47 protein-coding genes and 1 pseudogene are annotated in these 51,459 nt (G+C 66.2%); 33 read left to right on the top strand and 15 right to left on the bottom strand.

The features are described from left to right. The 12 genes and pseudogenes from LQ144_RS15985 to LQ144_RS15930 form a co-directional block, all read left to right on the top strand. Positions 1-480, top strand: a pseudogene (locus tag LQ144_RS15985) (aspartate carbamoyltransferase); the annotation flags it as partial. Next, a complete protein-coding gene (locus tag LQ144_RS15980; protein WP_230119687.1) occupies positions 480-1,883 on the top strand; it encodes a dihydroorotase in 1,404 nt (467 codons plus the stop codon). The pseudogene LQ144_RS15985 and the gene LQ144_RS15980, both read left to right, overlap by 1 nt. Next, on the top strand, positions 1,883-2,404 hold the full coding sequence (locus tag LQ144_RS15975; RefSeq protein WP_230119686.1) for a hypothetical protein: 522 nt from the start codon (positions 1,883-1,885) through the stop codon (positions 2,402-2,404). Before LQ144_RS15980 ends, LQ144_RS15975 begins: the two co-directional genes overlap by 1 nt. Continuing rightward, entirely contained in the window at positions 2,385-3,704 is a 1,320-nt protein-coding gene (carA, locus tag LQ144_RS15970) for a glutamine-hydrolyzing carbamoyl-phosphate synthase small subunit (protein WP_230119685.1), read from the top strand. Before LQ144_RS15975 ends, carA begins: the two co-directional genes overlap by 20 nt. After that, a complete protein-coding gene (gene carB / locus LQ144_RS15965) occupies positions 3,704-7,018 on the top strand; it encodes a carbamoyl-phosphate synthase large subunit (protein WP_230119684.1) in 3,315 nt (1,104 codons plus the stop codon). Before carA ends, carB begins: the two co-directional genes overlap by 1 nt. Then, the gene (gene pyrF / locus LQ144_RS15960) at positions 7,011-7,877 is read left to right on the top strand and encodes an orotidine-5'-phosphate decarboxylase (protein WP_230119683.1); all 867 of its coding nucleotides are present in this window, start codon (positions 7,011-7,013) and stop codon (positions 7,875-7,877) included. Before carB ends, pyrF begins: the two co-directional genes overlap by 8 nt. 92 nt (positions 7,878-7,969) lie before the next feature. Then, positions 7,970-8,287 carry an integration host factor, actinobacterial type gene (mihF, locus tag LQ144_RS15955; protein WP_230119682.1) on the top strand — a complete coding sequence of 106 codons (318 nt, stop codon included), beginning with the start codon at positions 7,970-7,972 and terminating at the stop codon, positions 8,285-8,287. Between the two features lie 44 nt (positions 8,288-8,331). Next, positions 8,332-8,904: a guanylate kinase gene (gene gmk, locus LQ144_RS15950; RefSeq protein ID WP_230119681.1), complete on the top strand. Its 573-nt coding sequence runs from the start codon at positions 8,332-8,334 to the stop codon at positions 8,902-8,904. A 39-nt stretch (positions 8,905-8,943) separates the two neighbouring features. Continuing rightward, positions 8,944-9,204: a DNA-directed RNA polymerase subunit omega gene (gene rpoZ, locus LQ144_RS15945; protein ID WP_090581074.1), complete on the top strand. Its 261-nt coding sequence runs from the start codon at positions 8,944-8,946 to the stop codon at positions 9,202-9,204. Between the two features lie 41 nt (positions 9,205-9,245). After that, complete coding sequence (gene coaBC / locus LQ144_RS15940) at positions 9,246-10,508, top strand: bifunctional phosphopantothenoylcysteine decarboxylase/phosphopantothenate--cysteine ligase CoaBC (RefSeq protein ID WP_230119680.1); 1,263 nt, start codon at positions 9,246-9,248, stop codon at positions 10,506-10,508. Between the two features lie 76 nt (positions 10,509-10,584). Then, positions 10,585-11,820, top strand: coding sequence for a methionine adenosyltransferase (gene metK, locus LQ144_RS15935; protein ID WP_230119679.1), 1,236 nt, complete (start codon positions 10,585-10,587; stop codon positions 11,818-11,820). 114 nt (positions 11,821-11,934) lie between these two features. Then, positions 11,935-14,082, top strand: a complete 2,148-nt coding sequence (locus LQ144_RS15930; RefSeq protein WP_230119690.1) for a primosomal protein N' — start codon at positions 11,935-11,937, stop codon at positions 14,080-14,082. Here the strand turns inward: LQ144_RS15930 and LQ144_RS15925 are convergent. From LQ144_RS15925 to LQ144_RS15915, 3 genes are read right to left on the bottom strand one after another with little or no spacing between them, the layout of a single operon-like run. Then, on the bottom strand, positions 14,079-15,164 hold the full coding sequence (locus tag LQ144_RS15925; protein ID WP_230119678.1) for a glycosyltransferase family 1 protein: 1,086 nt from the start codon (positions 15,162-15,164) through the stop codon (positions 14,079-14,081). The genes LQ144_RS15930 and LQ144_RS15925 overlap by 4 nt on opposite strands. Then, entirely contained in the window at positions 15,161-16,090 is a 930-nt protein-coding gene (locus tag LQ144_RS15920) for an alpha/beta hydrolase (RefSeq protein ID WP_230119677.1), read from the bottom strand. Before LQ144_RS15920 ends, LQ144_RS15925 begins: the two co-directional genes overlap by 4 nt. A 14-nt stretch (positions 16,091-16,104) precedes the next feature. Further along, a complete protein-coding gene (locus LQ144_RS15915; protein WP_230119676.1) occupies positions 16,105-16,974 on the bottom strand; it encodes an aldo/keto reductase in 870 nt (289 codons plus the stop codon). A gap of 132 nt (positions 16,975-17,106) precedes the next feature. On the opposite strand from LQ144_RS15915, the gene LQ144_RS15910 reads away from it, so the two are divergent. After that, positions 17,107-17,631, top strand: coding sequence for a DUF6176 family protein (locus tag LQ144_RS15910; protein ID WP_230119675.1), 525 nt, complete (start codon positions 17,107-17,109; stop codon positions 17,629-17,631). Here the strand turns inward: LQ144_RS15910 and LQ144_RS15905 are convergent. Continuing rightward, on the bottom strand, positions 17,593-18,555 hold the full coding sequence (locus LQ144_RS15905; RefSeq protein ID WP_230119674.1) for a sugar-binding domain-containing protein: 963 nt from the start codon (positions 18,553-18,555) through the stop codon (positions 17,593-17,595). The two genes, LQ144_RS15910 and LQ144_RS15905, sit on opposite strands and share 39 nt — an antisense overlap. Before the next feature lie 206 nt (positions 18,556-18,761). On the opposite strand from LQ144_RS15905, the gene LQ144_RS15900 reads away from it, so the two are divergent. The 5 genes from LQ144_RS15900 (at position 18,762) to LQ144_RS15880 (ending at position 26,983) form a co-directional block, all read left to right on the top strand. Further along, positions 18,762-20,483, top strand: coding sequence for a glycerol-3-phosphate dehydrogenase/oxidase (locus LQ144_RS15900; RefSeq protein WP_230119689.1), 1,722 nt, complete (start codon positions 18,762-18,764; stop codon positions 20,481-20,483). 154 nt (positions 20,484-20,637) lie between these two features. Beyond that, complete coding sequence (locus LQ144_RS15895; protein WP_230119673.1) at positions 20,638-21,384, top strand: MIP/aquaporin family protein; 747 nt, start codon at positions 20,638-20,640, stop codon at positions 21,382-21,384. Between the two features lie 62 nt (positions 21,385-21,446). Beyond that, positions 21,447-22,961 carry a glycerol kinase GlpK gene (gene glpK, locus LQ144_RS15890; RefSeq protein WP_230119672.1) on the top strand — a complete coding sequence of 505 codons (1,515 nt, stop codon included), beginning with the start codon at positions 21,447-21,449 and terminating at the stop codon, positions 22,959-22,961. Positions 22,962-23,294: 333 nt separating this feature from the next. Then, positions 23,295-25,820, top strand: coding sequence for a leucine--tRNA ligase (gene leuS / locus LQ144_RS15885; RefSeq protein ID WP_230119688.1), 2,526 nt, complete (start codon positions 23,295-23,297; stop codon positions 25,818-25,820). Between the two features lie 56 nt (positions 25,821-25,876). Then, a complete protein-coding gene (locus LQ144_RS15880; RefSeq protein WP_230119671.1) occupies positions 25,877-26,983 on the top strand; it encodes a DegV family protein in 1,107 nt (368 codons plus the stop codon). Between the two features lie 24 nt (positions 26,984-27,007). Here LQ144_RS15880 and LQ144_RS15875 read toward each other — a convergent pair whose 3' ends face one another. Then, a complete protein-coding gene (locus LQ144_RS15875) occupies positions 27,008-27,493 on the bottom strand; it encodes a hypothetical protein (protein ID WP_230119670.1) in 486 nt (161 codons plus the stop codon). A gap of 205 nt (positions 27,494-27,698) precedes the next feature. Between LQ144_RS15875 and LQ144_RS15870 the strand changes: the two genes are divergently transcribed. The 3 genes from LQ144_RS15870 (at position 27,699) to holA (ending at position 31,715) form a co-directional block, all read left to right on the top strand. Further along, complete coding sequence (locus LQ144_RS15870; protein ID WP_230119669.1) at positions 27,699-28,730, top strand: helix-hairpin-helix domain-containing protein; 1,032 nt, start codon at positions 27,699-27,701, stop codon at positions 28,728-28,730. Between the two features lie 157 nt (positions 28,731-28,887). Continuing rightward, on the top strand, positions 28,888-30,765 hold the full coding sequence (locus LQ144_RS15865; protein WP_230119668.1) for a ComEC/Rec2 family competence protein: 1,878 nt from the start codon (positions 28,888-28,890) through the stop codon (positions 30,763-30,765). Further along, entirely contained in the window at positions 30,699-31,715 is a 1,017-nt protein-coding gene (gene holA / locus LQ144_RS15860) for a DNA polymerase III subunit delta (RefSeq protein ID WP_230119667.1), read from the top strand. The genes LQ144_RS15865 and holA overlap by 67 nt, the downstream gene beginning before the upstream one ends. Before the next feature lie 112 nt (positions 31,716-31,827). Here holA and rpsT read toward each other — a convergent pair whose 3' ends face one another. Beyond that, positions 31,828-32,088: a 30S ribosomal protein S20 gene (rpsT, locus tag LQ144_RS15855; protein WP_230119666.1), complete on the bottom strand. Its 261-nt coding sequence runs from the start codon at positions 32,086-32,088 to the stop codon at positions 31,828-31,830. Between the two features lie 201 nt (positions 32,089-32,289). Further along, positions 32,290-32,853, bottom strand: a complete 564-nt coding sequence (locus tag LQ144_RS15850) for a type II toxin-antitoxin system PemK/MazF family toxin (RefSeq protein WP_230119665.1) — start codon at positions 32,851-32,853, stop codon at positions 32,290-32,292. 180 nt (positions 32,854-33,033) lie between these two features. Here LQ144_RS15850 and lepA point away from each other — a divergent pair, with 180 nt between their 5' ends. Together lepA and hemW are read left to right on the top strand one after the other, a co-directional pair. After that, positions 33,034-34,887, top strand: a complete 1,854-nt coding sequence (gene lepA / locus LQ144_RS15845) for a translation elongation factor 4 (RefSeq protein WP_230119664.1) — start codon at positions 33,034-33,036, stop codon at positions 34,885-34,887. Between the two features lie 36 nt (positions 34,888-34,923). Further along, positions 34,924-36,153, top strand: a complete 1,230-nt coding sequence (hemW, locus tag LQ144_RS15840; protein ID WP_230119663.1) for a radical SAM family heme chaperone HemW — start codon at positions 34,924-34,926, stop codon at positions 36,151-36,153. 96 nt (positions 36,154-36,249) lie between these two features. Here hemW and LQ144_RS15835 read toward each other — a convergent pair whose 3' ends face one another. Both LQ144_RS15835 and LQ144_RS15830 read right to left on the bottom strand, forming a co-directional pair. Further along, positions 36,250-36,669: a DUF4870 domain-containing protein gene (locus tag LQ144_RS15835; protein ID WP_230119662.1), complete on the bottom strand. Its 420-nt coding sequence runs from the start codon at positions 36,667-36,669 to the stop codon at positions 36,250-36,252. A gap of 177 nt (positions 36,670-36,846) precedes the next feature. Next, the gene (locus LQ144_RS15830) at positions 36,847-37,356 is read right to left on the bottom strand and encodes a DUF664 domain-containing protein (protein ID WP_230119661.1); all 510 of its coding nucleotides are present in this window, start codon (positions 37,354-37,356) and stop codon (positions 36,847-36,849) included. Between the two features lie 211 nt (positions 37,357-37,567). Here LQ144_RS15830 and LQ144_RS15825 point away from each other — a divergent pair, with 211 nt between their 5' ends. Next, a complete protein-coding gene (locus LQ144_RS15825) occupies positions 37,568-38,065 on the top strand; it encodes a DUF2975 domain-containing protein (protein ID WP_230119660.1) in 498 nt (165 codons plus the stop codon). Further along, the gene (locus tag LQ144_RS15820; RefSeq protein ID WP_230119659.1) at positions 38,065-38,340 is read left to right on the top strand and encodes a helix-turn-helix transcriptional regulator; all 276 of its coding nucleotides are present in this window, start codon (positions 38,065-38,067) and stop codon (positions 38,338-38,340) included. Before LQ144_RS15825 ends, LQ144_RS15820 begins: the two co-directional genes overlap by 1 nt. 202 nt (positions 38,341-38,542) lie before the next feature. Here the strand turns inward: LQ144_RS15820 and LQ144_RS15815 are convergent, their stop codons facing one another. From LQ144_RS15815 to LQ144_RS15800, 4 genes are all read right to left on the bottom strand, one after another. Further along, entirely contained in the window at positions 38,543-38,944 is a 402-nt protein-coding gene (locus tag LQ144_RS15815) for a VOC family protein (protein WP_230119658.1), read from the bottom strand. Positions 38,945-38,954: 10 nt separating this feature from the next. Then, positions 38,955-39,392, bottom strand: a complete 438-nt coding sequence (locus LQ144_RS15810) for a helix-turn-helix transcriptional regulator (RefSeq protein ID WP_230119657.1) — start codon at positions 39,390-39,392, stop codon at positions 38,955-38,957. Between the two features lie 335 nt (positions 39,393-39,727). Next, a complete protein-coding gene (locus LQ144_RS15805; protein WP_230119656.1) occupies positions 39,728-40,237 on the bottom strand; it encodes a hypothetical protein in 510 nt (169 codons plus the stop codon). 94 nt (positions 40,238-40,331) lie between these two features. After that, positions 40,332-41,156 carry an SDR family NAD(P)-dependent oxidoreductase gene (locus LQ144_RS15800; RefSeq protein WP_230119655.1) on the bottom strand — a complete coding sequence of 275 codons (825 nt, stop codon included), beginning with the start codon at positions 41,154-41,156 and terminating at the stop codon, positions 40,332-40,334. Positions 41,157-41,293: 137 nt separating this feature from the next. Between LQ144_RS15800 and LQ144_RS15795 the strand changes: the two genes are divergently transcribed. After that, positions 41,294-42,238, top strand: a complete 945-nt coding sequence (locus LQ144_RS15795) for an alpha/beta fold hydrolase (RefSeq protein ID WP_230119654.1) — start codon at positions 41,294-41,296, stop codon at positions 42,236-42,238. A gap of 53 nt (positions 42,239-42,291) precedes the next feature. Here LQ144_RS15795 and LQ144_RS15790 read toward each other — a convergent pair whose 3' ends face one another. Further along, a complete protein-coding gene (locus LQ144_RS15790; protein ID WP_230119653.1) occupies positions 42,292-43,146 on the bottom strand; it encodes a DUF3097 domain-containing protein in 855 nt (284 codons plus the stop codon). Between the two features lie 212 nt (positions 43,147-43,358). Between LQ144_RS15790 and hrcA the strand changes: the two genes are divergently transcribed. From hrcA to LQ144_RS15775, 3 genes are read left to right on the top strand one after another with little or no spacing between them, the layout of a single operon-like run. After that, entirely contained in the window at positions 43,359-44,372 is a 1,014-nt protein-coding gene (gene hrcA / locus LQ144_RS15785; RefSeq protein ID WP_230119652.1) for a heat-inducible transcriptional repressor HrcA, read from the top strand. A 58-nt stretch (positions 44,373-44,430) separates the two neighbouring features. After that, on the top strand, positions 44,431-45,558 hold the full coding sequence (dnaJ, locus tag LQ144_RS15780; protein WP_230119651.1) for a molecular chaperone DnaJ: 1,128 nt from the start codon (positions 44,431-44,433) through the stop codon (positions 45,556-45,558). Positions 45,559-45,560: 2 nt separating this feature from the next. Beyond that, positions 45,561-46,331, top strand: coding sequence for a 16S rRNA (uracil(1498)-N(3))-methyltransferase (locus LQ144_RS15775; protein WP_230119650.1), 771 nt, complete (start codon positions 45,561-45,563; stop codon positions 46,329-46,331). 54 nt (positions 46,332-46,385) lie between these two features. Here LQ144_RS15775 and LQ144_RS15770 read toward each other — a convergent pair whose 3' ends face one another. Next, positions 46,386-47,300, bottom strand: a complete 915-nt coding sequence (locus LQ144_RS15770) for a GerMN domain-containing protein (RefSeq protein ID WP_230119649.1) — start codon at positions 47,298-47,300, stop codon at positions 46,386-46,388. Between the two features lie 387 nt (positions 47,301-47,687). Between LQ144_RS15770 and LQ144_RS15765 the strand changes: the two genes are divergently transcribed. The 4 genes from LQ144_RS15765 to era form a co-directional block, all read left to right on the top strand. Next, complete coding sequence (locus LQ144_RS15765; protein ID WP_230119648.1) at positions 47,688-48,776, top strand: PhoH family protein; 1,089 nt, start codon at positions 47,688-47,690, stop codon at positions 48,774-48,776. After that, positions 48,773-49,246 (top strand): rRNA maturation RNase YbeY, encoded by a 474-nt coding sequence (ybeY, locus tag LQ144_RS15760; RefSeq protein ID WP_230119647.1) that lies wholly within the window; start codon positions 48,773-48,775, stop codon positions 49,244-49,246. The genes LQ144_RS15765 and ybeY overlap by 4 nt, the downstream gene beginning before the upstream one ends. After that, the gene (locus LQ144_RS15755; RefSeq protein ID WP_230119646.1) at positions 49,243-50,586 is read left to right on the top strand and encodes a hemolysin family protein; all 1,344 of its coding nucleotides are present in this window, start codon (positions 49,243-49,245) and stop codon (positions 50,584-50,586) included. Before ybeY ends, LQ144_RS15755 begins: the two co-directional genes overlap by 4 nt. After that, a partial coding sequence (gene era / locus LQ144_RS15750) for a GTPase Era (RefSeq protein WP_230119645.1) occupies positions 50,570-51,459 on the top strand: 890 nt, incomplete at its 3' end. The genes LQ144_RS15755 and era, both read left to right, overlap by 17 nt.

Raw genomic sequence — 51,459 nt, 5'->3', positions numbered from 1 at the left:
GTCCTGCACTCCCGTGTCGCGCGCTCCAACGTCTGGCTGCTGCGCACGCTCGGCGCCGAGGTGACGCTCGTTGCCCCGCCCACCCTGCTGCCCATCGGCGTCGACAAGTGGCCGTGCAAGGTCAGCTACAACCTGGACGAAACGCTCGAAAAGGGCGTTGACGCCGTGATGATGCTCCGGGTCCAGGGCGAACGGATGAATGCGTCGTTCTTCCCCTCCACCCGCGAGTACTCGCGCCGCTGGGGCTTTGACGACAACCGGCTCCGCGCGCTGGACAGCCTGGGCCTCAAGGACACCATCATCATGCACCCCGGTCCCATGAACCGCGGGCTGGAAATTTCCGCCGCCGCCGCCGACTCGCCACGTTCCACCGTCCTCGCCCAGGTCCGGAACGGCGTGTCCATCCGCATGGCCGCCCTGTATCTGCTGCTCTCCGGGGACACCCGCGAACCAGCCGCCACCCTGAAAGAGAGCAAGTAATGGCTGAACAATCTGCCGACAACGGCGCCAACAGCAACGCCACCGCCGGAAGCAGCGAAACCTACCTCATCCGCGGAGCGGCCATCCTCGGAGCCGGAGCCGAGGACCTGCTCATCCGCGACGGCGTCATCACCGCGCGCGGCACGGACCTGTCGGAGACAGACACTGCCGACGGCGCCACCGTCATCGATGCCGACGGCCTCATCGCGCTGCCGGGCATGGTCGACGTCCACACTCACCTCCGCGAACCCGGCCGCGAAGACGCCGAAACCGTCGAGACCGGAACCCGGGCGGCGGCACTGGGCGGTTTCACCGCCGTACATGCCATGGCCAACAGCACCCCCGTTGCCGACACGGCCGGAGTGGTGGAGCAGGTCCACAGCCTGGGCCGCGCCGCCGGCTGGGTGGACGTCCGTCCGGTCGGCGCCGTCACAGTTGGCCTTGCCGGGGAGCAGCTGGCCGAACTCGGCGCCATGGCGGACTCCCGCGCCCAGGTCCGCATGTTCTCCGACGACGGCATCTGCGTCCATGATCCCGTCCTGATGCGCCGCGCCCTGGAATACGTCAAGGCGTTCGACGGCGTGGTGGCCCAGCACGCGCAGGAACCCCGCCTCACCGCCGGCGCCCAGATGAACGAAGGCGAAGTCTCCGCCGTCCTCGGGCTGACGGGCTGGCCGGCGGTCGCCGAGGAAAGCATCATCGCCCGAGACGTCCTGCTCGCCCAGCACGTGGGCTCCCGCCTCCACGTCTGCCACGTGTCCACCGCTGGGTCCGTGGAGATCATCCGCTGGGCCAAGGGCCGGGGCATCAACGTCACCGCCGAAGTGACCCCGCACCACCTCCTGCTCACCGACGAGCTGGTCCGCAGCTACGACCCCGTGTACAAGGTCAACCCGCCGCTGCGGACCGACGCCGACGTCCAGGCCCTGCGCGCCGCCCTCGCCGACGGGACCATCGACGTGGTGGGCACCGACCATGCTCCGCACCCGAGCGAACACAAGGAATGCGAGTGGGCGCAGGCGGCAATGGGCATGACCGGGCTGGAGACCGCCCTGTCCGTCGTCCAGCACGCCATGATCGAGACCGGCCTCATGACCTGGGCTGATTTCGCCAGGGCGACCTCCATTGCGCCGGCCGGGATCGGCCGCCTGGCGGACCAGGGCCGCCCCCTGGAGGAAGGCGAGCCCGCCAACATCATCCTGGTGGACCCGGCCGCGCGCTGGACCGTGGACCCGTCCGCCATGGCCACCATGGGACGCAACTCGCCGTTCCGCGGCATGGAGCTCCCGGGCAAGGTCGTGGCCACGTTCTTCAAGGGCCACCCCACCGTCCTGGACGGCAAGCTCAACACCCCCTACCGCTACCCGGCCGACGCCGCCACAGCGCCGGTGGGCGCGTACTGATGGACAATAAGACCCTGACGCTGGTCACCACGCTGCCGCTCATCGCCCTTGTGCTGGTCCTGATCGGCATCGGGTGGCGGAACCGTTTGCGGCGCCAGTCCGACGTCGAACAGCTGCCCCCCGTTCCGGCCGACCTGAGCATGCCGCTTGCAGCCGCGGACGGCCAGTACGTCGCGTCCACCACGGCCGGCGACTGGCTGGACCGGATCGCCGTGCACGGACTCGGCATCCGCACGAACGCGGAACTCACCGTCCACCCGGAGGGTGTGCTCTTTGAGCGGTCCGGAGCCGGGCCGCTGTTCATCCCCGCGGCCAGTCTGTCAGGCGTCCGCCAGGACAGCGGCATGGCCGGCAAGTTCGTCGAGAAAGACGGGCTGCTGGTGCTGAGCTGGACGCTCGGACAGCACGAACTGGACACCGGCTTCCGCACCCGGAGGGCCGCGGACAAACCGGCCCTCCTCCAAACACTTCAGGAATTGATCTCCGCAGGCCCTCAGGCAGATGCCCATAGTGGAAAGTAATACAGTGACGGACACCAACAAAGTGACAGCAAACGCAGGTACTGCGCCTCAAGCAGCAAGTTCCACCCCGGCCGCCCTGGTCCTCGAAGACGGCCGCATCTTCCGCGGCACGAGCTACGGCGCCCAGGGCACCGCCCTCGGCGAGGCGGTGTTTGCCACCGGCATGACCGGCTACCAGGAGACCATCACGGACCCGTCCTACGCCCGGCAGCTGGTGGTGCAGACGGCGCCGCACATCGGCAACACCGGTGTGAACAGCGAAGACGCCGAGTCGCGCCGGATCTGGGTGGCCGGCTACATCGTCCGCGACGCCGCGCGACGCCCGTCCAACTGGCGCTCTGAGCGCAGCCTGGACGATGAACTCGTGGAGCAGGGCATCGTCGGCATCCAGGGTGTGGACACCCGCGCCATCACCCGCCACCTGCGCGAACACAAGACCATGCGCGCCGGCATCTTCTCTGGCGGCGCAGCGCAGGCCACCGACAAGGAACTGGTCGACGCCGTGCTCGCCAGCGCGCCGATGGAAGGCGCCCGGCTGGCCGAAGAGGTCAGCATCGACGAGGCCTACGTCGTCGAGCCCAAGGACCACGGCTGGGACGGCGACCCCCGGTTCAGCATCGCGGCGATCGACCTCGGCATCAAAGCCATGACGCCGATCCGCTTCGCCGAGCGCGGCGTCCGCGTCCATGTCCTGCCCGCCACCGCCACCATGGAGGACGTCAAAGCCGTCAACCCGGACGGCTTCTTCATGTCCAACGGCCCGGGCGACCCCGCGACGGCAGACAACCAGGTGAAGCTGCTCCGCTCGGTGCTGGACGAGAAGCTGCCCTACTTCGGCATCTGCTTCGGCAACCAGATCCTGGGGCGGGCCCTTGGCTTCGGCACGTACAAACTCCGCTACGGCCACCGCGGCATCAACCAGCCGGTCATGGACCGCCGCACCGGAAAAGTGGAAATCACCTCGCAGAACCACGGCTTCGCCGTCGACGCGCCGCTCGACGGTCCCACCGCGGCGCCCGAAGAGCGCTACGGCCGGGTCGAGGTCAGCCACATCAGCCTGAACGACGACGTCGTGGAAGGGCTCGCGTGCCTCGACATCCCGGCGTTCTCGGTCCAGTACCACCCGGAGGCAGCAGCCGGCCCGCACGACGCCGCCTACCTGTTCGACCGCTTCATTGACCTGATGGAAGGCACACGGGACGGCAAGACCGCCGGACTCTCCGGTGAACCCGTGGACGCCGCGCACCCCGCCCAGGGACAGCACAACCCGATCGACAACAACACTGAGGACAAGAAGTAATGCCTAAGAGAACTGACCTTAAGAGCGTCCTGGTCATCGGTTCCGGCCCGATCGTCATCGGCCAGGCCGCCGAATTCGACTACTCCGGCACCCAGGCCCTTCGCGTCCTCAAGGAGGAGGGCCTGCGCGTCATCCTCGTCAACTCCAACCCGGCCACCATCATGACGGACCCCGAGTTCGCCGACGCCACGTACATTGAGCCGATCACCCCCGAGGTGGTCGAGAAGATCATCGCCAAGGAGCGGCCCGACGCCGTGCTGCCCACCCTGGGCGGCCAGACGGCCCTCAACACGGCCATTGCGCTCGACAAGAACGGCGTTCTCGAGAAGTACAACGTGGAACTGATCGGTGCGAACATCGCGGCGATCGAACTCGGCGAGGACCGCGAGAAGTTCAAGGGCGTGGTGGAGCGCTGCGGCGCCGAGTCCGCCCGCAGCCACATCATCCACTCCATGGACGAGGCACTGAAGGCAGCCGAAGACCTGGGCTACCCGATGGTGGTCCGCCCGTCCTTTACCATGGGCGGCTTGGGATCCGGCCTCGCCTACAACGAAGACGACCTGCGCCGGATCGTCGGCCAGGGCCTGCAGTACAGCCCTACCAGCGAGGTGCTGCTCGAGGAGAGCATCCTCGGCTGGAAGGAATACGAACTCGAAATGATGCGGGACAAGAACGACAACGTGGTTGTCGTCTGCTCCATCGAGAACTTCGATCCCGTAGGCGTCCACACCGGCGACTCCATCACCGTGGCCCCCGCACTGACCCTCACGGACCGTGAATACCAGCGGCTGCGCGACATCTCCATCGCCGTCATCCGCGAAGTGGGCGTAGACACCGGCGGCTGCAACATCCAGTTCGCCATCGAACCGGACACCGGCCGCGTGGTGGTCATCGAGATGAACCCGCGCGTGTCCCGCTCCTCGGCCCTGGCCTCCAAGGCCACCGGCTTCGCCATCGCCAAGATCGCCACCAAGCTGTCCCTCGGCTACACGCTGGATGAGATCCCCAACGACATCACGCAGAAGACGCCCGCGTCCTTCGAACCCACCCTGGACTACGTGGTGGTCAAGGTTCCGCGGTTCGCCTTCGAGAAGTTCCCGGCCGCCGACAACACGCTGACCACCACCATGAAATCCGTGGGCGAGGCCATGGCCATGGGCCGCAACTTCACCGAGGCCCTCCAGAAGGCGCTGCGGTCGCTGGAGCAGAAGGGCTCGCAGCTTGACTTCAGCTCCGTCCCGGAATGGGAAATCCCGGAGCTCATCGAAAAGGCCAAGCGCCCCACCACGGACCGCCTGCACCAGGTCCAGCGCGCCATGCTCGGCGGGGCCAGCGTCGAGGAACTCTACGAGGCCACCAAGATCGATCCCTGGTTCCTGGACCAGCTCCAGCTGCTGAACGAGATCTCCCGCGAGATCCGCCAGTCCGGTGCCCTGACCGTGGAGATGCTCCAGCGGGCCAAGCGCCACGGCTTCTCGGACGAGCAGATCGGCGCCCTCACGCACAACTCCGAAGCCGTGGTCCGCGGAGTCCGCCAGGCCCTGGGCATCCGCCCGGTCTACAAGACCGTGGACACCTGCGCCGCCGAGTTCGCCGCCTACACCCCGTACCACTATTCGTCCTACGACGAGGAGGACGAGGTTGCGCTGCACGCCAAGCCGTCCATCCTGATCCTCGGCTCCGGCCCCAACCGCATCGGCCAGGGCATCGAGTTCGACTACTCCTGCGTCCACGCCTCGATGGCGCTGCGCAAAGCCGGCTACGAGACCGTCATGGTCAACTGCAACCCGGAAACCGTCTCCACCGACTACGACGTCTCCACCCGCCTGTACTTCGAGCCGCTGACCCTGGAAGACGTCCTTGAGGTCATCGCCGCAGAGGAGCGCACCGGCGGCGTGATGGGCGTGTTCGTGCAGCTCGGCGGACAGACCCCGCTGAAGCTGGCCCAGCAGCTGGCGGACGCGGGCGTGCCCATCCTTGGCACTTCGCCGGAAGCGATCGACCTTGCCGAGCACCGCGGCGCCTTCGCCCGGGTACTGGACGAAGCCGGGCTCATTTCCCCGAAGAACGGCACGGCCGTGTCCTTCGAGGACGCCAAGAAGATCGCAGACGAAATCGGCTACCCCGTGCTGGTCCGTCCGTCGTACGTCCTGGGCGGCCGCGGCATGGAGATCGTCTATGACGAGCCCAACCTGTCCCGGTACATCGCCAACGCCACGGAGATCACCCCGGACCACCCGGTGCTGATCGACAGGTTCCTGGAAGACGCCGTTGAAATCGACGTCGACGCCTTGTTCGACGGCAAGGACATGTACCTTGGCGGCATCATGGAGCATATCGAGGAGGCCGGCATCCACTCCGGCGACTCAGCCTGCGTCCTGCCGCCGATTACCCTCGGCAACAACGTGCTGGAACGCGTCCGCACGGCCACCCGCGCCATCGCTGAAGGCGTCGGCGTCCGCGGCCTCATCAACATCCAGTTCGCGCTGGCGTCGGACGTCCTGTACGTGCTGGAAGCCAACCCGCGCGCCTCGCGGACCGTGCCGTTCGTGTCCAAGGCCACCGGCGTGCAGATGGCCAAGGCCGCAGCCCTCATCGGCACCGGCGTCACCATTAACCAGCTCCGCAGTGCCTACAAGATGCTGCCGGAAACCGGTGACGGCTCCACCCTGCCGCTGGACGCGCCCGTCTCGGTCAAGGAGGCAGTCCTGCCGTTCAGCCGCTTCCGCACCCCCGAAGGCAAGGTCGTGGACTCCCTGCTCGGCCCGGAAATGCGCTCCACTGGCGAAGTCATGGGCATCGACAAGCACTTCGACACCGCCTTCGCCAAAAGCCAGGCAGCCGCGAACAACGCGTTGCCCACGGAAGGCAAGATCTTCGTCTCCGTGGCCAACCGGGACAAGCGTTCGGTGATAATGGGCGTCAAGCGCCTGTCCGACCTCGGCTTCGAGATCGTCTCCACCGGCGGAACGGCCGACGTGCTGCGCCGCAACGGCATCCAGGCCACCCCGGTGCGCAAGGTTGCCGAGGGCAGCAGCGCCGAGGGCGAAGGCACCATCGCCGACCTCGTCATCGCCGGCGAAATCGACATGGTGTTCAACACCCCGTCCGGCGGCGAAGCCCGCAGCGACGGCTACGAACTCCGTGCCGCGGCCACGTCCATCGGCATCCCGTGCATCACCACGGTGGCCGAATTCAACGCGGCCGTCCAGGCCATCGAGGCGCTGCGCACCTACGAATGGTCCGTAACCAGCCTGCAGGAGCACGCCGCCGCCCTGGTGGCTTCACAGAACGCGGCAGCGCAGAATGCCTGAGCCAGAGGCAGCAGCCACGCCCGGCCGGGAGTCCTTCGGCTCCCGGCTGGGCCAGGCCATGGCCGACCGCGGGCCCCTGTGCGTCGGCATCGATCCGCACCCGGCGCTGTTGCAGGCCTGGGGACTGAACGACGACGCCGCGGGCCTGGAGCGCTTTTCACTGACAGTCCTGGAGGCCGTGGGTTCCCTCGCTGCCGCGGTGAAGCCGCAGGTGGCGCTCTACGAGCGACACGGCTCCGCCGGGATGGCCGCCCTGGAGCGGACGCTGGAGGCAGCGGCGGGGGCCGACGTGCTGAGCATCGCTGATGCCAAGCGCGGCGATATCGGCTCCACCATGGCCGCATACGCCGACGCCTGGCTTCGGGACGGCTCGTCCCTCGCCGCGGACTCCGTGACGTTGAGTCCGTACCTCGGGTTCGAGTCACTCCGCCCCGCCCTGGACCTCGCGGCGGAGTACGGCCGCGGCGTGTTTGTCCTGGCCCTGACCTCCAACCCGGAGGGGGCCTCGGTCCAGCACGTGGGCGGCAGCGACTCCGTCGCCCGCAGGATCGTGCAGGCAGCCGCCGCCGAAAATACGCGGTATGGGGCAACGCTTGGTTCCGTCGGCCTCGTAGTGGGCGCCACGGTGGGATCGGCCCTCACGGACCTCGGTCTTGACCTCGGAGCAGTCCGTGGACCCATTCTGGCCCCGGGCCTGGGTGCCCAGGGTGCCACGCCTGCAGATCTCCGGAAGACCTTCGGCACCGCCTATCCGCAGGTGTTGGGGACGTCCAGCCGGGACATCCTCAAGGCGGGTCCCGGTGTCCGGGATCTGGCTGATGCTGCCGCCCGCACGCTGGACGGTCTCCGCGCCGCATAGTCCATTGATTTCTGCAGCCGCCGAGGAGTAGGTTCAAGGACAAGTCCAACGGCCTCGGCCGTGGATCCATTGGCTACCCCCGGGGGATCACCGTGACCTTGCGACCCTTGTCAGCCCAGGAACGCGCTGATGCGCTGAAAAAAGCCGCCGCAGCGAGGGCCGCCCGGGCCGCTGCCAAGGAGAGGCTGAAAACCGGTGACCTGTCCATCGCAGAGGTGCTGGACTCGGGAGGCAGCGAGGAGGCCATTGCCCGGATGCGTGTCTCCGAGCTGCTCGAGGCCCTGCCCGGGATCGGAAAGGTCCGGGCAGCGGCGATCATGGAGGCCGTAGGCATCGCGGCTTCGAGGCGGGTGCGGGGACTGGGCGTGCACCAGCGCCGGGCGCTGGTAGATTTTATGAACGAGAAATAGATCCATCCGAACAGAGTCATCTGAAGACCGCCCAAAAGGAATACGTGAGCAAGAAACCCGGACTGACAGTCCTCGCAGGTCCTACGGCTGTTGGCAAAGGCACCGTGTCCACCTATATCCGCGACAACTACCCCGGGGTCTGGCTGTCCGTTTCAGCCACCACCCGCGCTCCGCGGCCCGGAGAGGTCGATGGGGTGCACTACTTCTTCAAGTCGAAGGAGGAGTTCGAGTCCCTGGTGGCCGCCGGCGAATTCCTGGAATGGGCAGTCGTGCATGGACAGAATACCTATGGCACGCTGAAGAGCACGGTAGACCAGGCAATCGCCGAAGGACGTTCAGTCCTGCTCGAAATCGACCTGCAGGGCGCACGCCAGGTCAAGGAAGCCGTTCCGGACGCACAGTTCGTCTTCCTGGCACCCCCCACGTGGGACGAAATGGTGCGCCGCCTGGTGGGCCGCGGCACCGAAAGCGCCGAGGAACAGCAGCGCAGGCTGGAAACCGCTAAACTAGAACTTGCCGCTGAGCCGGAGTTCGATCACACGGTCATCAATGATGACGTTCGACGGGCAGCGGACGAGCTTGTTTCACTCATGGGGCTGACCCCGAACCAGCGCTAGGCGCCGGATCGTGCCAGCCCGTTAGAATTTGGAGAATTCGTGTCCACGAACCTTGAAGGCATCATCAACCCGCCGATCGACGAGCTGCTGAAGGCTGCCGATTCCAAGTACGGTCTGGTGATCTTCGGTGCCAAGCGTGCACGTCAGATCAACGCTTACTACGCCCAGCTGCACGAGGGCCTGTTTGAGTACGTCGGCCCCCTCGTTGACACCAAGCTGAACGAGAAGTCGCTGTCCATCGCGCTGCGCGAGATCAACGAAGGCAAGCTGGTCTCCACACCGATCGAAGCTGCCGAGTAACTTCCGCAGAGTAAAACAGACTGCCTGTTGACGGAGGTCACGTGCGCATAGTCCTCGGAGTCGGGGGAGGGATTGCCGCCTACAAGGTGGCATCGCTCCTCCGGCTTTTTACTGAAGCCGGCCATGACGTCACCGTCATCCCCACCGAGTCGGCCACCCGTTTTGTCGGTGTGGCCACCTGGGAGGCGCTCTCCGGAAATCCGGTCAGCAACAGCGTCTTTGACGACGTCCATCTGGTGAACCATGTCAGGCTCGGCCATGAGGCGGACATGATCGTCGTAGCCCCGGCCACCGCCGACCTTCTGGCCCGCGCCGCAACCGGACAGGCCAACGACCTCCTCACCAACACGCTGCTGATGGCTGGCGGGCCCGTGCTCTTCGCCCCGGCCATGCACACGGAAATGTGGCAGCACGCCGCCACGCAGGCCAACGTGGAAACCCTGCGCAGCAGAGGCGTCACCGTCCTGGAGCCGGCCAGCGGCAGGCTGACAGGTTCCGACTCAGGCCCCGGCCGCCTGCCGGAACCGGAGGCAATCTTCGAAGCGGCCATGGCCTTGGCGCACGGACTGCACGAAGCCCCCCACGGCACTGGCGTGGCTGACGCTCCGCTCTTCCCCCTCGCCGGGCGGACAGTGACCATCAGCGCCGGCGGCACCCGTGAACCCCTGGACCCCGTGCGGTTCCTGGGCAACCGTTCCTCCGGAAAGCAGGGCGTCGCGCTGGCCGCTGCAGCCCGGGACGCCGGAGCCGCCGTGCGGCTGATAGCCGCCCACATGGAAGTGCCTGCTCCGGCGGGCGTGGAACTGGTGGAGGTCGAAACGGCCCTTCAACTCCGGGAAGCCGTGCTGTCGGCGGCGGTCGATTCCGACGTCGTCATCATGGCCGCGGCGGTAGCGGACTTCCGCCCCGCGGACATTTCCGGAACCAAAATCAAGAAACGGGACGATCAGGCAGACCCCGTCATCACACTGGTCCGGAACCCCGACATCCTCCACGAACTCGTCGCGGTCCGCGACGCCGGCGGAAGCAGCCAGCTCGTCGTGGGGTTCGCCGCCGAAACCGGGGATGCCCACGGCGACGTCCTCGAATACGCGGAGGCGAAGCTCAAGCGCAAGGGGTGCGACCTCCTGGTGGTCAACCATGTGGGTTCGGACAAGGTTTTCGGCCAGGACCACAACTCAGTAGTCATCCTGTCCCGGACCGGCTCCGAACCCCAGTCGGCGTCCGGCTCCAAGCAGGACGTCGCCGCCGTCGTCATTGACCGCGTCAGCGCCGAGCTGAGCAAGGTCTTCCCGCGAACCTGACAGGCGTAAGCAACGTCTCCTTAGCATGGGGACACACGCTGCCGCAGGCCCGTTTGCCAACAAGTAAGGTAGTTGAGTGACTTTACCGCTGCACATTCCTGAATCCCACGGGTCCGTACCCGCCCCGCTCCGGCTCTTCACGTCCGAGTCGGTGACTGAAGGCCACCCGGACAAGATCTGTGACCAGATCAGCGATGCGATCCTTGACGCCCTGCTGGCCAAGGATCCGGAGTCCCGTGTCGCCGTGGAAACCATGGCCACCACAGGCCTGGTCCACGTTGCCGGTGAGGTGACCACGGACGCCTATGTTGAAATTCCACAGATCGTCCGGGAAACCATCCTGGGGATCGGCTACGACTCATCCGCCAACGGATTCGACGGCGCCCGCTGCGGCGTGTCCGTGTCCATCGGCCAGCAGTCAAACGACATCGCCGGCGGAGTTTTCAATTCGCTGGAAGCCCGGGAAGGCCGTCAGGAAGACGACTACGACCTCCAGGGCGCCGGGGACCAGGGCCTCATGTTCGGCTACGCCAGCGACGAGACGCCGTCCTACATGCCCACGCCGATCTGGATCGCCCACCGGCTGTCCGAACGGCTTACCGAAGTCCGCAAGAGCGGCGAGCTCTCGTACCTCCGGCCCGACGGCAAGACCCAGGCAACGATCGGCTACGACGGCGACCGCCCGGTTTCTGTTGAGACCATCGTGATCTCCAGCCAGCACGCCGATGGATTCAGCCTCGACCAGCTCCGGGCCGACCTCGCGTCGCACGTGATTGATCCGGTGCTGGCCCTTGCGGACCTGGACATCTCCCGCACGGTCAACATTCTCAACCCTGCCGGCGCCTTCGTTATCGGCGGCCCCGTCGGCGATGCAGGCCTCACGGGCCGGAAGATCATCGTCGACACCTACGGCGGCATGGCTCGCCACGGCGGTGGCGCCTTCTCGGGCAAGGATCCGTCCAAGGTTGACCGCTCGGCCGCTTACGCCATGCGCTGGGTGGCGAAGAACGTCGTGGCCGCAGGGCTGGCCAAGCGCGCAGAGATCCAGATCGCCTACGCGATCGGCCAGGCCCGGCCGGTGGGCACTTACGTGGAGACGTTTGGAACCGAAACCGTTGATCCGGCCAAGATCAGCGCAGCGATCGCGGAGATTTTCGATCTCCGTCCCCGCGCCATCATCGACGCCCTCGACCTCAAGCGCCCCATCTATGCCAAGACGGCCGCGCACGGTCACTTCGGCCGCGACGATCCGGACTTCACGTGGGAGCGCCTGGACCGCGTGGACGACCTCAAGGCGTACTTCAACGCCTGAGCCGTTGGCCCGAAGCCGCCGGTGGCCTGAAATGTCGCACCCACGTGCTTGGCTGGTGGTTGATACAGGACGGAGGTAGGCGCCATGGCTTCGAAAGCAGCGGCTTCCAACAGCATGTCGTTCAACGCCGTCCAACCCGCGCCGGACGAGCCGCAGCAGCTGTCCCTGCTGCAGGGATTTCCGGCCAGTTCCAGAACTGCCACCGGACCGCCACTGGCGGCCAGCCTTCCGGTGGCCCGCGTCCTCATTGAATCGTCGCTGCCCCATCTGGACCGGCCCTTCGACTACAGCGTCCCCGCGGAACTGGATGATGCAGCCACGCCAGGCGTGCGGGTCAAGGTGAAGTTCAGCGGCCAGGAACTCAGCGGCTATATTCTCGAGCGGACCGCGGACTCCGACGCCGGCCATGATCTGGTACCGCTGCACAAGGTGGTGTCATCCGTTGCCGTGCTGACGCCCGGCCTGCAGGAACTCGCCGGCCGGGTCGCGGCACGGTATGCGGGGACGGTCAGCGACGTCCTGCGGGTAGCCATACCGCCCCGCGTGGTCAAAGTGGAGAAGGAGATTGCCGCCGGAGAGCCCCCTGCGCCGCAATCCGCTCCCGGGCCAGAAACCGGGTCACTGCCGCCATCACCCGCCCCCGGTCGGGGGTGGGTGGACTACCGGAACGGCAGTGCGTTCCTCCGCCACCTGAACGCCGGCGGCTCGCCGCGAGCGGCGCTCAGCGCCCTGCAGGGCTTCGGACCCCACGGCTGGCCGCGGCTCATCGCCGAGGCCGTGGCGGCTGTCCGGCAATCCGGACGCGGCGCGGTGGTTGTGCTTCCCGATTACCGGGACCTCGACAGGGTCCAGGCCGCCCTGGAGGAGCTCCTTCCTGCCGGTGACATCGCGCGGCTGACGGCGGACGACGGCCAGACGCCCCGCTACCGCAGCTACCTGCGCGTCCTCAACGGAACCGCCGGGGTCGCGGTGGGCACGCGCTCGGCGGCCTACGCGCCCGTCCGGAACCTGGGCCTCGTCGTGTGCTGGGACGATGGAGACGACCTCCACATCGAGCAGCGTTCTCCGTATGCCCACACCCGGGAAGTGCTCCTGCTCCGGGCGGAGCAGGACGCCGCCGCTTGCCTGCTGGCAGGGCACACGCGCAGCACCGAGGCGCAGCGCCTCGTGGAAGCAGGCTGGGCCATGCCCGTGGAAGCCGAACGCTCTGTGGTCCGACGCACTGTTCCGCGTGTCCTCAATACTGCCGACAGCTTTGAGCAGGAGCGCGACCCCCTGGCCCGGATCGCACGGCTGCCCGGAGCGGCGTGGCGGACGGCCAAGGAAGGCCTGGAACGCGGGCCCGTCCTGGTCCAGGTCGCCCGCTCCGGCTACGCGCCGTCCCTTGTGTGCGACACCTGCCGTGAGCCGGCCCGCTGCCAGTCCTGCCAGGGACCTCTGGCGATTGCCGGAGCCTCCGGCAGTTCCGCCGTGCCGCAGTGCCGGTGGTGTTCGACTCCGGCACCAGCCTGGCGCTGCAGCCATTGCAACAACACGAGGCTGCGCCGCGGTGCCACCGGAGTTCTCCGCACGGCGGAGGAGCTGGGCAGGGCTTTCCCCGGCAAAGCCGTCGTGACGTCGTCGGGTGACCACGTCAAAGCGACCGTTCCCGATACCGGGTCACTCGTGGTGGCCACCGTGGGCGCCGAGCCGGTTGCGGCCGGAGGCTACGCCGCCGCCCTGCTGCTCGACGGCGACTCCCTCCTCAGGCGCGAAAACCTCCGGGCCGGGGAAGACGCCGTCAGGCGCTGGTTCAACGCCGCGGCCCTGGTGCGCCCTGCGACGGAGGGCGGCATCGTGGTCATCACCGCCGACGACACCGCAGCTGTGGGGGCGCTGCTGCGGTGGGACGCCTCCGGCTATGCGCAGCGGGAACTGGCGCTGCGCACCGAACTTCTGCTTCCCCCGGCGGTCAGGGTCGCTTCCGTGACAGGCGGGCGCACCGCCGTCGGGCATTTCACGTCTTCAGTCACCGCGCTTCTGGCGGCGGAAGGGGTGGTGTTGCGCGTTGCCGGTCCTGCGCCGCTGCTGCCTGGACAGCAGCCGGCAGCGGGGAAGACCGCGGCGAATGCCGCCAGCGAGGACGTCCGCAATCTCCTCTTCATTCCCTACAGTCAGGCCGGCATTGTCACCCGCCTCCTCAGATCAGTAAAAGCCGCCAGCGCGGCAAAGCGCACTGACGATCCCGTGCAGCTGCGGCTCGACGGCGTGGACGTCCTCTAACGGGTACGCCTGCCGCGAAGAGCCACGACCTCCGCGGCCACGTCCACGAGCTGCCGCGCGGAGGCGTCCCAGCTGAAATCGTTGGCCCGTTCCACCGAGCGCCGTGACACCTCCTGCCAGTGCCGGTCGTCGTCGAGGCCGCGGGCCGCGGCGGCAAATGCAGCAGCCGAATCCGGATCCACATAAGTGGCAACGTCGGCACCCACCTCGCGGAAGATCGGAATGTCGCTGGCAATGACCGGCGTGCCCAGTGACATGGCCTCAACCAGCGGCAGGCCGTACCCCTCCGCCTTCGAGAGGCTGACGAGGGCGGTGGTCCGTTTGAGCAGTCCGGTGTATTCGTCGTCGGTCACGCCGTTGTGAAAGACCACCTTCGCACCCGCCGGGATGAGGGCCTCCAGCTCGGCCCGGCGCTGCGGAGTGACCCGGCTCAGCAAGTGCAGCGTGTACTCAGGAAGTTCGGCCATGCCGGCCAGCATGGTCTCAACGTTCTTGTACGGCATGAACGAGCCCATGTAGAGCAGCGTCTTCTCAGCCCCCGCCGTCGGGTCGCGGGGCTCTTGGGCCGGCTGCGGCGCGTTGCTGACAATCCGCACCGGGCGGCTGGTCAGCCGGTACTTGGCCACGAGGGCTTCTGTGGTGCGGCTGATGGTGGCCACCACGTCCGCCCGGTTGAGCAGGAGCCGCTGGGGCCAAAATGCCTTGTGGTAGAGCCGCCACAGGATCCGGACCGGAGCGGGCAGGAAGCCCGGCGGCGCCGGGTGCTCGTAATAGATCATGTCGTGCAACGTGAGCACCAGCCCGTACTTGCGGCCCCACGTGCCCATGGTCTGCATGGGGCAGACCACCACGTCGGCGCCCAGCTCGTTGACCTTGCTGGCCACAAAGAGTTCAGCGGGGGAAAGCGGGCTGTTGATCAGGGTGTACGGCACGTCCGGCAGCAGGGCCAGCTGCTTGGGATCGCTGATGAGCATGGAAACGTCCGCGATTTTCGAGGCAGCGGCGATGAGGCTGGCGCCGTAGCGGCTGATGCCGTCATGGTGGTCCGTCCGCGTGAAGCGGGCGTCGATGACAATTTTCACGCGGCGTGGTCCTTAAGGAAACGGCGGATGAATCCTGCGGCGGGTTCCGGGGTTTCGTAGTGGATCAGATGCCCGACGCCGGGGATCACCTCCAGCGTTCCGTCCGGAAGGAGAGCGGCGAGTTTGTGCTGGTCACGGAGCAGGGCGATTTCGTCCTTTTCTCCGGCCACGAGAAGTACGGGCAGCGTCAGCTTTGCGGCCACCTCTGAAACGTTGCTGCTGACGGACGCCGTGAAGGATTCCAGCAGACTCTCGCGGTTGGCGAACGCGCTGAAGTAGGCATGGTGCTGGCCGTGGATGAAGCGCAGGAGTTCCTTGTCCTTGGTTTTCGCCATGGCCACGCTCATGACCCTGACGATGAGCCGGCTGCGCAGCAGGAGCAGCCCCAGGGTGTGGGGGAGCCGGGCAGAGACACGGTAATACAGCACCGCCAGCCGGGTCATGAGGCCCTTGGGCCCCTCCAGGGCTGGTGCTGCAATGGGATTGACCAGTATCAGCGGGCGGACCGCCTGCGGGTGATCGGCTACAAAGTGGGCTGCGATGATGGAACCGAATGAGTGCCCCAGCAGGACGGTGTCCGGCCCCAGGCCGAGAGCTTCCATGAAATCGCCGATGAACTGTCCGTAGCGGCGGACACTGTGTTCGCCGTCGACAAATGCCTCAGAGCTGCCGAACCCGGGAAGGTCCGGCATGATCAGGCGCATGTCGGGCAGCTGGTCCGCCACGCGCAGCAGCCCGTGGTGATCGCCGCGGAAGCCGTGGATGACGAGGATGGTGCGTGTTTCCGGTGTTGTCCGCACCGGCTCGTAGGTCCAGTACGCCACAGTGCCGCCGCGGAGACCGACGTCCGATGCCCTGGTCCGGGCAGCAAGGCTACTGCTGAAGAAGGACGGCGTGGTTGACGGCTCGGAGTCTGCTGTTCTCATGTGCTGGGGTGATCCTAGTTGACGTTGTCGGGGTGGGAGCCGGTGCGGTGGCCGCGGTCCAGGCCGGCGATGTCCGCCATGTCCAGGGCGGACAGTTCGAACCTGTAGATATCGAGGTTCTCCCTTATCCGGTCCCAGGAGCTTGCCTTGGGGATGGCGATGTTGCCCAGCTGCAGGTGCCACCGCAGAATGATCTGGGCCGCCGTCACCTCGTGTTCGGCTGCGAGCGCCAGGATGTCGGGATCCTCCAGGACCTGACCGCGGCCCAGCGGGCTCCATGCTTCCGTAAGAATGCCCAGCTCGCGGTGCTTTTCCCTCAGTTCTCCCTGCTGAAGCCATGGATGAAGCTCAATCTGGTTGACTGCGGGCACCACCTCTGCTGTCTCCAGCAGCCGGTCCAGATGCTGCGGCTGGAAGTTGGAAACGCCGATCGCGCGCACCTTGCCCTCGCGGTAGAGCGTTTCCAGCGCTCGGTACGTTTCCTGGAACAGTCCCCGCTTGGGGCAGGGCCAGTGGATGAGGTACATGTCCACGTATTCAAGGCCCAGGTTGATCATTGAGGTGTCGAAGGCCCGCAGCGTGGCATCGTAGCCCTGATCATCGTTCCAGACCTTCGTGGTGATAAACAGGTCTTCCCTGGAGGTTGGCGGAGCGGATTCGCCTGATCCGCCCGGGGCAGCCTCCACCCCGCACAGCGAAACGATTCCGCGTGCCACACCGGATTCATTGCCGTACATCGCCGCCGTGTCGAAATGCCGGTATCCCGCTTCGAGGGCCGTGGCCACCAGCCTCGGAGTGTCCTCCCGCGGGACCTTGTAGAGCCCGTAGCCCAACTGGTCGATCAGCACGCCGTTGTTCAGGCTGAGCCGGGGTGAGGTATTCATGGCTATGACTCTACCGATATGGCTCCGGATGACAGCAGAGGAGGCGAAATTAAAGCGTGCCACGGGCGGGAATATGCCCCGGAAACAGGACATTTCGGGATCCGGCCAGGACCCGTATGTGACGATGAAGGCATGACCGAGCCAGTACCGCATATCCCGTTCACGCCAGTGCCCCGGTTTGGATTCGAGGGTCACCGAATGCCGTCCTCGGTTCCGCAAGGATTGCGCCTCGAGCTCAGCCGGGCCCCGGTCATTCCGGGCAAGGAGGACGAGTTTGAGCAGTGGATGCAGATGCTCAACGATCGCTATGACGAGAACCTGCCTGCGCTGCCGGCCGAACGTGCGGTCTTCGAAGCGACGTTTCGCCATACCGAGGCGGACGGCTCAGTCTGGATTTATCACCTGAGCCTCATGGGGGCCGGCGGCGGCGGTTTCGATGAGTCGATTCCCATTGATGCCGAGCATGCGGCGTACAGCCGACGGGTAAAGCAGCGCGGCTGGGAAGAACTGACGCCCAAATTTATGCTCACCCCCAACCATCTGCGAGAAGCGATGACGGAATGGGGACGGACCGGTACAACGGAGTCAGCTGGCCAGGGCTCCTGTGCCCAGTGCGGGTCAGTTTCCGCTGTCGAAACTGACAAGCCGGCGGGCTGACGCCTCGTCGAGGATCAGGTCGGTGGCGAGGCCGGCGGCCAGGGCGCCGCGGAGCCCGTTGATTTTGGATGCGCCGGACACCACACAGATCCGCCGGCGCACCTGGCGCAGCTGGTCGAGCGAGGGCCCGGTGGACCGTTCGTTCAGCGTGATGCCGTCCGAGGAACCGTCGGCCCGGAAGAAGACGGTGGCAACGTCGCCCACCACGTCGGAGCTGGCGAGGACGTTCAGGTCGTCCTCGTCGAGGTAGCCTCCGGCGTAAACATGGCTGGGATAGTCCGCGTCCACGGATCCGACACCGAAAATGGCGATGCTCATGCGTGCCTGCAGGTCAAGGATGCGCTGCACGCTCCGTTCATTCCACATGGCCGTCTTGGTGGCTGCGTGGTCGAAAAAAGCCGGTACCGGAAACTGTTCCACCCGGGCGCCGTAGGCACTGCCGAAGCGGCGCATGATGTCGCTGGCATAAGTGATGCCTGTGGTTTGCATGTTGCCGGCCCCGTTCAGCTGCACGACGACGGTGTCGTGCGTGATCTTTCGGGTCAGGTGCCTGCTCACGGCGCTCAGCGTGCTGCCCCAGGCGACGCCAATGATCGCATTTGAATCCACGAGTGGACCGATGGTCCGGGCGGCCTGCATGGCCACGCGGTCCAGTGTTTCCGCCTCATTCAGTGTGTCCAGCACGGGCACCACGTGCACATCCACCCTGTACTGGGACCGGATCAGCCGCTCCAATTCCGGCCCGGTGTCCAGCGGGCTGCGGATCTGGATCTGGACCAGTCCCGTGTCGCGGGCTGTTGAAAGGAGCCTCGACACCGTGGACCGGGACGTCCGAAGTTCCCGCGCGATGGCGTCCATGGTGAGGTCCTGGAGGTAATAGAGCTGGGCAGCCCGGAGGGCTTCGGAATGGCGGGGACGCGGCATGTCACTTTCCGTTCTGCACGTTTGTGCATAGTGCTTGACTCCATTTTCCATTACTTCGAAGAATAGTGGTGAAAGGCGGCGCGCCCTTACGGCGTGCCGCTTAGATCAGCCCAAGGACCAAACCCAAAGGAGCAGTTTTGGGACTCAAGGATTCACCCGGCCATCCGTTCAAATCCAGCGGAGGGGGCACTGAAGCACGTGCCTCTGTGGCAAGCCTCCGGCAGCGGCCCAACGCCCGCGTTCTGATCGTCGGCGGCGGCATCAACGGCGTTGGCACCTTCCGCGATCTCGCCCTTCAGGGTGTGGACGTGGCGCTGGTGGAACGCGGCGACTACTGCCAGGGCGCCAGTGGCGCATCCTCGCACATGATCCACGGCGGCATTCGCTACCTCGAAAACGGCGAGTTCCGTCTCGTGAAGGAATCCGTGGTGGAGCGCAACCGCCTTCTGCGGATCGCGCCCCACTACGTCAAGCCGCTGCAGACCACCATTCCGATATTCAGCACCTTCTCCGGAGTTCTCGCCGCACCCCTGCGCTTCCTCACCCACAAGCAGCAGGGCAAACCGAAGGAGCGCGGTGCTTTCCTCATCAAGCTTGGGCTCAGCCTGTACGACTCCTTTTCCCGCGACGGAGGCAGCGTCCCCCGCCACCAGTTCCGCGGGCGCAAGAAAGCGCTGGCCGAACTTCCCCTGCTGCACCCCGGCGTCAAATACACGGCCACCTACTTCGACGCCTCCGTCCACAACCCCGAACGCCTCACTCTCGACGTCCTCCAGGACGGCGAGAAAGCTGGCGCAGCGGAGGCGGCGGGCAGCGCCCGTGCCAGCAACTACCTCTCCCTGGCATCGGTCAAGGGCAACGCCCCCGGGTCCAGCACGGTGGAGCTGCGCGACGAGCTGACCGGGGAAGTCTTCGACTTCACCGCGGACGTCATCATCAACACCACGGGGGCCTGGGTCGACCTCACCAACCAGGCGATGGGCGCCGCGTCATCCTTCATGGGCGGCACCAAGGGATCACATATCGTCCTTGACCACCCGGGCCTGCTGGCGGCATGCAACGGCCGCGAAATCTTCTTTGAACACACGGACGGCCGGATTGTGCTGATCTACCCCATGGGAGACCGCGTCCTGGTGGGCACTACCGACGTCGACGCCGACATGTCCGAGGATGCCGTCTGCACTGAAGCCGAGATTGACTACTTCTTCGACCTCATAGGCCATGTCTTCCCGGACATCGCGGTGAACCGGGACCAGATCGTCTACACCTTCTCGGGGGTCCGCCCCCTGCCGAAGCACGACGCCACCCAGCCCGGCTTCGTTTCCCGCGATTACCGCATCGAACGGCGGACGCCGGAAGCCGGCGGCAGCGGCGCCGTCGTACTCAGTCTTGTGGGCGGCAAATGGACCACGTTCCGGGCGCTGGCCGAGCACCTGAGCAACGATGTCCTCGCCGAACTGGGCATGGAACGGAAGGTCTCGACGGCGAAACTCGCCATCGGAGGCGGCGCCGGCTTCCCGGACACGGACGCGGGAATCCAGCAGTGGATCAAGGCCCATATGAACGGCTCACGCGACGCCGACAGGGTGTCCGGACTCCTCACCAGGTACGGCACGCGTGCCGGGGAAGTCATCCGCCACCTCGACGCCGGCCCGGACAGCCTGCTGCATTCCACCCGCGAGCTCAGCGTCCGCGAACTGGAATTCATGGCAGCCAACGAGCAGATTGGCCACCTCGTGGATGTCTTGATCCGGCGGACCTCCCTCGCGTTCCGCGGACTGGTCACCGGTGAGCTTTTGAACGAGGTCGCAGACCTGCTGGCCGAGCCGCTCGGCTGGGATGCGGCGGACCGCGCCGCGGAGATCCACCACGCGCAGGAGGTGCTCAAGCGAAACCACGGCGTCGAGGTCCACAGCCTGGTCGCCTAAGACCTGGTGTCCGGGCAGGGCAGCCCGGGCGCAAGGGCAGGGACGGGTCCCGTGGCGGACCTGTCCCGGCCGCCGCCGTCAAGGCCAAAGCATTGGCGGCACAACCGTCCTTCAAACTCGCGAAGGACTGACAACAGAAAACAAGGAGTCAAAGATGTCTCTTGGATTGGTTTTTCTTTCCGAAGTCTTCGGAACCGGCATGCTGACCCTCCTGGGTTGCGGCGTCGTGGCCAACGTCGCACTCAAGGGCACAAAGGGCAACAATGGCGGGTTCCTCATGGTCACGTGGGGATGGGGCATCGCCGTTTTCTGCGGCGTGTACGTCGCCGCCCACTCCGGCGCCCACCTGAACCCGGCCGTCACCCTGGGCCAGCTCGTTCACCGCAACGCCGAATACGCCCCCGGCGTCCCGGTAGACGCTGCCTCCACCTTCACCTACTTCGGCGGGGAGCTCCTCGGGGCCTTCCTGGGCGCCGTGGTCACCTGGCTGGCGCACAAGCAGCACTTCGACGTCGAACCTGAGCCAGCCAGCAAGCTCGCGGTATTTTCCACCGGCCCGGCCATCCGCTCGACGCTCTGGAACCTGATCACCGAAATCATCGGCACCTTCGTGCTGGTCTTCGTGATCCTCACCTTCGGCGGGACCCCCTCGGGGCTTGGCCCGCTGGCTGTAGCCCTTCTGGTGGTCGGCATCGGCGTGTCCCTCGGCGGCCCCACGGGTTATGCGATCAACCCGGCCCGTGACCTCGGACCGCGCATCGCCCACGCCATCCTGCCCATCAAGGGCAAGGGCTCCAGCGACTGGAGCTACTCCTGGATTCCGGTGGTCGGCCCCCTGATCGGCGGAACGCTGGCAGGCCTGGCCGGTCTGCTCCCGATTGTGTTCAACGCCGCCACCTGATCCGAATGACAGCAGCCCCCTGATTCACAGCACTTTTCCTTCACAACGACAAGGACGTCATCATGAGCCAATACGTAATCGCCATCGACCAGGGCACCACCAGCACCCGCGCCATCGTGTTTGACCACAGCGGCAACATCGTGTCTTCGGGCCAGATGGAGCATGAGCAGATTTTCCCGCAGGCGGGCTGGGTGGAGCACGATCCCGCCGAGATCTGGAACAACACCCGCGAGGTGATTGGATCCGCGCTCTCCAAGGCGAACCTGACCCGGCACGACATCGCCGCAGTCGGCATCACCAACCAGCGTGAAACCGCAGTGGTCTGGGACAAGACCACCGGCGAGGCCGTCTACAACGCCATCGTTTGGCAGGACACGCGGACCCAGCCGATCGTGGATGAACTCGCGAAGGAAGGCGGAGCCGAGCGCTTCAAGCAAAAGGTGGGCCTGCCGCTGGCAACCTACTTCTCGGGCACGAAGATCAAGTGGATCCTGGACAACGTCGAAGGCGCCCGGGAAAAGGCCGAGGCCGGAAACCTGGTCTTTGGAAACACGGACTGCTGGGTGCTGTGGAACCTGACCGGCGGCGTGGACGGCGGCGTGCACGTCACCGATGTCACGAACGCTTCCCGGACGCTGTTCATGGACCTGGAATCGCTGCAGTGGGACGAAGAGATCCTGCGCATCTTCGGTGTTCCGGCGTCCATGATGCCGGCCATCAAGTCCTCCTCCGAGGTCTACGGCACCGTCCACACCTCGCAGCTGCTGCGGGAAGTTCCCGTGGCGGGCATCCTGGGCGACCAGCAGGCTGCCACGTTCGGTCAGGCCGCGTTCCAGACTGGTGAGGCCAAGAACACGTACGGCACCGGCTGCTTCCTCATCTTCAACACCGGCGAGGAGATCGTCCACTCCAAGAACGGACTGCTCACCACCGTGGGGTACAAACTGGGGGACGCAGCGCCGCACTACGCGCTGGAAGGGTCCATCGCCGTCACCGGCTCGCTCATTCAGTGGCTGCGCGACAACCTCGGCATGATCAGCACGGCGCCGGAGGTGGAGACCCTCGCTGCCTCGGTGAAGGACAACGGCGGCGTGTACATCGTTCCGGCCTTCTCGGGCCTGTTCGCGCCGTACTGGCGGTCAGACGCCCGTGGCGCCATTGTGGGTCTGACTCGGTTCGTCAACAAGAGCCACATCGCCAGGGCGGCCCTGGAGGCCACCGCCTTCCAGACCAGGGAGGTGCTGGATGCGGTCAACGCCGATTCCGGCGTTCCGCTCACCGAGCTGAAGGTCGACGGCGGCATGGTCGCCAACGATGCGCTCATGCAGTTCCAAGCGGACATCCTGGGCGTCCCCGTTATCCGTCCGAAGGTGGTGGAGACCACCGCACTCGGCGCGGCCTACGCGGCCGGCCTTGCCGTCGGGTTCTGGAAGGATCTCGACGAGCTGTCGGCTAACTGGTCCGAGGACAAGCGGTGGGAGCCGGCGCTGGAGCAGGCCGAGCAGGACCGCCAGATGCGGCTATGGAAGAAGGCCGTGACCAAGTCCATGGACTGGGTCGACGAGGACGTGAAGTAGGCCCAGGCAAGCCGTACCAGAACCAGGGGCCGGCCGTCTCTTTGGAGGCAGCCGGCCCCTGGTGCTGCGGGCGTCCGCGTCACATCACCGGCGGTGGTGGAGCGCAGAAATGGCGGCGTCGGTGCCGTCGCCCGTACCGTGCGCTAGAGTAGCTTTATGCGTGCGATCCTTCTGCTTAGCTAGCCGCCCGGTATCCCGGACATACGGTCTACCGAGCGGCCGCCCCTCCATGTGGAGGGGCTTTTGTGTGTCCGGGACGCATTCCCGGCAGGCGGCGGGGGATCAGACCGTTGTGACAGGACAGACGTCATGACAGAACAGAAGAGGGCAGCAGTGAGCGTTCAGCCGGAGACCGAGACCGGAACAACAGCAGGTGCAGCGGAAAGCCCCGAGGAGGGCGCTTACAGCTTCGCGGCCATGGAGGCCCGGTGGCCACAGGTGTGGGAGGATCTCAAGGTCTTCACGCCTGCCGACGACGGTTCCCGGGAGCGCCGCTACGTCCTGGACATGTTCCCCTACCCTTCGGGCGACCTGCACATGGGCCACGCCGAGGCCTTCGCCATGGGCGACGTCGTGGCACGCTACTTGCGCCAGAAGGGCTACGACGTCTTGCACCCCATCGGCTGGGATTCCTTCGGCCTGCCGGCCGAGAACGCGGCGATCAAGCGCAACGCGCACCCGAGCGAGTGGACGTACGCCAACATCGACACGCAGGCCGCGTCGTTCAAGCGCTACGCCATCTCCGCTGACTGGTCCCGCCGCCTGCACACCTCCGATCCGGAGTACTACCGCTGGACCCAGTGGCTGTTCAAGCGCTTCTACGAGCGCGGCCTCGCTTACCGCAAGGACTCACCGGTCAACTGGTGTCCCAAGGACCTGACCGTGCTGGCCAACGAGCAGGTAGTCAACGGCGCCTGTGAGCGCTGCGGCACGGCCGTGACCAAGAAGTCGCTGAACCAGTGGTATTTCAAGATCACGGACTACGCGGACCGGCTGCTGGACGACATGTCCGAGCTGCAGGGGCACTGGCCCGAGCGAGTACTGGCGATGCAGCGAAACTGGATCGGCCGCTCGGAAGGCGCGCATGTCCGCTTCGTGATCGAGGCGTCTGACGGACGAGCCGAGCGTGACGTCACCGTCTTCACCACGCGTCCGGACACCCTGTACGGGGCCACGTTCTTTGTGGTGGCCGCTGACGCGCACCTGGCCCTGGACCTGGTTACCCCTGAACACCATGACGCACTTATGGCTTACCGCGAAAAGGTCAAGGCCCTTTCGGACATCGAACGCCAGTCCACCGAGCGGGATAAGACCGGTGTGTTCACCGGCCGCTACGCCATCAATCCTCTCAACGGTGAAAAGCTGCCCGTCTGGGCAGCGGACTACGTCCTGGCCGACTACGGCACGGGCGCCATCATGGCCGTCCCCGCGCACGACCAGCGCGACCTCGACTTCGCCAAGGAGTTCGGCCTGCCTGTGCGCGCGGTGCTGGACACCGGCGAGGAGGATCCGGCCGTTTCCGGCAAGGCAACGGCCGGGGAAGGCACGCTGATCAACTCCGGTCCTCTCGACGGCCTGCCCAAGGCAGAGGCCATTCCAGCCGCCATCGGTATCCTCGACAGGCAGGGCACCGGCGAGAAGTTCGTGAACTTCCGGCTGCGTGACTGGCTCCTGAGCCGCCAGCGGTTCTGGGGCACCCCGATCCCCATCATCCACTGCGCCGAATGCGGCGAAGTGCCGGTACCCGACGAGCAACTCCCGGTTAGGCTTCCCGAAGACCTGCGTGGCGAGGCACTGTCTCCGAGAGGCACCTCCCCGCTGGCCGCGGCGGCCGAATGGGTCAACGTCGACTGCCCGAACTGCGGACGTGCAGCCCAGCGGGACACGGACACCATGGACACCTTCGTGGACTCGTCCTGGTACTTCCTGCGCTTCGTCTCCCCGCACTACACCGACGGTCCGTTCGATCCTGCGAAGATCAACGAGTGGATGCCGGTCGGGCAGTATGTCGGCGGCGTCGAGCACGCCATCCTGCACCTGCTCTACGCCCGCTTCTTCACCAAGGTCATTCATGACATGGGCCTGCTGGCCGCCGACGAGCCCTTCAGCGCGCTGCTGAACCAGGGCCAGGTGCTCAACGGAGGCAAAGCAATGAGCAAGTCGCTGGGCAACGGAGTGGACCTGGGCGAACAGCTGGATAAGTTCGGCGTGGACGCCGTGCGTCTCACGATGATCTTTGCGTCACCGCCCGAGGACGACGTGGACTGGGCCGATGTCTCGCCCTCGGGCTCGGCCAAGTTCCTGGCGCGTGCCTGGCGCCTCGGCCAGGACGTCACGAGTGCCCCCGGTGCGGACGCCAGCACGGGCGACCGTGCGCTCCGCACCGTCACGCACCGGACCATCGCCGACGCCGCGGAACTGCTGGACAACAACAAGTTCAACGTGGTGGTGGCCAAGCTCATGGAGCTGGTCAACGCCACCCGCAAGACCATCGATTCCGGTGCCGGCGGCGCTGACCCTGCGGTCCGCGAGGCCGTCGAGGCGGTGGCTGTCATCCTCAGCCTCTTTGCTCCCTACACGGCCGAAGACCTGTGGAACGTCCTGGGCCACCCCGCCTCCGTGGCCAACGCGGGCTGGCCCGCGCACGATGACGCCCTGCTCGTGCAGGACACCATCACCGCCGTGGTCCAGGTCCAGGGCAAGGTCAGGGACCGGCTCGAGGTGTCGCCCGGCATCTCGGAGGATGAGCTGCGTGAACTGGCGCTGGCCTCGGAGAACGTCCAGCGTGCCCTCGACGGCCGTGGGATCCGCACGGTCATCGTGCGGGCACCTAAACTGGTCAACATCGTCCCGGCCTAGGCGGGGTTCCGGCCGCCGGTACTTCCGGCGGCCGGCCTAATTGCAGGAGGTGTGCCGTGATTGACCGCGAGCCGGCAGCCTGGCTGTGGTTGAAAGACCACCTGGCCCGCCTCCGCCAAGCCACCGTCCCGGGACCGGTGCCGCCTGCGGCGGAACCCGCCGTCGTCGTGCGTACCGCCGTCGTGACGGACTCTGCCGCGGCGCTTCCAGCTGACTGGGTGCGCGGTTTTTCCCTTGACGGCCGGCTGGCGGTGGTCCCGATGCCCGTCATGGTGGGTGCGGAAATCTACGGCGAGGGTGAGGACGATATCGCCGACACCATCGCGGTGGCACTCGCCGCGGCTACGCCGGTGAAGACCTCCCGGCCATCGCCCGGGCAGTTTGAGCAGGCGTACCTGGCGGCCGAACGGCGCGGCTATGAGGCTGTGGTGTCCATCCATATTTCCGGTGACCTCTCGGGCACGGCGGAGTCGGCGCGCCTGGCTGCCGCCCGTGTCGGGATCCCGGTGGAGGTGCTGGACACCCGGACGGTCGGCATGGCGCAGGGGCTGGCGGTGCAAGGCGCCGTGGTTGCCGCCGCTGACGGCCGCAGTGCCGCTGAAGTGCGGAAGTTCGCCGAGGAGCGCCTCGCGAAGACCAAGGTGTACTTCTATGTTCCGAGCCTGGAACAGCTGCGCCGCGGCGGACGGATCGGTGCCGCCGCGTCGCTTTTGGGCACCATGTTCTCGATCAAGCCGATTCTTGCAGTCGACGGCGGCAAAATCGTGCCGCTCGAGAAGATCCGATCCGCCGCGAGGGCCGTCGCCCGGCTGGAGGAAATCGTGGTGGCTGACGCCGCGGCCAGGCCGCAGGGGGAGGCCAGGCTGGCCATCCACCACTTCGGAAACCGGGCCGAGGCCGAGGTCCTTGCCTCCCGGCTCGCGGTGGCCCTGCCGGACACTCCGCCGGCGCAGATCAGCTCCCTCCCGGCCGTGCTCGCAGCCCACGCCGGACTCGGTGTCCTTGCCGTGATAGTCGGTGAAAGCACTACGTCGGCTGTGGCTGCACTCAGCCCGGTGCCGGCTTCCGGCCATGTTGCTGCGGCACCGGGACGCCTGGCGGATGGGGCGAGTCCAGCGCATCCGGAACGCACGGCTGATCCGGCCGCGGGAAAGAGCAGCTGAAAGCGCTTCTCACACCGGCGGAGTTCAGCCGTTTTTCGCGGGCTTCAAAACAACCGTCCAGCTGCCATCGGTTCGGGTAGAGGAGCACTCGAACGGTATGGGGCTGGAATTGCCGCCGTCGGTGTAGGAGCCGGCCGTGTCGAAGGTGCCGTCCGGCTTTTTGATCGTTGACTTCGTCCCGGGGCTGATGGTGGCGGTGGGGTACTTCTCAGTGAGCCGCATTTCGCAGACGGTGTTGGCCTCATCCACCAGCTCGGCGTCCTGCCCGGTGAGGGCATTCTGCGTGGGTGAGGCTTTCTGCGTGGGTGAGGTCACCTGGGTGCCGTCCGTGGCCTGGGTCGGCGCGGAAGGCTCAACGGACGCCCTGTCCTTTGCCCCTGCGTCCTCGCTTGCCCGGAATGCCTGGGTTGCCACGACGATGGCGATAACGGCAAGCAGGACAACGATTGCCGCGCCGATAGTCACGGTGCGCTTGCGGCTGGATTGGGCCCTCGGCGTCTCAGTGCTCATGGAAGAACCTCTCTCGAACCGGACCGGCTCATCACCGGTGAGGAGCAGGCGCGCCAATACTGCACCCGGCAGCGCACCTGCGTCGAATAATATCCGGTAGACCCTGCGATTTGGTTGGGACCACACGAACTGGCGGTTTGAGGCTATCCACATACGAGCGGCCCGCGCTGGTGGCACGGATGCCGGGTCGCCTACGGTGGAAGGCATGTCACGCCGGACCGCTGGACCTGCAGCCAGCGATCCGTCGCGCAGCCCGGCAGGCCTGCGTCCGCCCGAGGGGGCCGAGCCGGCGGCCCCTGCCTCGAGCCGGCAACCCGCCAGCCGCCTGGCGGCGAGGCTCGGTGCCCCGCAGGTCGGTGATCCCTTCACGGAGCGTGCCGGGCTGCTGGAAATGGGGGACGGCCGGGGATTCTCCTACCGTAGCGGAGACAGGGCAGCCCGTGACTTCCGGGATTCCCCCGCCTCCCACCCTTCCGGCACGGCCGAAGCCCGTGTCAGGTGGCGCCTGGGGGTCCGGGCCGCGGTGCTGCTGGGCATCATGTCATTGCTAGTAGGTGGTTGGTTCTGGTGGCGGGTTGCGGCCACGGAACCGGAAGTTGTCCCCTTGGGCGCCGTGACGACAGGGGTCGCGGCCACGCCTGATGCGGGTGCGGGCGGCGCGGAAGAGGACGTCAGCGACGACGCCGGCGGTCCGGCCGAATCCGGAGGCCCCGGATCTGGCCCGGCCTCGGACGCTCCTTCCGGAAGCGTGGTTGTACACGTTGCCGGCGCCGTGAAGAGAACCGGCGTGGTGAAGGTTCCGCGGGGCGGCCGGGTCCACGAGGCGATTGCGGCAGCCGGCGGCGGAACTGCGGACGCGGACCTTAACCGGCTCAACCTTGCTGCGGAACTGGAAGATGGCGAGAAGATCTACGTCCCACGCCGAGGGGAAGCAGCACCGCCCGAAGCAGTGCCGCAGGGGGCGCAGCCTGGCGGATCGGGATCGGGTTCTTCAGGGACCGGGTCCGGTGCGTCCGCAGCGGGAGGCAGGAGCGGCAGCACCGCGGCCAAAACCAACCTGAACAGTGCAAGCGCCGAGGAACTGGGAAGCCTGCCGCGGGTGGGTCCGGTGCTCGCCCAACGCATCGTTGACTGGCGCGCGGAGCACGGCCCGTTCAAGACAGTGGAGGAGCTTGACGCCGTGGACGGAGTAGGACCCAAAATGCTGGAAACGCTGCTCCCGCTGGTGACGGTCTGAGATGGACGGCAACCCTGCACGGAGGACCAGTAGATGGCACCGGTACGTGGAGGCGGCCGTCAGCCCGGCTTTCGGCGAACCGGCTGCCGGAGGCCCGCCCCGGCGCTCCGGCTTCCATCCGCCACCGTCCAATGGAGGGCCTCCGGCGGCTTCCGGAGTGGTTGGTTCCGGTGCGGTTGCTTCGGGACCGGTCCGGGCGACGGGTCCGCTTGGCCCAGCCCTCCTGCAGGGAATCCGGGACCAGCTGCGGGCACGGCTGTTGCCCGAGCAGCGAGCCACCGATTCGGCCGACGAGAGACGGCGACGGCTTGACCTCCGGCTGGTCCCGCCTGCCTTAGTCGTGTGGGCGGCTGCGGGAGCCGGCCTCTGGCTTAATCCGGCCTGGCTCCTTGGCCTGTGCTGTGCCCTGGCGGCGGGCGCCGGCGTCCTGCTCCTCCGTATTCTCCGGCGCCGCAAGGCGGGAGGGCGCCCTCACCGGAGCTTCCTGCTGACGATGATGGCGGCCCTGCTTTTGGCCGTGGCCGCCGCAGCCCACTCGGCTGTCTCCTCGGCGCAGAAGCATGACGGTCCGGTGGCAGGAGCCATTGCGGCACGCGCGTCCGTTGTGGCGGAAGTGGAAATAGCCGGCGCCCCGCACGCCCTCAGAAGGCCGGGGGCGTCCGGATTGTCCGAACGCTGGGCGGTCAATGCCACGGTCAAATCACTGACCGCCCGGGGCCAGCTGCTGCGGGCCGGCGCCGCGGTGGTCATCATGGGCGGGGAGGACTGGCAGCGTGTGGTCCCCGGCCAGCTGGTCCGTGCTGCCGGGAAGCTGCGCCCTCCCGATGCCGGAAAGGTGGAGGCCGGCATCCTTGCTGCGTCCTCGGCTCCCGTAACCATCAGGGCCGCGGACGTTTGGACGGCAGAACCTGCATCACTGGGCAGGCGATTCGCGGGGGCTGCCGCCTGGTTGGACGCCGATGCCAGAGGACTCCTGCCAGGCATGGTCACGGGTGACGCCAGCGGACTCGATGAACAGCTGAAAACAGCCATGAAGACTGTAGGACTGACCCACTTGACGGCCGTGAGCGGGGCGAACTGCAGCCTGATCCTGGGCGCCCTGCTCCTCGCGGCCCGCAGCCTCCGCCTCGCCAGGGTTCCGGCCGCGGCGCTTGCCCTGGCCGGCCTCGGACTGTTTGTGCTGATGGTGGGGCCGGATGCCAGCGTGCTGAGGGCCGCACTGATGGGGGCCATCGCCTTGGCTTCTCTTGCCGGCGGAAGAACCGGACGCGGCCTGAGCTTCCTGTGCCTGGCTGTCATCGGCCTCCTGCTCATAGACCCGGGACTCGGCACGAGCTTCGGATTCCTGCTGTCCGTACTGGCCACACTCGGCATCATCGTGCTGGGGCGGCAGATCGCGGACTGGATTCCGCGCGCCGTCCCGCGCTGGGTGGCCGCGGGCCTCGCCGTGCCTTTGTCGGCCCAACTGCTGTGCGGGCCTGTCGTCGTCCTGCTGCAGCCCCAGTTCGCCACCTACTCGCTGCCGGCCAATGTACTCGTGGCGCCGCTCGTTGCCCCGGTCACTATCCTGGGAACCGCTGCGGTGCCCCTGGTGCCGCTTGTTCCGTGGCTGGCCACGGCACTGATCGGCGTTGCCGGCTTCTTCGCGTCAGGCGTCGCCGGGGTGGCCAGGTTCGCCGCCGGTTTTCCCGGTGCGGCTCCGCCCTGGCCCGAGGGGGCGTTCGGGCTGCTCACCATGGTGCTGTTTTCTGCCTTGACCTTGATTGCCGTCTGGCAGGCTGCCCACCCGGCCCAAACACGAGGGCTCATTTTTGCCGCCCACCGCGCCACTGCAGCTTCGCTGGAGCAGGTGCTTCAACGAAGGACCCGACGGCGCGGCTCGGCCCGCTCCGCCCGGCGCGGCTTGGTGCAGCCGTTGCGCCGTGGCAGGCTTAGAGTCTGCAATCCGTATCCCGGGAGGAACCAACAGTGGCCGCTGCCCAGCCCCAACGATCCAAGACGTCGGCGACGAATTCGGCCACCTGGCGGGACGTGACGCCAGCGGGAGTGGTGCTGATCACGGGTCCGGAGGAATACCTGGGCATCCGTGCCATGGACCGGGTCCGCTCGCAGGTCCGGGCCGCCGCTCCGGACGTCGAGCTCTCCCGGCTCAACGCAGGAAATTATGAGCCCGGGTCGCTCGCCATGAACGTCAGTCCGTCCCTGTTCGGAGAGAGCAAGCTGATCGAGGTCGAAGGCCTGGAGTCGATGAACGACGCTTTTCTCGCTGACGGACTGACGTATCTGGCTCGCCCGGAACAGGACGCGGTTCTGGTCCTTCGGCACGGCGGGGGAGTCCGTGGCAAGAAGCTCTTGGACGCGGTCAAAGCAGGGGGATGGCCTGTTGTTGACTGCCAGCCGCTGAAGAAGGATGCGGAGAAGACCGCGTTCGTGGTGTCGGAGTTCAAGGCAGCATCCCGGCGCATCGAACCTGAAGCGGTGCAGTCCCTCGTGAACGCCGTTGGCGCCAGTCTGTCCGAACTCGCTGCGGCCTGCAGCCAGCTTATTTCCGACGCCTCGACGGCGGTGGACGCAGAAATGGTTGAGCGCTATTACGGCGGCCGGATCGAGGCCACCGCTTTCAAAGTGGCGGACGCAGCCATGGCCGGCAACGGGCCGGTGGCGCTGTCCACCCTGCGCCATGCTCTGGCCACGGGGGCTGACCCGGTTCCGCTGGTGGCGGCACTGGCCGCGAAGCTGCGGACCGTCGCCAAAGTAGCCGGCGCCCAAGGGTCCTCAGCGCAGATTGCCAAACACCTCGGCATGCAGCCGTGGCTCGTGGAACAGGCGCAGCGTGACGTCCGGAGATGGACGCCTGAAGGCCTGGCCCGTTCCATCCAGGTGACGGCAGAGGCCGACGCGCAGGTCAAGGGCCTCTCGCGTGACCCCGTCTACGCGGTGGAGCACGCTGTCACGGTGATCTCGACGGCTGCCCGCCGCCGCTAACCACCGCTCGCCGCCACCGTCACCGCCGCCGGAGGGGCTGGGCACGTTAAAGAGATGTGGCCGGCACCAATGGTGCCGGCCACAAGCATCAGTTCAGTTGAACTGGAAAACCTTAGAGTGCGTTGACCTTCTTGGAGATCGCCGACTTGCGGTTTGCAGCGTTGTTCTTGTGAAGAACACCCTTGCTGACAGCCTTGTCCAGCTTACGGCTGGCAGTAACGAGCGCAGTAGCAGCGGCATCCTTGTCGGTGGACTCAACGGCTGTGTTGACGGCGCGGATGGCCGTCTTCAGCTCGGACTTGACTGCGTTGTTGCGCAGGCGAGCCTTTTCGTTGGTCAGGATGCGCTTCTTCTGGGACTTGATATTTGCCACGTGTGAACTCTCTTTTTAATGCGGAAATGGTCTAGAGGGCTTTCAGGTTGGCCATTGACTGAGCGGCGTGGGGATACCTATGGCGACCAACCATGAGTGGCCGTCGACCTGCACGGACACACAGCTATGAATAGTAGCAGAATCCGTGCTGAAGACGCCATTTGTCCAGCTCCGGCGCGCCCAATCATCGATTCCGGGACATCACTTCCAGCCGTGGTGTTCCCTCAACGCATCGGCCACCAGGAAAAATTGGCTCCGGTCCAGAACTGCGCCCTCCCGCCTGATGTCCGAAGGGCGGATCTGGAGGACGCGGTTGAGTTTGGCCTCGCTGGGACGCCATTGCCGGTCCCACGGCCCTCTGCCGATGTCGACGTAGTCGCGGCTCCCGCGTGGATGGCCGTCGTGGTCCTTGCTGGTCAGCATCAGGCCGAGCAGATAGCGTCCGTGGTTTCCAACCAGCAGGACGGGGCGGTCCTTCCCGCGGGAATGGTCCTCTTCATAGGGGACCCAGGTCCACACCACCTCACCGGGATCGGGCCGGCCATCGGGGGAGGGGGAGTATCGCAGGGCCGCCGTGCCGCGGAAATCGCCCGGATATGGGGCCGACAAGCCCGCGGTTCCCGCCCGGGCACCCGCCTGCCCCGGTGCGTTGTTCCTCCCGGGCCGCGGTGTCCCCTTCGGGTCCGGCTTCCGGGCTGGGGAGCCGGCGAGGAAGCGAAGCGAAGCCCGGACGGCGTTGCCGAGGGTACGGAAGTTCAGAGCCATGCCGGCAACGATACCGCCGCCCTGTCAGTGCGCCCAGGACACCCACATCTGTGTGGCATGCGGAATGTACGGCGGGGGGCCCGAACGTGGGAGACTAGAGGTTCAGATATGCGGCAGCATCAGGATGGCCCGAGTACGGCCGGAATGACGCCGCGGAAATGCCAACAGTAAGGACCCTGCGTGTCTCCCATGGCCCGCACCGCCCCGGTGCCCGCCGCGACAGATCCGGCCATCATTCGGAACTTCTGCATCATTGCGCACATTGACCACGGTAAATCCACCCTGGCCGACCGCATGCTGCAGTACACCGGCGTCGTTCAGTCCCGCGACATGAAGGCCCAGTATCTGGACCGCATGGATATCGAACGTGAGCGCGGCATCACCATCAAGTCGCAGGCTGTCCGGATGCCGTGGGAAGTTGAGGGCACCAGCTACGCCCTGAACATGATTGACACGCCCGGCCACGTCGACTTCACCTACGAGGTCTCCCGATCGCTGGCCGCCTGCGAAGGCGCAGTCCTGCTCGTGGACGCGGCTCAGGGCATCGAGGCCCAGACCCTCGCCAACCTGTACCTGGCGATGGAGAACAACCTCACCATCATTCCGGTCCTCAACAAGATCGACCTCCCCGCGGCCCAGCCCGAGAAGTACGCGGCGGAACTCGCCAGCCTCATCGGCGGCGACCCGGACGATGTGCTCCGTGTCTCGGGCAAGACCGGCGCTGGCGTCGAGGTTCTGTTGGACAAGATCGTGCGAGATCTGCCCGCCCCCGTAGGCGATCCCAACGCCCCTGCCCGCGCCATGATTTTCGACTCTGTCTACGACACCTACCGCGGTGTCGTCACGTACGTCCGCGTGGTTGACGGCATGCTGCACCCGCGTGAGCGGATCCAGATGATGTCCACCCGCGCCACCCACGAACTCCTCGAGATCGGCGTGAGCGCCCCGGAGCCCACACCCTCCAAGGGCCTGGGCGTCGGCGAAGTGGGCTACCTGATCACCGGCGTGAAGGACGTCCGCCAGTCCAAGGTCGGCGACACCGTGACCAACCTGGCCAAGCCTGCCGCGGAGTCCCTCAGCGGCTATGCCGACGCCAAGCCCATGGTCTTCTCCGGCCTCTATCCGCTGGACGGCACCGACTACCCGGTGCTCCGCGATGCGTTGGAGAAGCTGATGCTCAACGACGCCGCGCTGATCTATGAGCCGGAAACCTCGGCCGCGCTGGGCTTCGGATTCCGTGTGGGCTTCCTGGGGCTGCTGCACCTGGAAATCACCCGTGAGCGCCTCGAACGCGAGTACAAGCTGGATCTGATCTCCACTGCCCCCAACGTGGAGTACGAAGTGACACTGGAGGACAAGAAGGTCGTCCATGTCACCAATCCCAGTGAATACCCCACCGGCAAGGTCGCTGAAGTCCGCGAGCCGATGGTGTCTGCCACCATTCTCGCCCCGAACGAGTTTGTCGGGGCCATCATGGAGCTGTGCCAGAGCCGCCGTGGCGTCATGGGCGGCATGGACTACCTCTCCGAGGACCGGGTGGAAATCCGGTACCGCCTGCCGTTGGCCGAAATCGTCTTTGACTTCTTCGACATCCTCAAGTCCAAGACGCGCGGCTACGGCTCGCTTGACTGGAAAGCCGACGGCGAGCAGGTGGCCGATCTGGTCAAGGTGGACATCATGCTCCAGGGCGAACAGGTGGATGCCTTCAGCGCCATCACCCACCGGGACAAGGCGTACGCCTACGGCGTGATGATGACCGGCAAGCTGCGCGAACTCATTCCCCGCCAGCAGTTCGAGGTGCCCATCCAGGCGGCCATCGGTTCCCGGATCATCGCCCGCGAAAGCATCCGCGCCATCCGCAAGGACGTCCTTGCCAAGTGCTACGGCGGTGACATCACCCGCAAGCGCAAACTGCTGGAAAAGCAGAAGGAAGGCAAGAAGCGCATGAAGATGGTGGGCCGTGTGGAAGTGCCGCAGGAAGCCTTCATCGCGGCTCTCACCACGGACGAATCCAAGGACAAGGCCAAGAAGTAGTGATGACCGTGGCCGGAACCTCCGGAGACTGCTCCAGTGCCTAGCGTTCTACCCCTCGGTGACCCCGCGCCGTCGGACGGCCTGCTCCCGCAGCAGGCTGCCGACGGCGCCGCCCGGCGGGGATTCGGGCTTTACGTCCATATCCCCTTCTGCGCCGTCCGTTGCGGCTACTGCGACTTCAATACCTACACGGCGACCGAGCTCGGCGGCGGGGCATCCCAGGATGCGTACGCGTCGACGGCCATTGCCGAGGTGGAGTTCGCCGCGCGGGCCCTGAAGGAGTCCGGTTTGCCGGAGCGCAAGCTCCGCACTGTCTTTTTTGGCGGGGGCACCCCCACGCTGCTGCCCGTGGAGGATTTGGCCAGAATTCTGGGCGCTGCCGTAAGCCAGTGGGGCATCGAACCCGGCGCCGAGGTGACCACGGAGGCCAATCCGGACTCCGTCACACCGGAATCACTCCAGCTCCTGGCCGACGCCGGCTTCACCCGGGTTTCGTTCGGAATGCAGTCGGCCGTGCCGCACGTCCTGAAGGTCCTCGACCGCACGCACACACCGAGCCGCGTGCCGCTGGTGGTGCAGTGGGCGCGGGACGCGGGACTCGCCGTCAGCCTCGACCTGATTTATGGCACGCCGGGTGAATCGCTGGAGGACTGGCGCTTTTCCGTGGAGACGGCGCTGTCCTACCGGCCCGATCACATCAGCGCCTACGCGCTGATCGTGGAGGACGGGACCAAGCTTGCGGCGCAGATCCGCCGGGGTGAAGTTCCCGGGATCGACGACGACGACCACGCCGCCAAGTATGAGCTCGCCGACCAGATGATCTCCGACGCCGGCCTCCACTGGTACGAGGTCAGCAACTGGTCCGCCACTCCCGGACAGGCGTGCCGGCACAACCTTGCCTACTGGCGCGGGGACGACTGGTGGGGGATCGGACCGGGCGCGCATTCCCACGTGGGCGGCGTGCGTTGGTGGAACGTCAAGCACCCCACCGCCTATGCGAACAGGCTGACCGCCGCAGTGTCGCCTGCTGCGGGACGCGAGACGCTCGACGCCGAAACGCGCGACGTGGAAAAAGTCATGCTGGAGGCCCGTCTCGCCTCGGGACTTGCGGTCAGCTCGCTGTCGGCCTCGGGAAAGCACGCTGTGGCCGGACTCATTGCCGACGGCCTCGTGGCACCCGCCGAAGCGTTCAAGGGCCGGCTGATCCTGACGCTCAAGGGCCGGCTCCTGGCTGATGCCGTCGTGCGCCGTATCCTGCCCGACTAAACCGCTGGAAGCCACACCCCCAGAAGGCGGAACCCGCTGAACAAAGCAGCGGCCCCTGACCCCGGACGGGGTCAGGGGCCGCTGCTGCCTGGGCGGCTACTTGATCCAGCGCAGGTTGTACTGGTAGCGGTGCGGCTGGCCCCGGTTGACGTGGATGCCGGCTGACACCGAGAAACAGGCAAGTGCAATCCAGATCAGCGTTGCGAGCACGGCGAACAGATTGCCCACCACAGGGAGCAGCACCAGGATGTTGGCCAGGAAGGCCGCGATGGTGGGAGGCAGCGTGAAGTTTAGGGCTTCCTTGGATTCCTGGGCGGTGAACGGCCCGCGGTCGCGGAAAATCAGGTAGATGAGCAGCGCCGGCACGCAGCCGAGGATGCCGCCGAAGTGGGCCAGTGTTGCCCACTGCCTGTCCTCGCTTGCGGTGAGCGGAAGCGCGTTGGCAGGAACGCCATGGTACTGGGGCAGGTCCGGGCCCGACTGGGGCTCCCTGCGGTCGCGAGCGTCTTCTGCCACGGTGTCTTCCTTAAACTTGCGTTGGTGCGATATTGCCGGTGGTTCAGGTTTGTGGCCGGCCGGTGGCACCGGACGGCGGCAGCGCAAAGGCGCCTTTCCAAGAATACTGGGTCCGGCGCGGAATGGACGACCGCCCAGCAGGGCCGTCGCCAGGCCAAGCCAAGCGCGACTGTTCCTCTAGCCGTGAGCGGCGTTCAACCCTTTGGCGTAGGCGGCCTGCCCCACGTGCTGGAGGCAATCGGCAATCGTGCTGACCAGCCGCACACCAAGAGTGACGGGCGGGTCCCAGCGCCTGTCAACGATGCGGTCGAGATCCTCGTCGCCGAGACTTCTTAGGAACTCCGCGGTCTGCCGGTGAACGGCCTCGTGGTACTCGAGCAACAGCTCCGGCGTCGCCTGCACCGCATCGACCTGGCCGGTCGAATGGCCGTAGCCGGTGTCACGTTCGGGCAGCGGCAGGCCGAACCGGGCGGCAAACCCCTGCGAGGTCCAGACTTGTTCCAGGCCGGCTGGGGAGGAGACCTGCGCGTCCTCCACCCGGCTGAGGTGCCAGATCAACCACGCGATCGAGTTTCCGGCGCCTCCGGGCCGACGGACCAGGGACTCGTCGTCGACCCCTTCAAGAGTGGCGGCGACGGTGTCACGGATCCGGACGAAGGCGTCCAGCAACAGTTCGTTGGATTTCATCGAGTCCCCTCACTCTGCACTTTCAGTGCCCTCATGCTTGCATGGAAGCGACATCACCGGATAGGGCCCCGCTTCGCGGCTCCGTCACGAAGTTTCGCCAGAAGCAGTCGATTCGACCTGCAGCCGGACCCGGCTCGGGCGGGGGATTCACTTGCTTGACCTACCGTTTATCGAGAGAATCTCACTGTTGTTCGATGTAATAGGAGACATTGTGGGAAAGCTGACCATCCTTACGCTTCGCATGGTGCTAGCGATGGTGCTCGCCGGCCCGCTGTTCGTGCAGGTCGTAATGGTGCCGCTACTGGCCGTCGACCTGGAGGAACTCGGCCCGGAGGCAGCCGGTGTGCGCGTACCGCTCCTCGTCATAGCGGTTCTGGGTATCATGACCATCCAGGTCACTCTGCTGTGCGTGTGGCGCTTGCTGACGATGGTGGGTCGGGGAACGGTGTTTTCCCATGCCGCGTTCCGGTACGTGGACGTCGTGTTCGGTGCAGTCGCGGCCGCCTCCCTGCTCATGTTCGGACTTGCCGTCATCCTCGCGCCGGGTGAAGCCGTTCCGCCCGGCGTCGTCCTCCTGATCTGCGGAGCGTCCGTGATGATCGCCGGGATGGCGTTGATCGTCCTCGTGCTTCGGGCGCTGCTCGACCAAGCGGTCACCCGCGAAGCCGAGGCGCATCACCTGCGGACAGAGCTGGACGAGGTGATCTGATGCCGATCGTCGTCGACATCGACGTGATGCTGGCCAAACGTAAGATGTCCGTGGGCACCCTCGCGGACCGCGTCGGAATCACGCCCGCCAACCTGGCGGTGCTCAAGAACGGTCGAGCCAAAGCGGTGCGCTTTACGACGCTCGCCGCACTGTGTGAGACGCTCGGCTGCCAGCCTGGAGACCTGCTGCGCTGGGAACCGGAGGATTCGGCGGACCTGACGTCAGCAGACGACGGCGGTGACCGGCCGCTCGCGCGTGGCAGCTCGGAATCGTGAGCTGCGCAGATTATTCATTGCCGGAGGTCCTCAAGAGCGGCATCATCATCCTGTCTTACAAGGTGCAGCACGACGGTAGGTGGTCATGGCGACGGAACGCCACCCTGGGCACCCGGCGAATTCAAGCCCACGGTGACGTCCCGTCGTCGTACTACTTCAGCGGCATTCAGAGCGGTGAGAGGGCGGGGCGCGCCCGCCCGATTCAGGCCTGGTTGAAGCGAATCATATTGCCGGAAGGGTCGCGGAAGGCACAGTCGCGCGGGCCCCATGGCTGGACGATGGGTTCCTGGAGGACCTCCGCGCCGGCGGCCCGGACCGCCTCGAACGTGGCGTCGAGATCGTCCGTGCGGAAGACGATGTTGGGCAGGACGCCCTTGGTGAGCAGCTGCTGGTACGCGTCGCCGTCGTCCCGGGAGCGGCCGGCGTGCGGGACGGACAGCACGAGCTCCAGATCGGGCTGGGCAGCGCTGCCGAGAGTGACCCAGCGGTGTCCGTCGGAGCCGACGTCGTTGCGCACGTCCAGGCCTAGAACGTCACGGTAGAACGCGAGCGATTCGTCGAGGTCGTTGACTGTGATGTGTGAGTACTGAAGTGAAATGTTCATATCTCACACGCTATTGCAGGGGTCGCGGGGACGCTTCTTCAATCCTGCTCGGCTTGCGATCGGGCCGTGTGTGCTGCCTGGCGATGCACGACGGCATAGCCTTCACTGCATGGTGTTCGCGGGCCCGGTATGCGCTGGGTGTCATGCCCACGATCTCGGTGAAGCGTGAGCTGAAGGAACCCAGCGAGGTGCAACCGACCTCCATGCAGGCATCGGTCACGCTCATCCCGGCGCGCAGCAGGGCCATGGCCCGCTCAATCCGCCGCGTCATGAGGTAGTTGTACGGGGTCTCGCTGTAGGCGGCCTTGAACTGGCGGGAGAAGTGCGCCGGCGACATGAGGGCGCCGGCGGCCATGGTGGGCACGTCAAGGGGCCGGGCGTACTCGCGATCGATCAGGTCGCGGGCCCGGCGCAGATGGGCCAGGTTAGCGAGTTCCTGCGGCGTCATGCCGCCAGTCTAGCTAATTGGTGGAGTAGGGTGTAGGCGACTTGGGGCACTCACGCCGCCGGCCCGTCTCGCTCCGGACGAACCTGCCCGGAAACCATCCTGACGCCGGCGGCCTGAGCCCGAAGGGCTTCAACATTGCTTCCGCCCTCTTAACAGTCAACGCCTCATGCGTCTGCAGGGCACGCGTAATCTCTACCTGACTTTCTGCCCCTGCGGCTACGCATTTGCGCAGGCGGGCAGAACCGGCCGGCCTCCATTCCCAGAGGGGTCGCTAAGATTGGCGGCACAGAAGTCCCGAAAGTTGATCAGCCCGACGATTGGCGACGATGGCTCAGTCAGCCAATGCGGCTTCTGAGTTGAATTGTCCGGGCCTGGTGGATAGCTGCCAGGGAAACGGCGCTGGCCGTGAGCCTGAGGGCGTGGACCCTGTACCACCGCCTCAACAACGGTTTGCGGCGCAGCTGGCTGAGCGGTTGTGGACTGAAGAACAGGTCGGGGTTGATGAACCGAAGCAGATACGCGGTAGCGGCCGCACCGGCCGTGGAGCTGGCGGCAGCCACTACCAGCCAGACCCTGCTGTTGGAATGATTCCACCCTGCAACGAGGGCAGCAATGGCCACAGGGGCGTTGATCGGGGCGATCGGCACGTAGTAGCGGCCGGGGCTTCCCGATCCAAAGGGCGACCGAGGGAGTTCACGGCTTGCTTCCGAGGCCGCGACCCGGTGCGGGACTTTAACGAGGGCCTCATAGAGATTGCCGAAGAACCAGTGCGCGTGGCTGAACTCCGCGACACCCAAGAGCCGATCAGCGAGTAAATCTCGACGGCCTGAAGCACGAGGTCCCATGCACACAATGTACCGCCGCGGCTCAGCGCCGGGCCATGTAGTTCATGCGGGCGGTCGCCGGGACTGCGGCGTTTGGAGCGTCGGGGCGTGGAAACTATTGAACGTCATGGAGGTCCGCAAGTGTCAGCGCAGGCGGTGAATTTCCGTCGATGTCCAGTACGCCGAAATCCTTCGCAACCGCGGCGGCGACAAGCACCTGGCCGGTCCGCGCGATCAGCTTCGGGTCGTGGAACAGCGCATTGATCACGCGGCCGATGAACTCAGGACTTTCGCTGGTCGAGAGATCGAACGCACCACTTTCCGCCGCTGCCAGGACCGACTCGGTTCGAACCAAGCCGGGATAGAGCGAGATTACCGGAATAGCGAACGGTTTCAGCTCGACGGCCATGTCGGACGTCATCTTGTCCGTCGCTGCTTTTGCGATGCCGTAGATCGTGTTGCCGAGGTGACGCTGCGCAGACCAGAAGCTGATGTTGATGATCAAGCCGCGGTGCCGCGGCGTCATTAGGCGCGCCGCGTGCGACGAACATACAAATGCCGCGCGCACACCGGCGTCCATCATGCCGGTCCAGCGATGCGGCGGTTGATCCCAGAACGGCGCAGCCCACGTGAAGGCGCCCCCTTCGACCATGTTCTCGTAGCCGCCCCAGGCGCAGTTGACGAGGAGATCGAGGCATCCGCACTCGGACCGGATCGCTTCAAACACACGTGCAGTCTCGTCGTCGTTGAGATGATCGCATTGCAGGCGGCGTATCTCCAGCGGCAGGTCCGCCTGGTCGATCGAGCGGCCAGTGCCGTAAACGCGGAACCCTGCTGCCAGAAGGCCACGTGCGATGCCCCGGCCGACTCCCCGGCTTGCACCGGTCACGAGAGCAACGTTTCCCGCCGGCGCTTCGTTGCGTTCGTGATCGTTGGTCATGCTAACCGGCCCCGCTTACCTTCCGTTCCGCGACCCATGATACGCCGGAGCTGGCGCCTTGGGCCGGCATCGTTCAGGGTTCGCTGCGATGGCCTGCCGACCGTGACAAGCGCCAATGTTCCCATATCGTTGAGCGGGTGATCGATGAGGGCGCGGAGACAACTAACGGCTGGGTGGACGTACCCCACGCGAAGATCTACTGGGAAGGCACAGGGGATCCCAAAGGTGTGCCGGTCCTGTACCTGCACGGAGGCCCAGGCGGCTCCCTTGGCAAAGGGGGCTACCGGAAGCGACACGACCCGGCCCGGTTTTGGACCATAGGTTTGGACCAGCGCGGGTGCGGAAAAAGCCTTCCGACAGTCCAGGACGACCTCGGCCGCCTGTCCCAGAACACCACGCAGGCCCTGCTCGACGACATCGAAGCGGTGCGCGGGCACCTCGGAATCCAGAAGTGGATTGTCACCGGCGTCTCGTGGGGCAGCACGCTCGCTCTCGCCTACGCGCTCAGGCATCCTGATCGGGTACTTGGCATCGGATTGGTGGCGGTCACAGCGACAAGCCGCGACGAGGTGGGGTGGATCACCGACGGCGTCGGACGTATCTTCCCCGAAGCCTGGGAGGACTTCGCACATGCCGCCAAGGCAAACCCGGGCGAACGTGTAGTGGATGCCTACGCCCGCCGGCTGGCCGGTGTGGACCGCGACGATGCCCGGTCCGCCGCCTTGGCCTGGGAGCGCTGGGAGTCCACGCACATTTCCCTGGACCCGTACTGGCAGCCTGGCCCCATGTTCGACGACGAGCGCGAGCGCATGACGTTCGCGCTGCTGGTCACCCACTATTGGTCCAACGACGGATTCCTGGCTGAAGGGCAGGAAATCATGCGGCGGGTTCATGAGCTCGACGGAATTCCCGGCTACCTCATTCATGGTCGCCGGGACATCAGCGGCCCTGTCATCACCGCCTGGAAGCTTCACCAGCGCTGGAAAGGCAGCCATCTCGTCATCGTCGAGGGCGAGGGGCATGGTGGTCCTGAATCCATGAAGGCTCTAGCCCAGGCTGTCGAAGAGATCGCGGCCGGGTAATAAACGGTCTTTGGATGGGGCCGGGCGTCGAAATCGGCGGTCCCGGCAGGTCCCTAGGGCACCGTAAGGAAGTCGATGACCTCTTCCACCCGGCCCAGCAGGGCCGGTTCCAGATCGGCGTAGGTCCGGACCGCACCGAGGAGCTTTTGCCAGCCCAGGCCGATGTCTTCCTTCGTGGAGTGCGGCCAGCCGAAGGCCGTGAGGATCCCGGTCTTCCAGTCGGTGCCCCTGGGGACCACCGGCCACTGCGCGATGCCCAGGACGGACGGCCTGATGGCCTGCCAGACATCCACGTACGGGTGGCCCACAATGAGCACGTTCCCGGCCGCACCGGGCGAGGCCATGACGGCTTCTGCGATCCTGGACTCCTTGGAATCCGAGACGAGGTGGTCCACAAGGACCCCCAGCCTCCGCCCGGGACCTGGGCGGAACGCGGCAACCGCGCCGGCCAGGTCGTCGATGCCGTGCAGGGGCTCGACGACGATTCCCTCCACCCGGAGGTCGTCGCCCCAGACTTTTTCCACCAGTTCGGCGTCGTGCTTGCCTTCCACCCAGATGCGGCTGGCCTTGGCAACCTGGGCACGCTGGCCCTCCACCCGGACCGAACCCGAAGCCGTGCGGGCGGCCGTGGCGGAACCTGCGCGTTTGGCCGCCGGTGCCGGCGGCATTAGCCGGATGGGCCTGCCCTCCAGCAGGAACCCGAACCCGAGCCTGAAGGACCGTGACTTGCCGCGGCGGTCCTCGAGCGCCACGACGTGCATGCCGCCGGACTTCTCCACTCGCGTCACCGCCCCGACCCAGCCGGACTGGACGTCTTCCAGCACCATTCCGCGCTCGACCGGGACCTCCGGCAAATCGTTCTTGGCGGGCGCTGCAATGTCCTGCGGGCCCCAGGTCTGGTAATGCATAGTTCACACCGCTTTGCACTAGGAAGTTGCCGCCACGGGCCTGGAACCGGCCTCCGGCGGAATCTGCCCGGAATTTCGCCCGGAGCGGTACCAATGCTAACAACGGGCGGTCTCATATTAGACTTGTTAGCACTTAGGCATGTCGAGTGCTAACGATGGGTTTGTCGGGCGCCCCCTGCCCCTGCCCAGTAACGGTCGATCGGAGGTGGACTGTGAGCGAGCCACGCAAGCTCGAGGTGCTGCGCGCCATTGTCGAGGACTATGTCCATTCCCGGGAGCCCGTGGGATCGAAAGCCCTCGTCGAGCGCCACCATCTTGGGGTCTCAAGCGCCACCATCCGCAATGACATGGCGGCGCTCGAAGACGAGGGGCTCATCACCGCTCCGCACACCAGCGCCGGCAGGATTCCCACCGACAAGGGCTACCGGCTCTTCGTGGACCAGATTTCGGCCGTCAAACCTCTGTCTCAGGCCGAGCGCCGGGCCATCCAGTCACTGCTGGAGGGGGCCGACGACCTCGACGACGTCCTGGACCGGACGGTAAGGCTCCTCGCGCAACTGACCAACCAGGTCGCCGTCGTGCAGTACCCGCACCTGAGCCGCGCCGTGCTGCGGCACATTGAATTTGTGCAGCTCGCCCCCCGGAAGGTCCTCATCGTGCTGATCGCCGACTCCGGGAAGGTCGAGCAGCGGGTCATCGACGTCGGCCAGGAACTCGGCGACGACACGCTGACCGCGCTGCGGACCCGGTTCCTCACGGGCGTCGCAGGCACAGCACTGACCATGCTGCCGCACCACCTCGCCGCTGTCGTGGCGGGCTGCGCTCCGGCGGAGCGTCCGGCCGCCGTCGCCCTGAGCAAGGCCCTGGAAGGGCTCGCGCACAGCAGCAGGGAAGACCGGATGGTCATGGCCGGCACCGCGAACCTGGCCAGGTCCAACGTGGACTTCCCGCTCAGCATCGGACCCGTTCTCGAGGCCCTCGAGGAGCAGGTGGTCATGCTGCGCCTCCTCAGCGACATGGCGCAGGACCCCCGCGGAGTGGCCGTGAGCATCGGCAGGGAGAACCCTTACGACGGACTCGCGGAGGCGTCGGTGGTTGCCACCGGCTACGGACCGGACGCCACCGCGAAGATCGGCATCCTTGGGCCCACCCGGATGGACTATCCCACCACCATGGCCGCCGTCCGTGCGGTGGCCCGCTACCTTTCGAGGATTCTCGGACCGTGACCCCACGGCCCAGTGAACCCCGCACCCCAGGCAACACAACCAGGAAGAGATACGAACTTTGAGCAGCCACTACGACGTTCTTGGAGTCTCCCCGGAAGCCACCGGAGAAGAGATCAAAAAGGCCTACCGCAAGCTGGCCCGCACCCTGCACCCGGACGTCAACCCGGGGGAGGACGCCTCGGAACGGTTCAAGGCCGTCACCCACGCCTACGAAGTGCTGTCCGACCCGCAGAAGCGCAGGGTCTATGACACCACGGGCAACGAGAATGGCACGGACAACGGCTTCGGCGGCGGCAATTACGCCGGCCAGGGCTTCGCGTTCCAGGATATATTCGACACCTTCTTCGGAGCCGGCGGAACCTCGGGCCCGGCTTCCCGGGTGCGCAGGGGACAGGACGCCCTCATCAGCGTTCGGATCGACCTGCGTGACGCAGTCTTCGGCGCCAACAAGAAGCTGGAAGTCGACACTGCCGTCACCTGCCCCACCTGCGAGGGTTCCTGCTGCCGCGAAGGCACACACCCTGAACGCTGCGACATCTGCGGCGGCAGCGGCCAGGTCCAGCGCGCAGTGCGCTCCATCCTCGGCCAGGTCATGACGACGGCCCCCTGTGGTTCCTGCGAAGGCTTTGGCACCGTCATCAAGGACCCTTGCAACGAGTGCAACGGCCAGGGCCGCATCCGCAGCCGCCGGTCGCTGACCATCAAGGTTCCTGCGGGCGTCGCCACCGGCACGCGCATCCAGCTTTCCGGGCAGGGCGAAGCCGGCCCGGCCGGCGGTCCTTCCGGCGACCTCTACGTGGAAATCCGGGTCAACAACGACCCCACCTACGTCCGCGACGGCGACGACCTCCACGCCACGTTCAACATCCCCATGACGGCTGCGGCCCTGGGCACAGAGATGAGCCTGGACACCTTCGACGGAAAGCAGGAAATCGACGTCAAGGCGGGTACCCAGTCCGGCGAGATCATCACCCTCCGCGGCCTCGGGGTCACGCACCTCCGGGGCTACGGCCGCGGCGACCTCAAGGTGCACCTGCAGGTCGAGACGCCATCCAAGCTCGATCCGGCCCAGGAAGACCTGATGCGTCAGCTGGCCAAGCTCCGCGGCGAGCAGTTCTCCGAGGGCAAGCTCGCCGCCAGCGGCGGCGTCTTCGCGAAGCTGCGGGACCGCCTCGGTAACCTGTAGCGGTGAGCAACCCCGTATTTTTCACCGCCGCCGGAACGCTCGACGGCGCCCATCCCGGCTCGCTGTTCGTGCTGGACGGAGCGGAAGCGCGGCACGCCGTGACAGTCAAACGGCTGGCCGTGGGGGAGGCGGTCGACATCGCCGACGGTGCCGGCCGGCGCCTCACCGGGACAGTGGAGCGAGTAGCGCCGGGAGAACTGACCGTGGAGTGTTCTTCCGTCACGATTGAAGACCGGCCCGGCGTTCGCCTGGTGCTGGTCCAGGCCCTTGCCAAGGGCGACCGTGACGAACTGGCGATCGAGACGTCCACGGAGCTTGGCATCGACGCAGTCGTCCCGTGGCAGTCGGAACGTTCGATCGTGAGGTGGAAGGCCGAGCGGGCGGCCAAGGCCCACGCCAAGTGGCAGTCCGCCGTGTCCGCCGCCGCCAAGCAGGCACGGCGGGCCTGGATCCCGGAGGTGCGTGCCGCCGTCGACACCCAGGGACTGGCCGCGCATGTGGCCGAAGCCGCCCTTGCTGTGATCCTCCACGAAGATGCGGTGAAGCCACTGCGCGGGGTGCTGGAGGCCTGGCGTGCGGCCGGCCTGCCGGCGGATGGCCCTCAGGAGATACTCCTGATCGTAGGGCCCGAAGGGGGCATCAGCCCGCGCGAAGTCACCAAACTGTGCAGCGCCGGCGCCGTGACCGCTCTCCTGGGACCGCACGTGCTGCGGTCATCCACGGCCGGGCCGGCCGGCGTCGTCATCGCAAGTGATGTTTTGGGCCGCTGGTAGCGGCGGTCAGGTAGTACACGCGATCCGGCAGCAGGCGCTGTCCGGCAGCAGCTGTCAGCGGACCGCGAAGCCCCGGGTGTCCACGTTGAGTTCGTCGTCTGCCTGCCTGCGATCGATCTGCGAGACGCGGATCTCGTAGTTTCCCGGGGCCAGGTTGACCGTCAGGCCGAAGACTCCTGAAGCATCCGCCGCCGCGGCCGCGGTGGCCTCGCCGTTAAGGTACTTCTCCTTGTCGCCGTTCTCCTGCACCTTCAGGATCTGCCAGCGCAGCTTGCCACCGGGAACCGTGCTGCGGCCGTTGATCTTGACGCGGCCGTCGGCGACGTCCACCCCCTCCTGGGGGTCAATGATCCACACCGGGGCCACCATCCCGGCACTGCGTGCCATGGGGGCGCCAAGCTTGACGTGCTTGAACGCCAGGTAATCGGTGTGGCCATCCACAAGGATCACCACTTCAATCTGCTGGCCGGCGTCGATCAGGCCGGAGCTCGCCCCGGCAGCCGTCGCGGTGTACACGAGTTGCTGGATGGCCCGCTGCGCCATGTCGGCGTCGAGATTGCTGTTGAACGCGTCGGCGGAAACGTCCACGGTGATCACGTTCGTGCCGGAGATGGACGTGGCCAGGCTCTTGGGGTTTTGCCAGGGCGTAAAGAAGTCCGGATCAAGCGGAGTTTCGGACATCATGGCCCGGAGTGCCCGCGTGATGGGGTTTTCCTCGTCCGGCACATCCCGGAACTCCCGGTACAGGAAGGTGTTGGTGTTGCTCCGCCCAATCCAGTAGACCGGCGCCTTGTTGGAGGACTGCATCGTTTCCAACGGGGCGCTGGTGGTGGGAACGCCGTCCGTGCCCGCCGCCTTCAGCGACTGGGAGGGAACGTTCGATGATGTGACCGCGGGATCAGGGTCGGCGACGCACCCCGACAGGAGCAAAGCGGCAGGAAGCAGCCCAAGCGCCAGCGCGGAACGCATCCGCGCTGCTGCTTTCGGGCCGGTGGTTCCTGGCTCCCTGATGTCCCTGATCCCTTCGAATGGCCGGTAGGTTGCCCGACGAGGGCGGCCGGCAACGGGTGTCGCCGGCGGCTGCGGGCAGGCGGAACCAATGCCCGCCGTCTGTCATTCCAGCATTGCACAAGGCCCCCGGGCGCAGGGCGCCTTTGCCCGCCGGGGCCGGAACTGCAACGGGAACGATATGAGGCCGATGCAAAGTTGATACCTAAATGCGGGAACCCCCTTACCGAAAAGGCTGCCGCTGTCGCTGCACCGGACGGTGAGGGCACCCGCACGCTGGCGTAAGATGGAAGGACTCAGAAGGGTTATTTCGAACTGGAGGGAACCAGAGGCCTGCGGGCCAGCACCATGACTGAATCAGCAAACGGAAAGCGCCGCCTCAACACCGGGGACCGCACCACAGGTGACTTCCCGCATACCCTGCCCGGTGTCCGGACGGAGGTGGTCATCTTCGACAACTCTGATCAGATGGTTCAGTCCCTCGGCAGCCACGACGAGGCCCTCCGCTTCATCGAAGAGCAGTACCCGGCCGTGAGTTTCCACGTCCGGGGCAACGAGCTCTCCATCAGCGGGCCTGCCGCCGACGTTCCGCGCATCATGCGGCTGCTTCACGAAGTGCGCGGTCTTGTGGCCCGCAGCACGGTGATCACTCCTGCCGTGCTCCAGCAGCTCGTCCTTCTGCTGCGCAGCCAGTCGCTGCAGAACCCGGTGGACGTCTTGACCCACGACATTCTGTCCAGCCGCGGCAAAACCATCCGGCCCAAGACGCTGAACCAGAAGAACTACGTGGACGCCATCGACACCAACACGGTGATCTTCGGCATCGGCCCGGCCGGTACGGGAAAGACTTACCTGGCGATGGCCAAGGCCGTGCAGGCGCTGCAGCAAAAGGAAGTCAGCCGGATCATCCTCACGCGCCCGGCAGTGGAAGCCGGCGAGCGGCTAGGGTTCCTGCCAGGCACGCTCAGCGACAAGATCGATCCCTACCTCAGGCCGCTGTACGACGCCCTGCACGACATGATTGATCCCGAATCCATCCCGCGGCTCATGGCGGCGGGAACCATCGAGGTTGCCCCCCTTGCCTATATGAGGGGCCGTACGCTCAACGACGCCTTCATCATCCTGGATGAGGCCCAGAACACGACTCCCGAACAAATGAAGATGTTCCTCACCCGGCTTGGCTTCGGGTCGAAGATGGTGGTCACGGGTGACGTCACCCAGGTGGACCTGCCGTTCGGAACGCGCTCCGGACTGCGGATTGTCGAAGAGATCCTGCAGGGCATAGACGATGTCAACTTTACCGTTCTGGACGCGGCGGACGTGGTGCGCCACCGGCTGGTCGGCGACATCGTCAACGCCTACAGCATCTGGGATGAAGTGCAGCGAAACCGGGTCAAGCATTCCGTTCCCCGGGAGCGGCGGGGAGAACACGCATGAGCATCGAAGTAAACAACGAATCCGGCGTCCAGGTGGACGAGGCCCAGCTCGTGGCGCTGTCCCGGTTCATCTTCGAGCAGCTGTACATCCATCCCCAGGCCGAGCTCTCCATACTGCTCGTGGATGAGCCCGCCATGGAGAAACTCCACATCGAGCTCATGGACGAGCCCGGCTCCACGGACGTGCTCTCCGTCCCGATGGACGAACTGACGCCTGGCACGCCGGACAAGCCCACGCCCCAGGGGATGCTGGGCGACATCGCCATCTGTCCCCAGGTTGCAGAGGTCCAGGCACGCAACGCCGGCCACTCCACCCAGGACGAGATGCTGCTGCTCGCCACGCACGGGATCCTGCACCTGCTTGGCTATGACCACGCGGAACCGGAAGAAAAAGAAGAGATGTTCGGCTTGCAGCGTGAGCTGCTCGCGACGTTCACCGGCAAAGAAGCTCCGTCCGAGACCATCAAGTGATATCCCTGCTCCTTGTCTGCATGGCGCTGGTGTTCCTCGCTGCCGCAGCACTGCTGACGGCCGCCGAGGCGGCGTTCAGTTTCCTTCCGCGCCATGATGGCGAACAAGCACTTCTGAAGAGCCGCGGCACCGCGCTCCGCCGGATCCTGGACCAGCCCATGACGCACATGCGCGCACTCCGGTTCTGGCGCATCTGGTTCGAAACGGCCTCTGCTGTTGCGGTTGCGGTGCTGCTTTACAGCCTGCTGGACAACGTCTGGCTCGCCGGACTGGCCGCGACAGGCATCATGGCAGTTCTCGGCTTCGTGATCGTCGGCGTCTCTCCGCGGCAGCTGGGACGCACGCACTCGGCCGGAGTGGTGCTGTATTCAGCGCCGCTGATCAGGTTCCTCGCTTGGGTGCTCGGGCCCATTCCTGCCTGGCTCGTCAGGCTAGGCAGTGCTGTGGCCCCCGGCGCGCCCGGGGGAGACGAGGCGTTCTTCAGCGAAGAAGAGTTCCGTGAGCTCGTGGACCGGGCCACCGAGTCGGACATGATCGAGGACAACGAAGCCGAACTCATCCAGTCCGTCTTCGATTTCGGGGACACCCTGGTCCGCGCCGTCATGGTGCCGCGCACCGACATCCTGAGCATCGACGCCGGCTCCACCCTGCACCGGGCGATGTCGCTGTTCCTCCGTTCCGGATACTCTCGGATTCCCGTCATCGGAGAAAATACCGACCAGATCCTGGGCATCATCTATCTGAAGGACGTGGCAGCCGCCATCCACGCCCTGGCCCCGGAAGAGGAACCGCCACTGGTGGACGCGCTGGCCCGTGAGGTCCGGTACGTCCCCGACTCCAAGCCCGTGAGCGACCTCCTGCGGGAGCTGCAGAAGGAGTCCACGCACGTTGCCATCGTCATCGACGAGTACGGCGGAACGGCCGGCCTTGTCACGCTCGAAGACCTGATTGAAGAGCTTGTCGGCGAGATCGTGGACGAATACGACACCGAAAGCGCCGAAGTCGTGGACCTCGGCGACGGCACGTACCGGGTCAGCGCCCGGATGAGCATCGACGATCTCGGCGAGCTCTTCGACCTCGAACTCGACGACGACGAAGTGGACACCGTGGGCGGCCTGCTGGCCAAGGCCCTGGGCCGCGTCCCGATCGTCGGCAGCACCGTGGAAGTCGACGGCGTCTCGCTCCGGGCGGAGCGGCTGGAAGGCCGCCGAAACCGCGTCAGCCACATCATTGCGGCCGCCGTTCCAAAAGGCGCCGTTCCGAACGATACTGACCTTGAAGACCTTCTCGACAAGGCAGAACCATTGCAACAGGGAGTTCCACGTGAGCAAGCAGAATAAGGCCGACGGCGGCGCACCCTCCGGCGGTTTCCACGCCGGGTTCTCGGTTCTGGTAGGCCGGCCGAACGCCGGAAAATCAACGCTGACCAACGCGCTGGTAGGCAAGAAAGTCGCCATCACCTCCGCCAAGCCGCAGACCACCCGCCACACGATCAGGGGCATCGTCCACCGCGATGACGCCCAGCTGATACTGGTGGACACGCCGGGCCTGCACCGTCCGCGCACCTTGCTTGGCAAGCGCCTCAACGAACTCGTCGCCGACACCCTCGCCGAGGTCGATGCGATCGGTTTCTGCCTGCCGGCCAACGAGAAGATCGGCCCGGGCGACAAGTTCATCGCCGCCCAGCTCGCCGCCGTCGGCAACAAGCCCATCATCGCGATCGTGACCAAGGCCGACACCGTGGACCGCCAGGCCCTGACCGAGCAGTTGCTGGCCGTCGCCGCCCTGGGCCGTGAGGTCCTCGGCGAGGACGGCTGGAAGGACATCGTCCCGGTCTCGGCCACCGACGGCTTCCAGGTCGAAACCGTGGCCGACGTCCTGATCAGCCATATGCCGTCGTCGCCGCCGCTCTATCCGGACGGCCACCTGACGGACGAACCGGAGGCCGTGATGATCGCCGAACTCATCCGGGAAGCGGCGCTCGAAGGCGTCCGCGACGAATTGCCGCATTCCCTGGCAGTGGTCGTTGACGAGATCGTTCCGCGTGAAGGACGCCCCGAAGACCGGCCGTTCCTCGATGTCCGCGTCAATCTGTACGTGGAGAGGCCGTCCCAGAAGGCCATCATCATCGGCAAGGGCGGCGCCCGGCTCCGGGAGGTCGGGACCAACGCCCGCAAGGGGATTGAGGCGCTGCTCGGCGCCCGGATTTACCG

This window comes from Arthrobacter sp. Bi83 (assembly GCF_918698095.1).
In the GTDB taxonomy this organism is placed as follows: domain Bacteria; phylum Actinomycetota; class Actinomycetes; order Actinomycetales; family Micrococcaceae; genus Arthrobacter.
The sequence above is the reverse complement of the archived record's forward strand: the minus strand, read 5'-3'. Positions and strand labels throughout refer to the sequence as shown.

What these genes read in the sequence shown, in the direction of transcription:
- pyrF (WP_230119683.1), top strand. Translation starts at nt 7,011, where the DNA reads ATGCCTGAGCCAGAGGCAGCAGCCACGCCCGGCCGGGAGTCCTTCGGC.
- LQ144_RS15790 (WP_230119653.1), bottom strand. Translation starts at nt 43,146, where the DNA reads ATGCATTACCAGACCTGGGGCCCGCAGGACATTGCAGCGCCCGCCAAG.
- LQ144_RS15850 (WP_230119665.1), bottom strand. Translation starts at nt 32,853, where the DNA reads ATGGCTCTGAACTTCCGTACCCTCGGCAACGCCGTCCGGGCTTCGCTT.
- ybeY (WP_230119647.1), top strand. Translation starts at nt 48,773, where the DNA reads ATGAGCATCGAAGTAAACAACGAATCCGGCGTCCAGGTGGACGAGGCC.
- LQ144_RS15980 (WP_230119687.1), top strand. Translation starts at nt 480, where the DNA reads ATGGCTGAACAATCTGCCGACAACGGCGCCAACAGCAACGCCACCGCC.
- LQ144_RS15810 (WP_230119657.1), bottom strand. Translation starts at nt 39,392, where the DNA reads ATGACGCCGCAGGAACTCGCTAACCTGGCCCATCTGCGCCGGGCCCGC.
- carA (WP_230119685.1), top strand. Translation starts at nt 2,385, where the DNA reads ATGCCCATAGTGGAAAGTAATACAGTGACGGACACCAACAAAGTGACA.
- LQ144_RS15975 (WP_230119686.1), top strand. Translation starts at nt 1,883, where the DNA reads ATGGACAATAAGACCCTGACGCTGGTCACCACGCTGCCGCTCATCGCC.
- LQ144_RS15910 (WP_230119675.1), top strand. Translation starts at nt 17,107, where the DNA reads ATGACCGAGCCAGTACCGCATATCCCGTTCACGCCAGTGCCCCGGTTT.
- LQ144_RS15870 (WP_230119669.1), top strand. Translation starts at nt 27,699, where the DNA reads ATGTCACGCCGGACCGCTGGACCTGCAGCCAGCGATCCGTCGCGCAGC.
- LQ144_RS15820 (WP_230119659.1), top strand. Translation starts at nt 38,065, where the DNA reads ATGCCGATCGTCGTCGACATCGACGTGATGCTGGCCAAACGTAAGATG.
- LQ144_RS15905 (WP_230119674.1), bottom strand. Translation starts at nt 18,555, where the DNA reads ATGCCGCGTCCCCGCCATTCCGAAGCCCTCCGGGCTGCCCAGCTCTAT.
- LQ144_RS15920 (WP_230119677.1), bottom strand. Translation starts at nt 16,090, where the DNA reads ATGAGAACAGCAGACTCCGAGCCGTCAACCACGCCGTCCTTCTTCAGC.
- LQ144_RS15895 (WP_230119673.1), top strand. Translation starts at nt 20,638, where the DNA reads ATGTCTCTTGGATTGGTTTTTCTTTCCGAAGTCTTCGGAACCGGCATG.
- LQ144_RS15915 (WP_230119676.1), bottom strand. Translation starts at nt 16,974, where the DNA reads ATGAATACCTCACCCCGGCTCAGCCTGAACAACGGCGTGCTGATCGAC.
- LQ144_RS15765 (WP_230119648.1), top strand. Translation starts at nt 47,688, where the DNA reads ATGACTGAATCAGCAAACGGAAAGCGCCGCCTCAACACCGGGGACCGC.
- LQ144_RS15830 (WP_230119661.1), bottom strand. Translation starts at nt 37,356, where the DNA reads ATGAAATCCAACGAACTGTTGCTGGACGCCTTCGTCCGGATCCGTGAC.
- LQ144_RS15930 (WP_230119690.1), top strand. Translation starts at nt 11,935, where the DNA reads ATGTCGTTCAACGCCGTCCAACCCGCGCCGGACGAGCCGCAGCAGCTG.
- LQ144_RS15875 (WP_230119670.1), bottom strand. Translation starts at nt 27,493, where the DNA reads ATGAGCACTGAGACGCCGAGGGCCCAATCCAGCCGCAAGCGCACCGTG.
- LQ144_RS15800 (WP_230119655.1), bottom strand. Translation starts at nt 41,156, where the DNA reads ATGACCAACGATCACGAACGCAACGAAGCGCCGGCGGGAAACGTTGCT.
- LQ144_RS15805 (WP_230119656.1), bottom strand. Translation starts at nt 40,237, where the DNA reads ATGGGACCTCGTGCTTCAGGCCGTCGAGATTTACTCGCTGATCGGCTC.
- glpK (WP_230119672.1), top strand. Translation starts at nt 21,447, where the DNA reads ATGAGCCAATACGTAATCGCCATCGACCAGGGCACCACCAGCACCCGC.
- carB (WP_230119684.1), top strand. Translation starts at nt 3,704, where the DNA reads ATGCCTAAGAGAACTGACCTTAAGAGCGTCCTGGTCATCGGTTCCGGC.
- LQ144_RS15770 (WP_230119649.1), bottom strand. Translation starts at nt 47,300, where the DNA reads ATGCGTTCCGCGCTGGCGCTTGGGCTGCTTCCTGCCGCTTTGCTCCTG.
- LQ144_RS15815 (WP_230119658.1), bottom strand. Translation starts at nt 38,944, where the DNA reads ATGAACATTTCACTTCAGTACTCACACATCACAGTCAACGACCTCGAC.